Origin of the sequence: Phycobacter sedimenti (assembly GCF_038148855.1) — a bacterium.
In the GTDB taxonomy this organism is placed as follows: Bacteria; Pseudomonadota; Alphaproteobacteria; order Rhodobacterales; family Rhodobacteraceae; genus Phycobacter; species Phycobacter sedimenti.
This window is the reverse complement of record NZ_JBBVGR010000005.1, coordinates 281,406-338,395: the sequence shown is the minus strand read 5'-3', so window position 1 is coordinate 338,395 and position 56,990 is coordinate 281,406. Positions and strand designations below refer to the sequence as shown.

The following is a 56,990-nucleotide window of genomic DNA, read 5'->3' as shown; positions in this document are numbered from 1 at the left end:
CTCTGATTTCAGCGAAGCCACCCCGGCAGCCACCGGAACCGACGGAAACGCGGCCCTCGACAAGTGGCAGGATTTCTGACGGAACGGAACGTTTCTGTGTACCTTTGAATGTGACCCGCCCGGCCCATCTGCCGGGCGGGTCTTTTTTGGCAGTCATTTCTGCAGCGGTGGTTTGCGCCATTGAGTTAGCGTTGATCGCGGATATGGTCGGTCTGCGCGCTGGCGCGGGCGCAAAGCTCGGCAAAGGGAGGCGAACCTTCCCACTGGCCGCGAATCTGCGCTTTGATATGTTCGCGATCTGTTTGAGATGAACCTTTTGGGGGGCACTATGTGGGACGTGCTGAGGGATACCAGATACCGGCACCTTTTCCTGGCGCAGGTTGTCGCCATTGTGGGAACTGGACTTGCCACCGTCGCTCTCGGCCTTGTGGCGTACGATCTCGCCGGGGAGAGCGCGGCCCTGGTGCTGGGCACGGTATTTACCATCAAGATGGTGGCCTACGTTGGCATTGCGCCCCTTGCCGCTGCCATTGCAGAGCGGATCGACCGGCGGCGATTGCTCGTTGGCCTGGATCTGCTGCGGGCTGCTGCTGCCCTGTGTTTGCCCTTCGTGAGCGAGATCTGGCAGGTCTACGTCTTGATCTTCCTCATGCAGGCGGCCTCGGCCGGTTTTACACCGACATTTCAGGCCACCATACCGGACGTCTTGCCTGACGAGAAACGCTACACTCAGGCCCTGTCCCTGTCGCGTCTGGCCTACGATCTAGAGAGCATTGTCAGCCCGCTCCTGGCGGGGCTTCTGTTGGCCGTGGCAAGCCATAACACTTTGTTCCTGGGGACTGTCCTGGGCTTTCTGGGGTCGGCTGCATTGGTGGTTTCGGTGACCTTGCCAAACCCGGATCCCGAACGGTCTGCCCGTCGTGGTATCTATGATCGGACAACGCGCGGGATCCGTATCTATCTGGCAACTCCGCGGTTGCGGGGCCTGCTGGCGCTTTGCCTTTCGGTGTCCGCTGCAGGCGCAATGGTGCTGGTGAACTCTGTTGTGCTGGTTCGGGCCGAGCTTGGCCTGTCAGCCAGCGCTTTGGCCTGGGCGATGTGCGCCTTTGGGGCGGGGTCCATGATGGCCGCCTTGGTCCTGCCACGACTCCTCGATGGTTTGCGAGACCGCCCCGTCATGCTTTTGGGCGCGCTCCTGATGGGGGTGGTGCTGGCGATACTGGCTGTGGTGAACATGACAGCCGGTTTGTCCTGGGGGACGCTTTTGCTGGCTTGGGTGCTGGTCGGTGTCGGGTATTCCGCAGTCATGACGCCCTCGGGTCGCTTGCTGAAGCGCTCGACGCGGCCGGCGGATCGGCCCGCCATCTTTGCCGCGCAGTTTGCGCTTTCCCATGCCTGCTGGCTGGTGTCTTATCCGCTGTCCGGCTGGCTCATGACCCGGTTTGGAACCTCTGTCACCCTGTTCGTATTGGCCGTGGTGACGGGGCTTGGATGCCTTGCCGCCGCACGCCTGTGGCCGACAGAAGTGGACCCCGAGGTCGAGCACACCCACGACAATCTGCCGCTTGATCATCCGCATCTGAACGGGGTGCGCAAACATCGGCACGCGCTGGTGATCGATGATGAGCACCCCCACTGGGGCGATCATTTTCGCGGCTAGCCGATTGATCGGGGAGTGCAAGTATTCGTATGCAAATAGAAAACGCCCGAGGCGTGCCCCGGGCGTTTCAACCTGCAGTCTAGGTTCGGCTTAGCCGATGATCGCGTTCAGTGTCGCGCTGGGACGCATCACCTTGGCTTTCAACTCAACGCTCGGGTGGAAGTAGCCACCGATGTCCGCGGCGGGACCTTGCGCGGCTGCCAGTTCGGCGAGGATCGCATCTTCGCCATCGGCCAGCGCCTTGGCGATGGGGGCGAATTCGGCAGCCAGATCGGCATCGTCGGACTGAGCAGCCAGTGCTTCGGCCCAGTAGCGGGCGAACCAGTAGTGGCTGTCGCGGTTGTCCGGCTCTCCGACCTTGCGCGAGGGCGAGCGGTTGTTGTCGAGGATGCCTTGGGTGGCAACCTCTGCCGCTGCGCCCAGCACACCCGCCTTGGCGTTGCCCTTGACGTCCGCGAGGAAGTTCAGGCTTTCACCCAGCGCGCAGAACTCACCCATCGAGTCCCAGCGCAGGTGGTTCTGCTCGACCAGCTGCTGCACGTGTTTCGGGGCAGAGCCGCCGGCACCGGTTTCGAACAGACCGCCGCCCTGCATCAGCTTCACGATCGACAGCATCTTGGCCGAGGTGCCGAGTTCCAGGATCGGGAAGAGGTCGGTCAGGTAGTCCCGCAGCACGTTACCGGTGATGGCGATGCTGTCCTTGCCTGCGGTGATCGTTTCAAGGCTCTGACGGGTGGCTTCGCGCGGGGCCATGATCAGGAACTTGTCGGCCACACCAGCAGCCTCGAGCGCCGGTTTGACGTATTTGATCAGTTCGGCATCATGCGCGCGGTTTGCGTCCAGCCAGAAGATCGCCTCGGAACCGGTCAGACGCTGACGGTCCATGGCCAGCTGGATCCAGTTCTCGATCGGAGCCTTTTTCACGGTGCAGGAGCGCCAGATGTCGCCCGCCTCAACCGCGTGGGAGTGCAGCGTCTCGCCATTTGCCAGAACAATGCGGATCTCGCCATCGGCGGGCGCTTCGAAGGTGGTCGGGTGCGAGCCGTATTCCTCGGCCTTCTGCGCCATCAGACCGACGTTGGCGACGGAGCCAGCCTTGGTCACATCGAGGGCGCCATTGGCTTTGAAGAAGTTGATGGTCTCGTCATAGACGGTGGAGTAGCAGCGGTCGGGAATGACGCAGTTGGTGTCACCCTTGGCGCCGGTTTCGTCCCAGCCCTTGCCGCCTGCGCGGATCACGGCCGGCATGGAGGCGTCGATGATCACATCGGACGGCACATGCAGGTTGGTGATGCCCTTGTCGCTGTCCACCATGTACATGGTGGGACGATCCAGCGCAGCAATTTCGGATTTGATTGCATCCGCGTTGGGCAGCGTGTCGATGGCGGCCAGAACCGCGCCCAGACCCGAGTTCGGGGAGCCGCCGGCAGCCGCAATTGCTGCACCGTGCGTGTCCCAGACAGGACCGAGCCATGCTTTTACCGCGTGACCGAAGATGATCGGGTCGGAGACCTTCATCATGGTGGCCTTCATGTGCAGCGAGAACATGGTGCCGTCTGCCTTGGTGTCCTCGATGGCATCGGCCAGGAAAGACGCCAAGGCCTTTGCGGACATGAAAGTCGCGTCGGCAACGGTGCCTTCTGCCAGCGGCCAGCCGTCTTTCAGAACTGTGACAGAGCCGTCCTTGGCAACGAATTCGATCTTCGCATCGCCAGCCTGGGCGGCGGTGATGGTGGCGGATTTCTCGTTGGCGTAGAAGTCGTTGCCCGGCATCGACGAGACTTTGGTCTTGCTGTCTGCGGACCATGTGCCCATCGAATGCGGGTTGTTCTGAGCATAGTTCTTGACCGCCTTGGCCGCGCGGCGATCCGAGTTACCTTCGCGCAGAACCGGGTTCACGGCAGACCCTTTGATCGCATCATAACGGGCGCGGATCTCTTTTTCCGCGTCGCTCTGCGGATCCTCGGGGTAGTTCGGGATGTCATAGCCCTGCGACTGCAGTTCAGCGATGGCGGCGGTCAGCTGCGGCACCGAGGCCGAGATGTTCGGCAGCTTGATGACGTTTGCATCCGGGGTTTTGACCAGCTCGCCGAGGGCCGCCAGATCGTCGCTTTGGCGCTGCTCTTCAGTCAGGTTTTCCGGGAAGGTCGCGATGATGCGCCCGGCCAGCGAAATGTCCTTTGTTCCGACCGCAACACCGGCGGCCGAAGCGAACTTGCGAATGATCGGCAGGAAGGAGGCGGAGGCCAGCTCGGGCGCTTCGTCTACGATGGTATACAAAATGTCGGGGTTAGAATTTTCTGTCATGTTCCACAACCTTTCAGCGATATCGGAAGCTTTGTCGACTTTGGGCAGCGGCTGCGCGCCCCGTTTTCTGGTGGCAGCGGTCCTCTGGGGAGGCTGCACATGGGGGCTTAGCCGGATGTATCGCCCCCCGTTTAGAACACAGAAGGCAAAGGCGCAATTGCCTGGATGGGTTTTCGGATGAGCAGTTTGACGCGGAAGCCACGATTTGTGGCGATATCCATGCGAACAGCTCGAATGCGCGGTATTTTTGGTCAACCAAGGCGCAGGTCGGCCGCGCGTCTTCTGTATCTTTGGCTGCGATCAGGCATGCGGGATGGCAGAATCGCCGTGATGGTGACCAGCCGCGTTGACCCTCGTGCCTTGCTCTGCCACTCATGAACGCCTGCGATCCCCTTTTGGTCGGACCCCTCGGAGATACTGATGCCCGCGTTTCGTTTCCTGCACACCTCGGATCTGCATCTGGGCAAGCGGTTTGGACGGTTTGAGGAAGAAACCCGGATGGCCTTGCAGCAGGGGCGGCAGGACATTCTGCCCCGGCTCGCCGCTTTGGCGCGTGAGCACGGGGCAGAGCATGTGCTTTTGGCTGGTGACACCTTCGATACAGAGACGCCGTCGGATCGGATCCAACGGCAGGCCTTGGCCGCGATGGGGGCTGCGGAAGATCTGAATTGGTGGATCATCCCCGGAAACCATGACAGCGCTGCGGCAGAGCCGTTGTGGGCGGCTCTTGCGGCTCACGCGCCGGAAAATGTGCATCTTTTGATGGCGCCGGAACCGATCGAGATGGCGCCGGGTGTCGTTCTGTTGCCTGCCCCTTGCAGCCATCGTTTCACGGGGCGGGATCTAACGGCCTGGATGGATGCCTGCGACACCCCGCCGGGCGCGTTGCGGATTGGTCTGGCGCACGGCGGAGTGGTGGATTTCGGCTCCGAGGCGGGCAGCGATGGCGCCGGCGAGACGATCTCTCCAAAGCGCTCCGGGTTGGCGCGGCTCGACTACCTTGCGCTGGGGGACTGGCACGGCAGTTTGCGGGTGGATGAACGCACCCACTACAGCGGAACGCCCGAAGCAGACCGTTTCAAACACGCAGGGCGCGGCAAATGCCTGCTGGTCGAGATTTCTGCCGCGGGGCAACCGCCAAAGGTCGAAGCGCTTGAGATAGGTCAGTATCATTGGCAGGAGGTGACGCTGGACCTGACCCCGACCACTGACATTTCCGCCGCGATAAACGATTTGCTGCCTGCCGCGCGGGCTGAATGGCGGTTTCAGCTGCTGCGCATCCGGGCGACAGGCTGGGCATCGCCGCCTCAGCGGCTGGCGCTGGACCAGTCCATCGCGCGCCTTGCCCCGGAGTTTTGCCATCTTGAACTTGTTGCGGACGATCTTGGAACCGAACACGATATCGAAGACCTTGATATGATCGGACAGGGGGGGGCGCTGCGTGTGGCCGCCGAGGAGCTGATGCGTGCAGCCTCGGACACCGCCTTGGCAGAGGAAGACCGGACCGTGGCCTCTGCGGCACTCAACCGCCTTTATGCCTATGCGCAGGCAGAGTACGAGGCGGAGGAGCGGCCATGAAGATCCGCGCGATCCGCCTTCAAAACGTCCGCCGCTTTGTGGATCCGGTCGAAATCGCAGGGATCGGCCCCGGTCTAAACGTCCTGTCGGCTCCGAACGAGCAGGGGAAATCCACCATCTTTGATGCGCTGCATGCGCTGTTCTTCAAGGATGCGAAATCGTGGGACAAGGACATCCGCGCGCTGGTGCCGCATGCCGGGGGCGATCCCAGAATCGAAGTAGATCTGGAGCACGCGGGCGCGCACTACCGTATCGCCAAGCAGTTCTTCAGGACGGCCGGAAAGGGCGAGGTGCGTATCTGGGAGGAGGGCCGCCTGCTGCATCAGGCCGATGCCGCCGAACACTGGCTGAAGACGCTGATCAAACCGCCAAAGGATGGGGGCCCGTCCGGGCTCTTGTGGGTGCGTCAGGGGCTGACCTCTTTCGAAGATGCGAAGGAAACGCAGCAGGCCCGTCGGGACCTTCTGTCATCCGTGGCTGGCGAAGTGGACATGGTCACCGGCGGGCAGCGCATGGACGCGATATGCCGGAAGGTCCAGTCGTCTTTGGATCAACTGGTGACGAAACGCGGTGCAAAAAAAGGCGGAGCTTTGGATCTGGCCGAGCAAGAGGTGGCAGAGCTGCAAGGCCGCCGTGATGCGCTGAGCGTGCAGGTTCAGGACTTGCGCCAGCTTCTGGAGGCGCGGCGCTCTTTGCGTCAGGAACAGGCCGAGCTCGACGACCCCGAAGAGCGCGCCGCGCGCGCCAGGCGGCTGGAGACTGCACAAGCGGCGCTGGAGGCGGCCAGGCGCCATCAGGATCAACTGGGGCGGGCAGTGCACGCGGTGCAATTGGCGGAGACACTTCTGGAAAACCACAGACGCAAGATCGACGCGCTGTCTCGGAACCTGAATGAGGTGGAGGCCGCGCAGGTCGAGCACCAGGCCGCAGGTGAAAAGGCGCAGGCTGCATCTGCGGCGCTGGAAGCTCCGGCAGCCCGGCTGCAGACCTTGTCAGAACACTTGGCCGTCGCGCGCACCAAGGCAAAGCTGGCACGCCAGGCCCTGGATCGGGCCCTGCAGGCTGCCGCAGCCGCACAGGCAAAGGAATTGCGCCGGGAACTGGCAGGGCGCGCCGACAAGGCTCTGGTGCAGGCCGATGTGATCAAGACGCTGGCCAAACCTGCCTCAACAGGGCCCGATCAGGCCGTGATGCAGCAGATCGAGGCAGCACAGATGGCGCATGCTCTGGCCTTGCGTGCACATCAAGGGGCCGCAGCCGCGGTGACCGTTCACTATGAAACGGACGCTGGAACCGTCATCTCGCTCAACGGCCAAAAGGTCGAGGGTGCGGCGCGTTATCCGCTTCCGGAAGGTGGTCAGATCCGGGTGCCGGGGGTTGCGCTGATCGATATTCACCCGGCGCAGGTCGAGGGCGCAGAGACCGTGCAACAGGCCGAGGCCGCGTTGATGCGGGCGCTCGCGCAGGTTGGGTGTGAGACGATTGAGGCCGCGCGCGCCGCGTTTGACCGACGGCAGGCGGCAGCCGCGCAGCGCCAGGAAGCCGAAGCCCTGCTGGCGGTACTGGCACCCGACGGGGTGGCGGCGCTGCAACGTCAGTTGGAGGCATTGCCGCAAAGCCAATCAGCCGAAGACGGGGGCAATAGGCCTGATACCTTGGATCGCGGTGCAGCAGAATCGGCCTGCCGGGCTGCCGAAGAGGAGGTGGACCGCCTTTCTGCCGAACTGGAGGCCCTGCGCGGTGTTGCGGATGCGGCGCGTCTTGCGGCTGAGACGGCGCGGTCGCAGGCAGAGGCCGCTGCGCAGCGGTCGGCGCGGGCACTGGCCGCGCTGGGGGACGAGGCGGACAGCAAGGCGTCTTTGGACATGCTGGTGGCCAGATTGCCAGACTTTCAGCAAGAACTGTCGCAGGCGCAGGCTGTCGAAGCCGCCCTGCGCCGCGCAGCGCCTGATATGGCACAGGTCGAGGCAGCCTTGAAACGTGCCAGGTCGGCCCAGGAGACCGCGCGTCAGCGCGGCCAGGATCTTGTGCGCGATCTGGCTGTTCTGGATGCTCGCATTTCGGCTCATGCCAGTGCCGCGGTGGAAGAGGAACTTGCAGAAACCGAAGACCAGCTGGCGCGGGCCAATCAGCGCCTTGCCGCTGTCACGTTCGAAGTCGCCGTGCAACGGCGTTTGCTGGCCGCGCTTGAGGCGGCTCGTACAGCGGCGCAGGGGCAATATGTCGGTCCGGTGCTGGCCGAGCTGTCGCCGCTGCTGCGCATGCTGTGGCCCGAGGCCCGGCTCAGAGTGGATGCGGATCAGATCCTGCCCGAAGATCTGGAACGTGGCGGCGAGAGCGTGGGGTTCGACAGCCTGTCCGGCGGTACGCAGGAACAGATCGCGCTTTTGGTCCGTCTGGCCTTTGCCCGGCTTTTGGCAAAGGCCGGAACTCCGGCACCGGTCATCTTGGACGATGCCATCGTCTACACCGACGATGCGCGGATCGAGAAGATCTTCGATGCGCTGACGCTGCAGGCCGACGATGTTCAGATCCTCGTCTTTACCTGCCGCCAGAAGGCCTTTCGCAGCCTTGGGGGAACACCGCTTCGTATTCGCCCTGCAGACGTACCGGGCTGAGCCGCAGAGCAGGGCGTTACTCGCGGAGTTCGTCCGCTCCTACGCCCCAGATCTTGGTTTTGGGGGTCCAGCCGCTATAGCCGCCTGCAGAAATCTCGCACCAGTCGATCGTGCATTCGCCTAGCCGCGCCACCACGCCCAGTTCAAAGGCCGCTGTGACCGGCGATTGGGTGTCCGGGCGGGCATGTACGGTCAGCATGTCCTCTTCGACCAGAACCGTGCGCACCCCCGAGATCAGCGTGTAGTGCACCCATCCCCCCGCGTTGTCATGATCGCGCACCCGGCGCCAATGGCCGTATTCGGCTGTCACCTCCAGCGGCATTCCACGTCGCTTGAACACCCAGTCGATACGGTGGGTCAGTGACGGTCCCCGGCGCACATTGGCTTCCGAGGCTTTCATCGAAACAAACCGCGGAAGGGGCAGGTTGGTGACAGGGCCGCGCGAATCCGCAGCCGACGCCCCGGTGGTGCCAGCCAGTGCGGTGCAAAGAGCCACCAGAAAAAGACGCAGTTTCAAAGCCGTCATCGTTGCTGCCTGTTTGCCCATATTCAGTCGCATCGCCTGTCCGAAGGCGCGCCGCCCCTGTCGCGCTGCGCCGGATTTAGTCCCATGTCTGCCAAAGGAAAAGGTCCGAATGTCGCGTCACATGGCCGGGATGGAGAGGAAGGGTTCTTGTGCCTGCCTGCATCCTGCGCCACGATGCCATGGCGGTGCTGGAACTGAAAAGCCATGGGAGAGCGCAAGTGGTAAGAGAACGTCTGACTGTTGTCGTTACGCGACGGTTGCCGGAGCCGGTGGAAACCCGGTTGAGCGAGTTGTTCAACGTGCGGCTGCGCAGTGACGACACGCCGATGACCCGCAGCGAACTGGCCCAGGCGATGCAGGAGGCCGACGTTCTGGTGCCGACGGTCACAGATACCGTTGACGCAGGGCTTCTGGCCCAGGCTGGGCCACGGCTGAAACTGATCGCGAACTACGGCGCCGGGGTTGACCACATCGATGTGGCCACGGCGCGCCAGCGTGGCATCCTGGTGTCCAACACACCCGGCGTTCTGACCGACGATACGGCGGATATGGCCATGGCGCTGATCATGGCCGTGGTGCGTCGCATTCCCGAGGGTCTGGCCCTGATGCAAAAAGGCGAATGGGAAGGCTGGGCGCCCACCGCGATGCTGGGCGGACGACTTGCGGGGCGGCGCCTTGGCATTCTTGGCATGGGGCGGATCGGTCAGGCTGTCGCGCGACGGGCGAGGGCATTCGGCATGCAGATCCACTACCACAACCGCCGCCGCCTGCGCCCCGAGATCGAGGAAGAGCTGGAGGCGACCTATTGGGAGAGCCTCGATCAGATGGTGGCGCGGATGGATGTCATCTCGGTCAATTGCCCCTCGACGCCTTCGACGTTCCATCTGATGAACGCGCGGCGGCTGAAACTGATGAAGCCGGACGCGGTCATCATCAACACTTCGCGCGGGGAAGTGATCGACGAACACGCTTTGACGCGGATGCTGCGCGCAGGCGAGATCGCGGGGGCGGGCCTTGATGTTTACGAGCACGGCATCGATATCAACCCGCGCCTGCGCGAGCTGCCAAACGTGGTGCTTCTGCCGCATATGGGATCGGCCACCATCGAAGGGCGGATCGAGATGGGCGAAAAGGTGCTTTTGAACATCAAGACCTTCGAGGACGGTCACCGCCCACCGGATCAGGTGGTTCCGTCCATGTTGTAAGACCTGACGCGGGCCATTGGCCCGCGTTTGCTTTTTTGTTGGAGGAATTTCATGAAACAGATTGCCATTGTCGCTCTTGCGTTTGTCGCCGGTCCTGCTCTGGCACAGGAAGCTGCCGATGCGGTTGCGCCGGAATTGGCGACTGCGGGCAGCTTTGAGGCGCTGTCACCTGAGGTAGCTGCTGCGCTGAAGGCGAAGGAGACAGGTCAGCCAGTCGAGGCACAGAGCTGGATGATCGCAGCAGCAAACCCCCATGCGGTTTCGGCGGGGGCTGAGGTCTTGCGCGCAGGTGGCACGGCGGCGGATGCCATGGTGGCTGTTCAGGTGGTGCTTGGGCTGGTGGAGCCGCAATCTTCGGGACTTGGCGGTGGTGCCTTTCTGGTTTGGTATGATGCTGCAAGCGGTGAGATCACCACGCTGGACGGTCGTGAAACCGCGCCTTTGGCAGCCACGCCGCGCCTGTTCCAGGACGAGAATGGTGCCCCTCTGAAGTTCTACGATGCGGTGGTCGGCGGGCGTTCGGTCGGCACCCCCGGCACTCCTGCTCTGCTGGAGGCTGCCCATCGCCGCTGGGGGCGGGCCAACTGGCCGTCGCTGTTCGAGGCGGGCATTGATCTGGCAGAAAACGGGTTTTCGGTCTCTCCGCGTCTGGCAGGTTTGATCGAACGGGATGCGGATCGCCTGTCGCGTTTCGGGGCAACCGCAGAGTATTTCCTGCCGGGGGGGAACCCATTGCAGGCAGGTGACTGGCTGATGAACCCGGCCTATGCCGAGGTGCTGCGCACCCTTGCAGCCGAAGGCGCAGCGGGATTTTACACGGGGCCGATTGCTGCGGATATCGTTCGCACGGTGACAAATGCGGAAGGCAATCCGGGCGTGCTGTCTGCGATGGATCTGGCGCTCTATCAGGTCAAGGAACGCCCGGCGGTCTGTGCGGAATACCGCGCTTTTGATGTTTGCGGCATGGGGCCGCCCTCGTCCGGTGCGCTGACCGTGGGGCAGATCCTGGGCCTGCTGGGGCAGTATGATCTGGCAGCCTTGGGCGCGGAAAACCCCGAGACCTGGCGCCTGATCGGCGATGCCTCGCGCCTCGCCTTTGCCGACCGGGGCCGCTACATGGCTGACAGCGACTACGTGCCGATGCCCACCAAAGGTCTGATCGATCCCGCCTATCTGTCAGAGCGTGCGAAACTGCTGGCGGGCGACGATGCCTTGCCCGAGGTGGCGCCCGGCGCGCCTGAGTTCGATCATGCGGGAGCAGCGCCAAACTGGGCGGATGATGTCTCGATCGAGTTTCCTTCGACCTCGCATATCTCCATCGTCGATGGCTATGGCAATGTCCTTTCGATGACCACCACCATCGAGAACGGCTTTGGCTCGCGGCTGATGACGAACGGCTTCATTCTGAACAACGAGTTGACGGATTTCTCTTTCCGCACCCATCGTGACGGGGTGCCCATCGCCAACCGGTTGGAGCCGGGCAAGCGGCCGCGTTCGTCGATGGCGCCCACAATCGTGATGCAGGACGGCAAACCGGTGCTGGCCATTGGATCGCCGGGTGGCAGCCGGATCATCGGGTATGTGGCCAAGACCATCATCGCTTGGGCCGATTGGGGCATGGATGTCCAGCAAGCGATCACCTTGTCGCATGCGGTCAATCACTTTGGCACCTATGACCTTGAGGAGGGCACAGGGGCTATCGCACTGACAGAGCCTTTGGAGGCGATGGGTTATAAGGTCAATCTGCGCGATCTCACTTCGGGACTGCATGCGATTGAGATCGGTGGCGTACTCAAAGGCGGTGCCGATCCACGCCGGGAGGGCATCGCCCTCGGAGACTGAACTGGGCGCACGGAGCAGACCTCGCGCCCGCTTGCATATGGGCGCGGGAGACGTATAGTGCGCCAGCGTGTTGACATGACAACACGAGCCTAGAGGAGGAAGATCCAGCCATGGTGCAAGCCACATCACTGCCGCGCAACGAGCCGGGTATCAAAGCCGCCATCGGCGTGTTGAAACAGCAGTTCGCGGATCGTTTGCAGACCGGTCAGGCCATTCGCGAGCAGCACGGCCATACCACCACCTGGATCGACAATCAGGCGCCCGATGCGGTGGTCTTTCCGACCTCCACCGAAGAGGTTTCGGACATCGTGAAGATCTGCGCGCAATATGGCGTGCCAGTCATTCCCTTTGGCACCGGGACCTCGCTTGAAGGGCATGTGAACGCGCCTGCAGGCGGCATATCTGTGGATATGAGCCGAATGGACAAGATACTCGCGGTTCATGCCGAGGATCTCGATGTGGTGGTGCAACCTGGCGTCACGCGCGAGCAGCTCAATACCTTCCTGCGCGATCAGGGCCTGTTTTTCCCGATTGATCCCGGTGCGAATGCCTCGCTGGGCGGGATGACGGCGACGCGGGCCTCCGGTACCAATGCGGTGCGCTATGGCACCATGAAGGACAATGTGATCGCGCTGGAAGTCGTCATGGCCGATGGCGAGGTGATCCGCACCGCGCAGCGGGCCAAGAAATCCTCGGCCGGCTATGACCTGACGCGGCTGATGGTCGGTTCCGAAGGCACGCTGGGCCTGATCACCGAGATCACCCTGCGCCTGCAGGGCATCCCCGAGGCGATCCGCTCGGCCCGCTGCGCCTTTCGCAGCGTGGATGATGCTTGCCGTGCGGTGATGATGACCATCCAGTACGGCATCCCGGTGGCGCGGATCGAGCTTTTGGATGCGATGAGCGTTCAGGCCGCCAATGCCTATTCCAAGCTGGACCTGCCCGAGGTGCCGCTCTTGCTGCTGGAGTTCCACGGCTCCGAGGCGGGCGTGGTCGAGCAGGCCGATATGTTCAGCTCCATCGCCGAGGAGTTCGGCGGCTTCGATTTCGAGGCGACCTCGACGGCCGAAGAGCGCAACAAGCTGTGGCAGGCGCGCCACGACATGTATTGGGCGGGTCTGGGTCTGCGCCCGGGCGCCAAGGGGCTGTCCACCGATGTTTGCGTGCCGATTTCGCGCCTTGCGGAATGTGTGGGCAAGGCCCGTGACAAGGCCGAGGAAATGGGCCTGCTGGCGCCGATGGTCGGCCACGTTGGGGATGGCAATTTTCACGCATTGTTGCTGATCGACATGGACAACGCGGAGGAACGCCGGAAAGCGGATGAGTACATTGGCTGGCTGAACGATATGGCGATTTCCATGGATGGCACCTGCACGGGTGAGCACGGGATCGGCCAGGGCAAACGCCCGTATCTGACCAAGGAGTTGGGGGTGGCGACCCGCTACATGGCAGCGGTAAAGGCGGCGCTGGATCCGGACAACATCATGAACCCCGGCAAGATCATCAGCGATTGATTCTGGCTGAGCCGAAAGGCGGTCTGAAAGATGGGCGGCGCGGGGCAAACCTGCGTCGTCCTTTGCCTTTTTGGCCCCGTCGTCCGGCTGTCAGAATCGATATTCCGGCTGCCATGATGCGAAAGGTCGGTTTTGTCGGTTTTTGCGTCGGATGGATTTGACGGACGGCGCGTGATTTCCGGCATATGGTTTGCAAAAGCCTAGTCATTTCTTCCGGAGAAGCGGGACATGAAAACCCAAGTCAAAGCATTGGTCGTCGGCGGCGGCGCCGTCGGAACCTCGATCGCCTATCACCTGGCCAAGGCGGGCTGGGACGATGTGATGCTGATCGAGCGGGACGAGCTGACCTCCGGCTCCACGTGGCATGCCGCCGGTCTGCTGCCGCTGTTCAACATGTCCTACGCGACCACCCATATCCACAAGTACTCGGTCGATTTCTACAAGACGCTGGAAGAGGAAACTGGCCTCAACGCAGGCTTTGCCGTGGTGGGCAACCTGCGCATGGCGCAGACGCAGGAGCGTATGGATGAATACATGCTCTATGCCTCCACCGCCGAAACCTGCGATGTGAAATACGAATGGCTCACTCCGGATCAGATCAAGGAGCGTTGGCCGCTGATCGAGACCTCCGATCTGAAGGGCGCAATCTACCACACCGAGGATGGCTACATTAACCCCGCCGACGTGACACAGGCGATGGCGAAGGGCGCGCGCCAGCGCGGGGTTGAGATTGTGCGTAAGATGCAGGCGGATGCCTTCCACTGGAATGGCACTCATTGGGAAGTGACCTGCACCAAGATGGTGGAGCAGGGCGGCAACCTAGTGCCTTCGGACGAGCAGGTGGTGATCACCGCCGAGCACGTCGTGACCGCCTCCGGCAACCACGCGCAGCGCACGGCCAAGATGCTGGGCATCAAGATGCCCGCGATCCCGGTCGAACACACCTTCATCGTGATGGACAAGGACCCCGAGTTGGTCAAATGGCGCGAGGCGGGCAATCCCGAGCACCCGGTTATCCGCGACGCCGACAATGAATCCTATGCCCGCGAGGAACGCGGCGGCTGGATCCTTGGTATCTACGAACACGGTGCGCCCGCGCGGTTCGAACATGGCGTGCCGGACAGCTTTCGCGCCGATCTGTTCCCGCTGGATCTGGACCGGATCGCGGATCAGTACATGGCTATGGCAGAACGCGTGCCCTCCTGCGCCGAGAGCGGCCTGAAGGACGATTTCAACGGTCCGATCTGCTACACCCCCGATGGCAACCCGCTGGTCGGCCCGGCGCCGGGCCTGCGCAATATGTGGCTGGCTGAAGGTTTCTCCTTCGGGATCACCGCCGCGGGCGGCACCGGCTATTACCTCGCGCAGATGATGGTCGATGGCGAGGCCGAGATCGACATGGCGAGCTTGGACCCCAAACGCTACTCCTCGAACTGGATGACCATCGAATTCGCGGCCCGCAAGAACGAGGAATGCTACGAGCACGTCTACATCCTGCACCACCCGGATGAAGAACGCGAAGCCTGCCGCCCGCTGCGCACCGCGCCCGCCTATGATCGGCAAAAGGCGCGCGGCGCGCAGTTCGGCTGGGTCAACGGCTGGGAACGTCCGAACTACTATGGGCCACTGGATGCACCGGACAATTTCGACAAGGAGGCGCGCTCCTTCCGCCGTGGCGGATGGTGGCAATATGCCGTCGAAGAGGCTAGGGCGATCCGCAATGGCGTTGGCCTGATCGATGCCACCGCCTTTACGAAACATGTGGTAAAGGGGCCCGGCGCAACGCAGTTCCTCGACTGGTTCACCTGCAACAAGCTGCCCAAAGTGGGCCGCATCAACCTGACCTACGCGCTGACCTCGGCCGGGACCACCCGCACCGAATACACCATCGTGCGCAATGGCGAGAACAACTACTACCTCGTCTCGGCCGGCGCGTGGACCGAGTACGATGCTGACTTCCTGCGCAAGGCGGCCGAAGACAAGATGGAGGAGTTCGGCTATATCGAGATCCAGGATGTCACCACCCAATGGGGCGTTTTCGCCATCGCCGGGCCGAAATCCCGCGATGTGCTGAAAGAGGTGATCGTGGATGCCGATCCCGAAACGGCGCTCAGCAACAAACGCTTCCCTTGGCTGTCGGCACGCCAGATCGAGCTGGGCATGTGCCCGGTCAATGCGATCCGGGTGGCCTACACAGGGGAACTGGGCTGGGAGCTGCATCACCCGATCGAGATGCAGAACTACCTGTGGGATCTCTTGAACACGGCCGGAGAGAAGCACGGGATGAAACTGGTCGGTGCCCGCGCCCAAAACTGGCTGCGCCAGGAAAAAAGCTACCGTGCCTTTGGCACCGAACTGGGCCGCGATGCCACCCCGCTGGAAGCAGACCTGCCGCGCTTCATCGACCTTGAAAAGGACTTCCATGGCAAGGCAGCGATGGTCGAGAAGGGCATCCGTGCCAAATGCTGCACGCTTCTGATTGATGGACCTTCGGACGCCGACCCCTGGGGCCGCGAGGCGCTTTATGCCGAAGATGGAACCCGCGTCGGTCGTCTGACTTCGGGCGGCTATTCGGTGGCCTTCGAAAAATCGATCGGCATGGGCTATATCACCCCCGATCTGGCGGTCGAAGGCACCAAGCTGAAGGTCAAGATGCAGGACAGGCTGTGGGATGCGGTCGTGACCTGCGACAGCCCCTATGACCCCAAGAACGAAACCATCCGCAAGGACGGTTGAGTTCCTATTGGATAAAACGCCCAAAGCCCCGGTCTCTGCGCCGGGGCTTTTTGTTTGTAAACCGCCGCTTGTCTGGGGGAATGCGGGGTGCAACAGTTGAGCCATCCAAAGGGGAGGGATGGGATGCTTGGCTACCTTACATTGATCCTGGTCTGCCAACTGGCCGGAGAGTTCCTTACCGGCACGCTGGCGCTTCCCGTGCCGGGGCCTGTCCTGGGCATGGTCTTTCTGTTCACCTTCCTGATGCTGCGCGGCCATGTGCCGGAACCGCTGGACCAGACGGCGAATGGTCTGCTGCGCTCCATGTCGCTTTTGTTCGTGCCTGCGGGCACCGGCGTGATCCTGCACTTCCAACTGCTGGGCGAGGCGCTATTGCCCCTGGGGGTGGCGCTGGTGGTTTCAACCCTCGTGACCATCGCGGTGACCGGCCTGTTGATGCAGTGGCTGGGCAAGGGGGAAAGCCCGGAGAACGGCGATGGATAGCCTTCAGGACACCTGGGTCTACCTCAGCGCATCCCCCCTGTTTCACCTGACCCTGACATTGGTGGCTTTTCAGGCGGCGAGCCTCCTGTTCGAGCGGATGGGCCGCAATCCGCTGCTCAATCCAGTGCTGGGCGCGGTGCTGATCGTGGTGGCCATTCTTGTGCTGACGGGCACCGATTATGGCACCTATTTTGAAGGTGCGCAGTTCGTGCATTTCCTGCTTGGCCCGGCCACGGTCGCCCTTGCGGTGCCGCTGTACCGGCAATGGCACCGGGTACGGCGGTCTGCGCTGGCGATTGCCGTGAGCCTTGTTGCGGGGTCGCTGACGGCGATCCTGTCGGCCGTTTGCGTGGCCTGGATTCTGGGCGGGTCAGAGGCGGTGCTGGCCTCGCTTGCGCCAAAATCCGTGACGGCCCCTGTCGCAATGGGCATTGCCGAGAAACTGGGCGGGCTGCCCTCGCTGACGGCGGTTCTGGTGATCGTGACGGGGATTCTTGGTGCAATGCTGGGGCCAAAACTGCTGGACATGACCGGTATTGTCGACTGGCGCGCGCGGGGGCTGGCGATCGGTACCGCCAGCCACGGGATCGGCACGGCCCGCGCGTTGCAAGTCAACGAAACCGCGGGTGCCTTTTCCGGCCTCGCCATGGGGCTCAACGCATTGGCAACCGCACTGCTGCTGCCCCTGATCTGGGGCGGGGTCGTCTGGTTTTTGGGCAGCTGACCCGCGTCAGTCTTCGCGGGTCTCGTTCAGCTCCATGTGCCCTTCACCGCGCGCCAATACCCGGCGTAGGATCGGCTCGAAAAACTCCAGCGGTTTTGTCGGGTAGTCCGGGTCAAAAGCGCACTGATCGTAGTCGTGGCAGAACTTGCGGCAGTCTTCCCAATAGGGGCTGTCGCGGTAGTTGTCGCGCGCGTGGCGGTCCCCGCCAAGGTGGTGATTGTAATAATACCCCTGAAAGACGCAGTGGTGTTTCAGGATCCACCAGGTGCGCTCGCTCACATAGGGCTTCATCATCGCGGCGGCCAGCTCGCCGTGATTGTAGGGCGACAGGATATCGCCCACGTCATGCACGAGGGCGGCCACAATGATCTCGTCATCGGCGCCATCGGCATGGGCGCGGGTCGCCGCCTGAAGGCAGTGCTGGTAGCGGTTCACCGGATAGGGCGTCCAGTCCTCGTCCAGCGAGCGGATCGCGTCCAGGATGCGGTCGGGCAGGGCGGCGTTGTAGGCCTCCTCATATTCCATGACCGCGTCCCAGTCGGCCTTTCCCGCCTCTTCAAAGCTGGTCCAGGTGGGTTTGTGACGTTCGTCTTTCATGGCTGGCTCCCGGGGTTGGCGGCATTGGGAGCCTAGCCACTCTGTTTCGACCTGTCAGCGGTTATCCTGCTGTCAGCTCGTCGAAACAGGTCATCGCCTTGGCGGCATACATCATCGAGGGGCCTCCGCCCATCTGGATGGACATGGCCAGAACATCGGCCACCTCTTCGCGGCTGGCCCCTGCCTTGATCAGGGCCTCGACGTGCAGGCCGATGCAATCTTCGCAGCGCAGGGCAACGGCGATACCGAGAGCGACGAATTCCTTTTGCTTGAACTCAAGAACGCCGCCTTGTTTCACGGCCTTGCCGAGCGCGCCAAAGGCCTGCGCAGCATCGGGAATCGCCCGGTTCAGATTGCGCAGCCCCGCTCGGGTCTTGTCGAGTTTGTCGTGCCAGTCCATCGGTTTTCCTTCGCGTTTCACATTCGATTTTCCGAAGGAGTATGGCGGGCAAGAACAGGCGGCCTTGATCTGGGTCAGAAATCCGGCTTTTGCGCCACCAGCGCCAAATTGTTGGCGGGCATTTCGATTACGTCGCTCATGTCGAGGCCCGAATTCTGTATCCAGTCGATGGTGTCGAAATCGTCCTTGTATCCGATCTCCGGGTCGTGGGCGATCAGGGACGCATGGAAGGTGCGGTCGCCCTCGCTCGTCAGTTCTTCTGCGCGCATGAAGGGGCCGTAGATGCAGAGCTTTCCCAATGGTTTCAGGGCGCGCGCGGCCTCTCGGATCAGGGTCCTTGCGTCTGCCTCGGTGATGAGATGCAAGAGGTTGGACAGTACGATGAAATCGACTGCCTCAACACTGTGCGCCCAGCCGGGGGCGGTGGCATCCAGCTCCCGCGCGGGACGGATGTTGACCAGCGCGGCCTCGGCAGCGTGGGCGTCAATGCTGGCGCGGCGCATCTCGTCCACCTCGGTGGGTTGCCAGACGAGGCCCGGCAGGCGGCGGGCATAGGCCACCACATGCTGGCCAGTGCCGCTGGCAATCTCCAGTGCCTGGCCCGTCTTTGGCGCGATATCTTCCAACAGATCGCAGAGCGGTTCCAGATTGCGGGCGGCGGAGGGGGCGAACAGCTTGCCACCCTGGCTTTCGGTGACAGAGGCAGAGCCGGGAGTGGAGCGAATGGGCATCAACGCAGCCTTTCTGGTGACAGAGCCGCGACAACATCGCGGTCCAGTTCCGTGGGACGAGAGCCGACAAGATCGGCGATCAGGCGCGATGCGGCAGGTGCGGTCTGAAAGCCGTAACCGCCCTGCGCTGCGCACCAGATGAAATCGGGCCACACAGGATCAGGGCCCAGCACCAAAGCGCCATCTGCAACGAAACTGCGCAGCCCGGCCCAATTGCTCTCGACGCGGGTGACGGGTTCAGTGACCTTCTCTTCATATCGCGCCAGCCCCTCGGCCAGCACCATGTCGTCGGCAAAGGCATCATGGGGTTCAACCGGGTCGGCATCCGCAGGAGACACAAGCAGCTTGCCTGCATCCGGCTTGGCATACCAGCCCTCTCCGACCCCCATCATCATGGGCCATTTGGTGACGTCATGCCCGCCCGGCGCAGGCAGGCGCGCCATGGAGCGACGCTTGGGCGTGATCCCGATGGGGGCGATCCCGGCCAATGCGGCGATGCGATCCACCCAAGCACCCGCAGCATTGACCAGCTGCTTGGCCTCATAGGTCTGCCCACCAGCGATCACCTGCCAGCCCGCGCCGCCGTAGTGGATTGCGGTGACCGCGGCCTTGGTGATGATCTGCCCGCCAGCACCGCGCACGACGCGGGCGAAATCCTGGATCATGCGGTCGGTATCGAGATCCTGCGCGTCCTCATGCAGTGCTGCGAGGGTGACGCTCCTGGGATTCAGGATGGGGACGCGGGCATGGGCGTCTTCGATGTGGATAGGGTGCAGGTCCAACTCGTTCACATCGGCAGCGAATCGTCCTTCCTCGCCGGGACCGGCCACCAGCATGAAGCCGCGTGGGGTGAGGTAGCCGCCGTTGGCTGTGCGGTGATATTCCGCGCTCGCCTTGTTGAGGGCGACGGTTGCCGGGTTGCCGTAGTTTTCTTCAAACATCGCCGCCGAACGGCCCGATGCGTGATAGCCAAGCGCCTCTTCCGCCTCCAGAACCGTGACGGTGCCCAGATCCGACAGGCGCGCCGCGGCGCTGACACCGGCAATGCCGCCGCCGATAACGAGGAAATCGCTCATGCCGCGCTGCCCTCCTCCTGTTCCTCCAGCCGGTCGGTGGCGGGCGCAGGGCGCGGGCTGAGCGCCGAGATCCGGGCATGAAGCTCTGGCGTCATCTCGAAGGTCATGGCGGCAAGCGAGGGCGCCAGTTGTTCTGCCGAGCGGCCCGAAATGATCGGCATCGGCCCGCTCGGATGGGCTGCGGCCCAGGCAACGGCGAGCGTCGCCGGATCGGTGCCAACCTCTGCCGCGAGGGTCGCCAGTTCGGCGGCCGCCTGATGCATCCAGTCCTGCCCATAGCGGCTGTTGTAGCGCGGATCGTCCTTGAGGCGCCCCTCACCCCCGCCAGCAGCGTATTTTCCGGTCAGAAGACCGCCGCCAAGCGGGGAGTAGGGCGCAATGGCGATACCCTGATCGGCGCACATGGGAAGGATCTCTACCTCGACCTGACGTTTTACCAGCGAATACATCGGCTGCAGGATATCCACGGACAGATCGAATTCGGTGCCGATCATCTGCGCCTTGACCACCTGCCAGGCGGCAAAATTGGACAGGCCCACATAGCGGATCAGCCCCTGCTGTTTCAGGGTGGCAAAACACTCAAGCGTTTCACGCAGATCGGTATCCGGGTCAAACCGGTGCAGGTAGAGAACATCGACCATATCAAGGTCCAGCCGCGCCCGGCTTGTATCGAACTGAGCGCGCATGTTGGCCGTGCCCGCACCGCCCGTGTAGCCCACCTTGGTGGCGATCAGCAGCTTTTCACGCTCTCCCTTGATCAGGCGGCCCAGGATCGTCTCGCTCGCGCCCTCGGTATAGACCCAGGCGGTGTCGAAATGCGTGATCCCGGAGGCGCGGCAGGCGGCATACATCTCGGCCGACTGCGCCTCGTCCGCGCGGCCTCCGAACTGCATGGTGCCAAAGGCAAAGCGGCTGACGGGGGTGTGATCGGGGGTGGTCAGTATACGTGTCATGCGCCAGAACCTGCCATGTCCATGTAACAGGGAAAAGGGCCAAGATGACGCTTGCCCAGAAATGTCCGCCCGCGTGATTGTGACTGGAGCGCGCGGCAATTGCAGGGCACAACAGGACACATGTTCGATGCCCGTATCCGTCCCCTGATCGATCCCGTCCTCAATGCGCAGGGCCGCGTGATTGCGCGCTGGGGCATCACCGCCAATCAGGTGACGCTGGTCGGGCTGGCGCTTGGCCTTCTGTCCGCCGCGCTGATTGCGCTGGGCGCCTATGGATGGGCGTTGCTTCCGCTCCTGTTGTCGCGGCTGGCCGATGGGCTGGACGGAGCGGTGGCGCGATCCAGCGCGCCGACTGGCTTTGGCGGCTATCTCGATATCACCTGCGATTTCCTGTTCTACGGCGCGGTGCCGCTGGCGTTCGTTCTAGCTGATCCAACGGTCAATGGCGCGGCGGGGGCCTTTCTGCTCATGTCCTTTTACGTCAACGGGGCGAGCTTCCTTGGCTATTCCGTGCTGGCCGAGCGGCACAAGATGACCAGCACCGCGCGCGGCGTCAAAACGCTGTATTTCACCGGGGGGTTGCTGGAGGGCGCTGAAACGATCGGTTTCTTCGTGGCGCTTTGCCTGTTTCCGGGAGCTTTCGGGCCAATGGCCTGGGTGTTTGGGGCCTTGTGTTTCGTGACAGCTGGGTCGCGGGTTTTGTTGGCCTATCGGGTGTTTTAAGTAGTAATCAAGAATAGTACCTAGCGAATAACGGTAGCTAGACATCAAAATGCCTTGCGGGACGATGGCAAGGATATGAGCGACGATTGGTCAACCTGAAACTGCTTTTGACTTAGCTCGTGTGAAAAGCGCAGTGTTATGATCTAGTCTAGGCGGGTTCAGTGTGAAAATGAGTGAACAAATTTCATCTACAGACCGCATGTCTTTGGCAGTCCGAGATTGGATGCATGAATTGCAGTCATACCCCGGTTGGCGAGAATGGAAACGTGGACATATCGCCTATGTCTTGAGCTTTGACGATGAGGTTGCAGAGAGATTGACGCCGTCGAAGGAGTTTATGTTTTCTCAAAAAATCGAAAATGAGCATGCAGTCGTACTCATGTTTTTGGAGCTATTGAGTACGGCGCATGCCCTGCGCGATGTTGAGTGGTACTTTCGGCGCTACCCATTTTCTCAGGCGCCAGTCTCTCGTGAAAGTCATTTAAGATACTGTTGTGAAATGTATTTTGGACGTTTCTACCAATTCCGAGAACGGCTTAAGAAGTTGTCAAAGGCAGTTAATCGTGCTTGTCCAGATAATGGCTTGGATTTTGGGCGCTTCATCAAGACTTTCGACAAAGAGTTTGATCAGGAAATTCGCGCTAGGCATGGCGTCCATCATCACGAAGCATTTGATGACGCCGCCATTTCTCGAATTGCGCTTCTTGAGCTAACCGACCAGAGCAATAGTAGAGCGACTAGCAAGCAGCACTATCAGAGTTTGTACCGAAAGACGGCAAAGGATTGGGCCGCAAGAACAAGACGCCGTGCTGACATGTTGGATCTTTTCATTGAAGCCGTAGCAGAAACCCTGCTGAAAGTTTGTTCCTTTTTGCCTGAGAGAATAGACGATTGAGCCTGATTTTTCGTTGGCCAAGCTTGCATGATTTGGCCTTGCGAACCGCAACTAGGTCTGTTCCGACGGAGTAACAAAAAAGGCCCACCAAACCGGCGGGCCTTTCCGTATCTACTCTGGGCAAGCCGCTTACTGGGGGATGTCGCCTTCGATGCCTTCGACAAAGAAGTTCATGCCCGCCAGGGTGCCGTCATCGGCGGTTTCGCCGTCTGCAAGCCAGGCCGAGCCGTCCTGTTTGTTGATCGGGCCGGTGAACGGGTGGTAGGAGCCGCTCGCGATGGCGTCCTTCAGCGCCAGCGCCTCTGCCTTGACCTCGGCCGGAACCGCGTCGGAGATTTCACCGATGCCTACCATGCCCGGGCCGATGCCGTCCCAGGTGTCCACGGAGGTCCAGGTGCCGTCCATCACGGCCTTGGTACGGGCGATGTAGTAGGGCGCCCAGTTGTCGATGATCGAGGAGACGCGCGGCAGCGGGCCGTATTCGGCCATGTCGGACGCCTGACCAAAGGTGATCACGTTGCCGGCGGCCTGCGCGGCGGCCTGGGGCGCGGTGGAGTCGGTGTGCTGCAGGATCACGTCGGCGCCCTGTTCGATCAGAACCTTGGCGGCGTCGGCCTCTTTGGCCGGGTCGAACCAGGTGAAGGCCCAAACGATCTTGAAGGTGACGTCGGGGTTCACTTTCTTGGCGTGGATATAGGCAGAGTTGATGCCGCGGATCACTTCGGGGATCGGATAGGAGCCGATGTAGCCCACGATGTTGCTTTTGGTCATGTGGCCCGCGATGGTGCCCTGAACGGCGCGGCCTTCGTAGAAGCGGGCGGAATAGGTCGAAACGTTGTCCGCGCGCTTGTAGCCGGTGGCGTGCTCGAACTTCACGTTGGGGAACTTCTTGGCGACGTTGATGGTCGGATCCATGTAGCCAAAGGAGGTGGTGAAGATCAGGTCGGCGCCCTGCAGCGCCATCTGGGTGATCACGCGCTCGGCGTCGGGGCCTTCGGCGACGTTTTCAACATAGACGGTTTCGACCTTGTCGCCGAATTCCGCAACCACGGCCTTGCGGCCCTGATCGTGCTCATAGGTCCAGCCGCCGTCGCCGACGGGACCAACGTAGACAAAGCCAACCTTGGTCTTGTCTTCGGCCATGGCGCTGGTCGCCAGACCCAGGGCCATGGCGGCACCGGTCAGAAGTTTCGTCAGTTTCATCAAAGGGATCCCCCGTTTTGATTTATAATATGCCCAGGTGTACGGGCAGGGTGTTTGGCCTCCCGTCAGATCCTAACGGGACGCATGGAAATTGCGGCCAAGGGCAGCAGGTGCGCTGCTTTTATCAGCCGAGAGAATGACGAGCACGACAATTGTGATCAGGTAGGGCGACATTGCCAGATACTCGACCGGGATGGCAACGCCGGCTGCCTGCAGATTAAGCTGAACCACAGTGACACCGCCAAAAAGATAGGCGCCCAGCAGCACGCGCCAGGGCTTCCAGCTGGCAAAAACCACAAGCGCCAGGGCGATCCAGCCGATGCCTGCGGTCATGCCTTCGGTCCATTGGGGCACGCGGATCAGGCTGATATAGGCCCCGCCCATGCCCGCACAGGCACCGCCAAACAGGATTGCCATGATACGGATCCTGAGCACCTTGTAGCCCAGCGCATGGGCCGCATCGTGATTCTCGCCAACCGCGCGCAGGATCAGCCCGACGCGGGAGTATTTCAGCACCGCCCAGACGGCAGCCGTCAGCGCGATCCCGAAGTAAAGGATGATGTCATGTCCGAACAGGATCGGACCGACAACCGGAAGATCGCTGAGCAGCGGGATATGGATATCCTCCATGCGGGGCGGTTTGATCCCCACATAGGACTGCCCCATCAGCGCCGACAGGCCGAGACCGAACAGCGTCAGAGAAAGGCCAGAGGCGACCTGATTGGCCTGGGCAAACTGCGTCAGGATTGCGAACAGCGTCGACAGCGCCGCACCCGCGACGGCTGCCATGACAAAGCCAAGGAGCGGAGAGCCGCTTTCGACCGCCGTGGCAAAGCCTGCGATGGCACCCACGATCATCATGCCCTCGACACCAAGGTTCAAAACGCCTGCCTTTTCCACCACCAGCTCGCCCACGGCGGCCAGCAAGAGGGGCGTCGCCGCCACCATCAGGGAGGCGATCAGAAGGACCGGATTGATTGCAGAAAGATCCATTTACGTGTCCTGCCCCTTGAAAACTCGCGTTTCGATTTCTCGCCGAATCTTGTTGCCCATCGTTCCCGGCCAAATTGGGTTGTGGGACTGCAACAACCGCCAGAATAACCCCATGCTAGCCGGTGGCTCCGGCGAAGAAGTCTCACCTTCGGCGAGCGAAGTTTCGCAAAGATCCAGGTACTCTTTTAAGGCAGACATCACGGCAGGGTCAGCGCGTACGTCTCGCTCCAAAGAATCCATTTCATCGTGGCTGACTTCGAGAACGACTTCCTTCTGGGCTTCCGCATCCCACATCTTGATAGATCTAATCGCCGCTTCCATCACGCCACCTCCGGCTTGCCGATTGCGATACGGAAATTGGTCAGAAGGTCAAAGGCCAAGAGGAAGAACAGCAGCATCCCCTGGAAGACCTGGATCGCCGCCGAGGGCAGCCCCATGTTCGACTGGGCGATATCGCCGCCAATATACGTGAGCGCCATCAGCCCGCCTGCCAGCAGGATGCCCACGGGGTGCAAGCGGCCGAGGAAGGCCACGATGATGGCGGTGAACCCGTAGCCCACGTTGAAGTCGATCGAGACCTGGCCGGATGGCCCCGAGACCTCGAACATGCCCGCAAGCCCCGCCAGCATGCCGGATGCACCAAGGCAGAACAGGATCAGGCGGGCAGGCTTTACCCCGGCAAAGCGCGCGGCGCGCGGGGCTTCGCCGGTCAGGCGAATCTGGTAGCCGAGCATATGCCGATTGAGCAGAACATAGGCAAAGATCACCGCGATCAGCGCGGCAACCACGCCCCAGTGCATGCCGGACCCGGCAATCAGGTCGGCGTTGTGGGCGCTTTCGTATTGTTGCAGGTTGCGGCTGCCGGGAAAACCAAATCCTTCGGGATTTTTCAGCAATCCCAAAGACATGGAGGCCAGGAACTGCTCGGCCACATAGACCAGCATCAGGGACACGAGGATTTCATTGGTGCCGAAACGCACCTTCAAAAAGGCCGGGATCATCGCCCAGATCCAACCGCCAAAGGCGCCCGCGATGACCATCAACGGGAAGATGTACCAGGCTTCATGGGGGTAGAAGGCCAGCCCCATGCCAGCGCCAAACAGGGCGCCCATGATGTATTGCCCCTCGGCGCCGATGTTCCAGATCCCGGCGCGAAAGCCCAAGGAAAGGCCGATGGCGATCAGCACCAGCGGCGCGCCTTTGATCAGGAGTTGCGGGCGATAATAAAAGGCGAACTCGCCGAACAGCGGCTCCCAGAAAATGGTGCGGATCGCCTCCACCGGATCCTTGCCGAGGATGGCAAACAAAAGCCCGCCTGCGATCATTGTGGCCAGCACCGCCACCAGCGGCGTGGCCAAGGACCAGGCGCGGGACGGTTGCGGGCGTTTCTCAAGCCGGATCATGTGTCGGCCCCTTCATGAATAGTCAGATACCAAAGGCGGTCAGACATGGGCCACCTCCATTCCGTGGGCACCGCCCATCATCAGGCCGATCTCATCCACCGTGAGGCCCGCAGCGGCGCGTGGGCTGCTCAAGCGGCCTTCGTTGAGGGCGGCAAAGCTGTCGGAGATTTCCATCAACTCGTCCAGATCCTGGCTGATGCAGATGATGGCCGCGCCGCCTGCCGCCAGATCCAGCAATGACTGGCGGATAGCGGCGGCGGCAGAGGCATCGACGCCCCAGGTTGGCTGGTTCACCACCAGAACCTCGGGGCGTTGCAGCACTTCGCGGCCGATGACGAATTTCTGCAGGTTGCCCCCGGAAAGGGAGCGCGCCGCATTCTCAGGCCCCGGCGTGCGCACGTCGAAGTCTGCGATCACCCGTTTGGCGAATTCTTTGGCGGCGGGCCAGTTCAGAAAGCCCCGGTTCACAAGGTTTTCGCGCACGGCGGCGGTCAGCATGGCGTTTTCCGTCAGGCTCATGTCAGGCGCCGCGGCATGACCAAGGCGCTCTTCGGGGGCGGACAGCAGGCCAAGGCGCCGCCGGGCCACGGGACCAAGCCTGCCGATGGGCCGCCCGTGCAGTTTCACGGCATCGGCCGCCGACAGGGTTTCCCCCGACAGCACTGCAAGGAGTTCATCCTGACCGTTGCCCGCGACACCGCCAATGCCAAGGATCTCACCCTTGCGGACGGTGAGGTGCACGTTCTTCAAGGACGTGCCAAAAGCCGAAGGCGCAGGCACGGAGAGGCCCGTGATATCGAGAGCGACATTGCCCACGATCCGATCCGAGCGCTCCGGTGTCTTGAGGGCAGTGCCAACCATCATCTCGGCCATGTCACGGGCTGAGGTTTCTGACGGGGTGCATTCGCCGACGTTCTTGCCGAGGCGCAGGATGGTGGCGTGATCACAAAGCTTTCGGATCTCTTCCAGCTTATGACTGATGTAAAGGATCGAGGTGCCTTCGCCGCGCAGTTTCTGCAGGGTCTGGAACAGGATCTCCACCTCCTGCGGGGTCAGGACCGAGGTCGGCTCGTCCATGATCAGCAGTTTCGGATCCTGCAGCAGGCAGCGGATGATCTCGACCCGCTGGCGCTCCCCGGCAGAGAGATCGCCAACAGTGCGAAAGGGATCAAGCGGCAGACCGTAGGTCTCGGATACCTCCCGGATGCGGCTGGCCAGATCCCGCATCGCGGGCGGGTTTTCCATGCCAAGGGCGATGTTTTCCGCCACATTCAATGCATCGAACAGCGAAAAATGCTGAAACACCATGGCGATGCCATCTGCGCGGGCGGCGCGCGGCTCGGCCGGGGCAAAGGGCTGACCCCTCAGCAGCATCTGCCCGCTGTCGGGCTTCACCAACCCGTAGATCATCTTCACAAGGGTCGATTTTCCGGCGCCGTTCTCCCCCAAAAGGGCATGCACTTCGCCTTCGCCGATATCGAAGGAGACCTGGTCATTGGCGACGACGCCCGGATAGGCCTTGGTCAGGCCCTGGAGGCTGAGTAGGGGGACTGTCACGCGTGCCTATCCTTCCACTGTTCCAATTCTGCGCCGTTTGATGCGGCGGTTTTTGTCTTTTGCCGGGCGTCCGGAGCCAGCAGTTGCGCTGCCACGCCGACCGCGATCATCTGCGGATGTTTGCCCAAGGCGGGATTTCCGATCGGGCAGGTGATCCGCGCGATCCGATCCGGGGTGTGCCCCAGCGCCGGAAGGCGCGATTTGAACCGCGCCCATTTCGTGGCAGACCCGATCAGACCGGCAAAGGCAAAATCGTGTTTCAGCAGGGCGTGGCATAGCGCCAGATCCAGCTCATGGGAATAGGTGAGGATCAGATGCTGCGCACCTGACGGCGCGTGAGGCACCAAAAGTGCAGGATTTTCGGTCCAAACTGGGGTGACGCCGCCCGGAATGGTTTGGGGAAACCGATCTTCGGCGGTGTCGACCCAGGTGATCGCATGATCGGGCAGCGGAGACAGGACATCGACCAGCGCGCGGCCCACATGACCGGCGCCCCAGATCCAGAGCGGGCGTTCGGGGCGATGCACGGGTTCGATCATCCAGCCGTCGATCAATTCAGATGCAGGGCGGGTGCCCTGGCTACGCAGCTGCGACAGCCTGCGATGGACCGAGAGCGGCATCTCGCGGCCTGCTCCTGCCGGACGCACGATCACTGCTGCGTCCAATGCCTCCAGATCGGAGACCTCGTAGGTCTCGCTCAGCAGCGTCACCGATCCGCCACAGCATTGGCCCAGATCTGGCCCCAGCGCATGGGTGCTGAGAATGGAGGGTTTGTCCTGTATCGCTGCCTGTTGCGCCGCCTTGAATTCCAGCGCGCCGCCGCCGATGGTGCCAGATTGGGCGCACCCGTCCTCGGTGCGCCAGACCAACATGGCAGCGCCCACTTCGCGCGGGGAGGAGCCGCGGATCGCGGCGATCACCACGCGGGTGACACGCCCATGGGCGCCGACAGCGGCCTTCAATCCTTCAAGGTCAAACCCCATCAGAGACCCTCCGCACCGCGTGCCAGATCTCTTCGGCCGTGGCCGGGGCGTTTAAGGCTGGATAGGTCGCGCCAAAGGCCGAGACCGCATCCGACAGGGCCAGCCAGGCGGAAATACCCAGCATGAACGGCGGCTCGCCAACCGCCTTGGAGCGGTAGATGGTCTCCTCCCGGTTTTCCCCGTCAAAAAGGGCCACGTTGAACACATCCGGGCGATCCGAACAGGCGGGAATCTTGTAGGTCGAGGGCGCATGGGTGCGCAGGCTCCCCTTGCCATCCCAGACCAGTTCCTCGGTCGTCAGCCAGCCAGCCCCCTGCACATAGCCGCCTTCGACCTGGCCGATGTCCAGCGCCGGATTGAGGGACGCGCCCGCATCATGCAGGATGTCGGTGCGCAGGATGCGGTTTTCGCCGGTCAGCCGGTCCACGACCACCTCGGTCAGGGCTGCACCATAGGCGAAATAGAAGAAGGGGCGTCCCTGGCCCTTGATGCGGTCCCATTCCAGTTTCGGGGTCTTGTAGAAGCCCGTGGAGGACAGGCTGATGCGTCCCTCGTAACAGAGCTTTGCGGCTTCGTCGAAGCTGAGGACCACAGACTCTCCGATGCTGACTTCACCCCCCTCAAACACCACGTCCCCAGGCGCGGCCTGATGCAGGTTCGCCAGATGCTCGGCCATCCGGGTGCGGATGGTGTCGCAGGCGGCCTTGACTGCCATCCCGTTGAGGTCCGACCCGGAGGAGGCTGCCGTGGCCGAGGTGTTGGGCACCTTGGCGGTGTCGGTGGCGGTGATCTTCACCTTCTCGAGGGGGATGCCGAACCGGCTTGCCGCCACCTGGGCGACCTTCTGGAACAATCCCTGTCCCATCTCGGTGCCGCCGTGGTTCAGATGGACCGAGCCGTCCTGATAGACATGCACCAAGGCGCCCGCCTGATTGAGATGGGTCAGCGTGAAGGAAATACCGAACTTCACCGGCGAAAAGGCAAGGCCGCGCTTCATGTGCGTCTGGCCCGCGTTCCAGGCGGCGATCTCTGCCTTGCGGGCGGTGTAATCGGCACTTTCCAGTAGCTGGGCAGTCATTTCGTGCAGCTCGAAGTCGGTGACCTCCATTCCGTAGGGGGTGGTGTTGTCGCTCGTGTTGAGCCCCGGAGCGGCATAGTAGTTGCGCCGCCGCAGTTCTACCGGGTCGAGATTTAGATCATGGGCGATATGGTCCATCACCCGTTCAATCCCGACCATGCCCTGCGGGCCGCCAAAGCCGCGATAGGCGGTGGCGCTTTGCAGGTTGGTCTTGAGCCGGTGGCTTTCGATGCGGATCGCGGGAATGGCATAGGCATTGTCGGCATGCAGCATGGCGCGATCCGCCACTGGCAGCGACAGATCCTGGGCCCAGCCGCAGTCGACCAAATGGGTGAATTCGACGCCTTGCAGCCGCCCGTCCGCGTCAAAGCCTGCGCGGTAGGAGATGCGAAAGGCATGGCGCTTGCCGGTGATGATCATATCGTCATCGCGGTCATAGCGCATCTTGCAGGGACGCCCCGTGTGGCGCGCGGCCACGGCGCAGGCGACGGCCAGCGCGTTGCCCTGGCTTTCCTTGCCGCCAAAGCCGCCGCCCATGCGCCGGATTTCGACCCGCACCGCATGCATCGGCAGGCCGATCGCCTCGGCCACCTTGTGCTGGATCTCGGTCGGGTGCTGGGTGGAGGAATTGACCAGCATTCCGCCATCTTCCTGCGGCAGGGCAAGTGCGGCCTGACCTTCGAGATAGAAATGCTCCTGCCCGCCGAGTTCAAAAGTGCCTTCCACAATGCGCGGGGCGGCTGCGATGGCGGCAGCGGCATCGCCTTTCTCGTAGACCCTTGGACCTTCTTCGAACCGGCTGTCCGCGGCGAGCGCTTCGTCCAGCGTCAGGAGCGGCGTTTCTTCGGCATAGTCGATTTCCGCCTTCCGCGCAGCAACGCGCGCCGCACGGTGGCTGGTAGCGATCACCAGAAAGACGGGCTGACCCACGTAGTGAACCGTGCCATCGGACAGGAGCGGTTCGTCATGGATCGATGGCGAGACGTCGTTGTCAAAGGGCAGATCCTGTGCCGTCAGAACCGCAACCACACCGGGGGTGCTGTGGACCTGTTCCAGATCCATCGACATGATCCGCCCTTTGGCGATGGTGGACAGGCCAAAGGCCAGATGAAGCGTGTCACGCGGGGTGGGGGTGTCATCCACATAACGGGCGGCGCCGGTCACATGCAGGCGGGCGGCGTCATGGGGGAGGGGCTTTGCGACGCTCATTGGCTCACCTCCAGAACGCTGACCGTTTCACCTGCCAGATCCGCGAAATAGCGCAGCAGCATGTTGCGCGCGCAGTCGAGCCGGTATGCGTCCGAGGCGCGCATGTCGCTGAGGGGGGTGAAGTCCTTTTCGAATTCCCCTTGGGCCAGAGTGATCGTCGCCGGGGTCCAGGGCTGGCCAAGAATCGCAGCCTCCACATGGCTCGCCCGCTTTGGCACGCCTGCCATGCCGCCAAAGGCGATGCGGGCGGAATGGACCACGCCATTTTCGACACTCACGTTGAACGCGCCCAACACTGCCGAGATATCCTGGTCAAAGCGTTTGGAGAGCTTGTAGACGCGCAAACGATCCGGCTGCCGGGGGAAAGACACCGCCTCGACGAATTCACCGGACTGGCGGTCCTGCTTGCCGTAATCGATGAAGAACTCTTCCAGTGGCAACTCGCGGCGCATGTCTTCCTTGCGCAGGTGCAGCGTCGCCCCCAGCGCAATGAGGGCAGGCGGGTTGTCCCCGATGGGAGAACCATTGGCGATATTGCCGCCAACCGTCGCCGCCGCGCGCACCTGCTGGCTGGCATAGCGACGGATCATCTCGGCGTATGATTCGTGCAGGGGCGCGATGGCGGCACGCATCCGGTTCATGTCGACCATGGCGCCGATCCGTACGGTCTCTTCGCTGATGTCGATCTGCTTCAGATCCTCGCAGGCATCGAGAAAAATCATCCGCCCAAGATCGCGCAGCCCCTTGGTGACCCAAAGGCCCACATCCGTTGCCCCGGCCACAAGGGTCGCGTCGGGGTTGGCGGCATAGAGCGCGGCAAGCGCGTCCGAGGAGGACGGCATGTTGTCCAGCGGCGCTGCCTTGGCGGGTGCCTCGGACGCGATCCAGTCTGGCACGGGCTGATCGGCGGCCGCTTCGGCGGCGCGGATGATCGGGGCATAGCCAGTGCAGCGGCAGAGGTTCCCGGCGAGGCGATCATCGAAATCCCGCGCGCCCTCCCTGTGGGCCGTGACCATGGACATAACGAAACCGGGGGTGCAGAAGCCGCACTGGCTGCCGTGGTGGTCGATCATGGCGCGCTGCACGGGGTGCAGGCTGCCGTCCGGCCCGGCGGCGCCCTCGACCGTGCGCACCGATTTGCCATTGAGTTGGGGCAGGAACAGGATGCAGGCATTGAGCGGCTTGGCCCCGCGCCCATCCGTCACCATCACCGTGCAGGCGCCGCAGTCGCCCTCGTTGCAACCTTCCTTGGTGCCGCATAGGCCCCGCTCTTCGCGCAGCCAATCAAGCAGCGTTGCCGAAGGATCCGCATCCTTCAACGCTACCTCCTCACCGTTCAGATGAAAGGTGATTGTCATCTTGTGAAACCCGTCGCCTTACCCTGTTTCCCCAAATGGCGGACCCTTCGATGCGACGTAGAAGAGCCAGCGGGGTTTATCCGTGTTATCCGAAGCAGAGTAGAAAGGCAGAACGCTGTCTGGCAAGGAAAAGCGACGCTTGCATGCAGATTTCTGGAATGAGCGAAAACCGTCGGCGCAAAGCGATATCCTTGAGAGTTGTGAAGGGCTTAATGCTTTTTCGACCGGATCGGGTTTGTCGCAGCCCCATAAGCACTTTTCGGGAATTACTGAAAATCACGCTTATTATTCAGGCAAACCGGTGCCGGGTTCGGGCGGACTCAGCCGGATATCTTGCTCGGTGAACTCTGTTACGAATGCGCTTTTAACCCGCGCATCTGATCGGATAGCTTGGCGCCATGACTGATGCTCCCCGATTCATTCACCTGCGCACCCACACTGAATACTCGCTTCTGGAGGGCGCGCTGCGGCTCAAGAAACTGCCGGACCTGTGCAAGGCAAACGGCATGCCTGCCATCGCGGTGACGGACACCAACGCGATGTTCTCGGCGCTGGAATTCTCGGTCACCCTGTCGGGGGCGGGGATCCAGCCGATCATCGGCTGCCAGGTGGATGTGACCTTTGAGAAAAGCGAGCCGGGAGAACGGCCCAAGGCGCCAGCCCCCATCGTCCTGCTGGCGCAGAGCGAGGCAGGCTACGAGCATCTGATGAAGCTCTCTTCCTGTCTTTACGTGGACAAGGGCGGACAGCTGCCACAGGTCACGCTTGAGGAACTGGAGGCGAATTCCAAAGGGCTGATTTGCCTCTCGGGCGGCCCGGAAGGCCCAGTTGGGCAGTTATTGCAGCAGGGGCAGCGTCCGGCGGCCGAGGCGCTGATGCAGCGGCTGAAAGAGATCTATCCCGACAGGCTTTATGTGGAATTGCAGCGCCACCCTGGCGAGGATGGCCAGCCCGAGGCGGAGCGCCTGACCGAGCGCGGCCATGTGGAGATGGCCTATGCGATGGATCTGCCGCTGGTCGCCACCAATGACGTCTACTTCCCCAATACCGAGATGTACGAGGCCCATGATGCGATGATCTGCATCGCAGAAGGCGCCTATGTGGATCAGTCCGAGCCACGCCGCCGCCTGACGGCACAGCACTATTTCAAAAGCCAGCAGGAAATGGTGACGCTGTTCGCCGATCTGCCGGAAGCGATTGAAAACACGGTGGAGATCGCCAAGCGCTGTGCCTTCATGGCCTACCGGCGTGATCCGATCCTGCCAAAATTTGCGGATGACGAGGTCCAGGAGCTGCGGCGTCAGGCCAACGAGGGCCTGCAGAACCGCCTTGCGGTGATTCCCCACGCTGTGAGCGTGGAGGAATACCAGAAACGGCTCGATTTCGAACTGGACATCATCGAGGGCATGGGCTTCCCAGGTTACTTCCTGATCGTTGCCGACTTCATCAAATGGGGCAAGGATCACGGTATTCCGGTGGGGCCTGGCCGGGGCTCGGGTGCGGGTTCGCTCGTGGCCTACGCGCTGACCATCACCGACCTTGACCCGCTGCGTTACAGCCTTCTGTTCGAACGCTTCCTGAACCCCGAACGGGTCTCGATGCCCGACTTCGATATCGACTTCTGCATGGACCGGCGCGAAGAGGTGATCCGCTACGTGCAGCAGAAGTATGGCCGGGACCGGGTGGGGCAGATCATCACCTTTGGTGCGCTGCTGTCCAAGGCGGCGGTTCGCGATATCGGCCGTGTCTTGCAGATGCCCTACGGCCAGGTGGATCGTCTTTCGAAGATGATCCCGGTCGAAGGGGTGAAGCCCGTCTCCATTGAAAAGGCGCTGCAGGACGAACCCCGCCTGCGCGAAGAGGCCAGGAATGAACCCGTTGTGGATCGCCTCCTGACCTATGGTCAGCAGGTCGAGGGGCTGCTACGCAATGCCTCCACCCACGCGGCGGGCGTGGTGATCGGGGACCGGCCTCTGGATGCGCTGGTGCCGCTTTATCAGGATCCGCGCTCGGACATGCCGGCAACCCAGTTCAACATGAAATGGGTGGAGCAGGCCGGTCTGGTGAAGTTCGACTTCCTTGGTCTCAAGACCCTGACCGTGATCCAGAACGCGGTGGACCTGATCCGACAGTCGGGCCGCGATCTGCATGTGGCGGCAGACGGGACCCAGCTTTATGATCCGCCCGAAGGCGCGGTGAACGAGATCAACGCCATCCCGCTGGATGACGAGGCCTCTTATAAACTCTATTCCGCCGCCAAAACCGTGGCCGTGTTCCAGGTGGAATCCACCGGCATGATGGATGCGCTCAAGCGCATGAAACCCACCTGTATCGAGGATATCGTGGCGCTGGTGGCGCTCTATCGTCCGGGTCCGATGGAGAATATCCCGACCTACTGCGAGGTGAAGAACGGCCTGAAGGAGATCACCTCGGTCCACCCGCTGATCGATCACATCCTGGAGGAAACCCAAGGCATCATCGTCTATCAGGAACAGGTGATGCAGATCGCCCAGGTGATGGCGGGCTACTCCCTTGGCGGCGCGGACCTGCTGCGCCGCGCGATGGGTAAGAAGATCAAGGAGGCGATGGACGCCGAACGCCCGAAATTCGAAAAGGGCGCGGCGGAAAATGGCGTCGACAAGAAGAAGGCGTCAGAGGTTTTCGACCTTCTTGAGAAATTCGCCAACTACGGCTTCAACAAATCGCACGCCGCGGCCTATGCGGTGGTGTCCTACCAGACCGCCTGGCTGAAGGCGAACCACCCGGTCGAGTTCATGGCCGGTGTCATGAACTGCGATATCCACCTCACGGACAAGCTGGCGATCTACTTCGAAGAGGTCCGCAAGGGGCTGAGCCTGCCTTACGTGCCGCCCTGCGTGAACCGCTCGGAAGCGACCTTCAACGTGGTCAATGGTGAGCTGGTCTATGCGCTGGGCGCGCTCAAAAACGTCGGTGTCGATGTGATGCGGCTGGTGACGGCGGCGCGGCGCGAGGATGGGACCGAACGCCCCTTTGTCAGCATCTTCGACTTTGCCCGCCGGGTGAATCTGAAAAAGGTCGGCAAGCGTCCCCTCGAAATGCTGGTCCGGGCAGGGGCCTTTGACCAGCTCGACAGCAACCGCCGCCGCCTGTTCGAAAGCCTAGAGGGGCTGGTGAACTATTCGGCAGCAATCCACGAGCAGAAGAACTCCAATCAGGTCTCGCTGTTCGGAGAGGCGGGCGACGACCTGCCCGAGCCGCGCCTTGCGGGCACGCCGGACTGGCTGCCTGCCGAACGGCTGAGCGAAGAGTTCAAGGCGATCGGTTTCTACCTGTCGGGCCATCCCCTGGACGACTACATGCCTGCTTTGAAACGCAAGGATGTGATGACCCTCGATGAGGTCACCGCCAAGGCGGAGCGCGGTCCCTTCATGGCCAAGATGGCGGGGGTGGTCGCCGGGCGACAGGAACGGAAATCGGCGCGGGGTAACCGCTTTGCCTTTGCCCAAATCAGCGATCCGAGCGGCGCGTTCGAGGTGACGCTGTTCTCGGAAGTTCTGGAAAAATCAAGAGAGTTCCTCGAGACTGGCGCCAAGGTCGTGATCACCGCAGAGGCCACGATGGAAAGCGATCAGCTGAAACTTCTGGTGCGCTCGGTCGGGCCGGTGGATGCGGCGATCGCGGATGCGGGCAAAAGCTCCCTGCGGGTCTATGTCAGTGACCCCGGCGCGATTGCTACCGTGGCCCGCGTGCTGGAAGATGCCAAATCGGCAGCCCGAAACGCCAGTCGGGGAGAGGTGCTGATGTACCTGCAGGATCCGGGCCTGCCTGGGGATGTGGAGATGGATCTGGGACAGGTCTTTCCGATCAACCCGCAGATCAAAGGGGCTTTGAAGTCCCTTGAGGGCGTCTTGGATGTTGAGGAGATCTGAGCACAGGACCTGATCCGTTTGGCGATTGGGGGGTATCTAAAGCTTTAGGAAAAGAGCCCTTTACGGTTGAACAGGTTATTAGGAAAGCTGCCCTATCACGGAAAGGAAGTATCCCTCCTGGTGGAGCCGCTGCGTGTCGACTGTCCTTGATAGGCTGAAAGAAAACTGGATGTACCTGCTGATTGCAGCGGGCACTACGCTGACTTTTGCAATCAGCGTGCGGTTTGAGCTGTTCGAGGAGTTTCATGAATATAGCCGTGCCCATGAGGATTGGGAGCTGGATGAACTCGCGGTTCTTATCCTGAACCTGGCTTTTGGCCTGATGGTGGCCTTGATCGTCAGGTCGAGGCAACTGTCCAAAGTCGCAGCCGAACGGGACAAGGCCGAACGTCAGGCGCAGGAGGTGGCCTTCAATGATGCCCTGACAGGTCTTCCTAACCGCCGGGCCTTCATGGATTATCTGCAGGGCTTGGATCGCGCCGGGACTGTGGAAGGCGAGATCGTGATGATGCTGGACCTTGACCGTTTCAAGGCGGTCAACGACGTGCACGGACACGCCTATGGTGATCTGGTGCTTGTGCGAACGGCGGAGAGGTTGAAAGCCGAGCTTGAAAAGGGCGATCTTGTTGCTCGTCTGGGGGGGGATGAATTTGCGATTGCGCTGGGTCCGGCTTCTTCGGTCGAGCGGGCAGAGAGCATCGCCCGGCGTATTCTGGCTTCCATCTCGCTCCCGATTGTCGAAGACGGTCTGCGTCTGTCTGTCGGCACCAGCATGGGGCTTGCCCTTCTTTCGGCGGAGCATACGGCACCCGCAGCCCTGCAGTTTGCCGATCAGGCGCTGTACTCGGCCAAGAAGCGAGGGCGGGGGCAGTTTGCCTGGTTTGACAAGGAATTGGAACAGTTCGCGCTTGAGCGCCGCGCCCTGGAGCTGGATCTCAAGCAGGCTGTGGCCAATGACGAGATCGCTCCCTTCTTCCAGCCGGTTTTTGATATTTCCACCAACAGGCTGCACGGGTTCGAGATACTGGCGCGCTGGACGCACGAAACGCGTGGCATGGTTCCTCCGGATGTGTTCATCGAGATCGCCGAGGATGTCGGGTTGATTTCGGCCCTCGGGTGGAGTGTCCTGCGTCAGGCGCTGCTGAAGGCGCGAAACTGGGATCCGTCCCTGCGGCTTGCCGTGAACATCTCGCCCACACAGTTTCGCGACGGGTATCTGGTCGAAAAGATCCGCGAAAGCCTGGAAGAGGCGGAATTTGATGCCCGGCGCCTGATTGTCGAGCTGACGGAAACTGCGATCATGTCTGACTTTGCGATGGCGCAGACGGCATTTTCAGAACTGCGCGAGCTTGGTGTTTCGGTTGTTCTTGATGATTTCGGCGCCGGCTTTTCTGCGTTTTCCAACCTGCGTCAGCTGCCGTTTGACAGCATCAAGATCGATGGCAGCTTCATCTCCAGTATCAATGTCAACCTGGAGAACCAGCGGATCGTGAGGGCGTTCCTCGCGCTGGCCCACGGTTTGGATCTGTCGGTGATCGCCGAAGGTGTGGAAACGGCTGAAGACCCGGATTTCCTTCAATCTGTGAACTGCGAAATGGGGCAGGGGTATCATTTCGCGCGCCCGATGTCGGGGCAGGATGTGGAATGGATGCTGGAGACAAAGTGGTCGTCGCTGATGCGGGAGCCAGATACCGAGAAATCGAAGGACGATCGTTTTCCCAAGGCGGGATGACCGCGTTACCCGCCCGCGCACGGCCCGGCCCGCGCACGGTCCGCTTGGAGTCCTGCCGCCGACCGTGGCGGTTCAATAGTGCGGCGGACGCTCGTCTGCAAAGATGACCCCACCTGTGCCCTCCTGGGATCGACTGGCTTCCCGCTCCATAAGCATCTGAACGCGGTATGTCAGCCTGTCCAGCTCGGTTTGCTGGCGGGCCATCACCTCGCTCAACTCGTCCACAGTGCGGGTCAGATGTGCAATCTGCTCTTCCAGATGCTGCATGATAACTCTCCTTGGCTGCGCAACGTCATACGCCGGGCCAGCTTGCCGGTCCATGGGAGAAACGTCAGGCTGCGGCGTGGGAGGAATGCACATGACGACAGTGACCAGCGAAACAGCGGATGGGGTCACCACGATTCTTATCCGACGCCCCGAGGTGCGCAACGCGGTAGATCCGAATACGGCACAGTCCCTGTTCGAAGCCTTTCTTGCCTTCGATCGGGACCATGATGCGCGGGTTGCCGTGCTGGCCGGGGCGGGGGGCTTCTTTTGCGCGGGATTCGATCTGAAGTCCGCAGGATCTGGTGCTGCAGATGACTGGATCGCGGGCCTCGATATTCCAGAGGCCTGGTGTGATCCGATGGGCGATCCTTTGCCCGGACCGATGGGCCCCTCCCGGCTGATGCTCAGGAAACCTGTGATTGCCGCCATCGAAGGGCCGGCCGTGGCGGGCGGGCTTGAGCTTGCCGCCTGGTGTGACCTGCGCGTGATGGCGCAGGGCGCCGTTGCCGGGGTCTATTGCAGGCGCTGGGGCGTGCCGCTGATTGATGGCGGAACAGTGCGATTGCCGCAGATATTGGGGCAGGGGCGGGCCAATGATCTGATCCTGACCGGGCGCGGCATCGAGGCGGATGAGGCGCATGTCATGGGACTGGTGGATCGTCTCTGTGCCAGGGGGGAGGCTCTGCAGACTGCACGGGAACTGGCCGCAGATCTTGCGCGTTTTCCGCAGGGCTGCATGCTGGCCGATCACCTGTCCGCGCGCATGGCGCCTGCGCACTTGGCGGCTGCACTGCGGCGCGAGTGGCTCTCACGGTCGGCATTCGCCGCCGAGGGGCGCCATGGCGCCGCGCGCTTTGCCGGTGGAAAGGGGCGCGCGGGGGATTTCTCGGATATCTGAGGCGGGCTGGCACGCTGCACATCTGCCGCAGCCGGGTCGCGTCGGCGCATGACACCGCCGCGCTACCTTGCCGTTGTTACATCCATCGGCTAGACCCCGCGGCACAGATCAGACCCAAAGACACCCGTGAGGAGGCCACGATGGCCAAAGTCAAGAAACAACCCCGTCCCAAGGCCATGACGCCAAAGGGCTTCCGCGACTATTTCGGTGCCGAGGTCACTCAGCGCACCGAAATGCTGCAGGCGATTGCCGGGGTCTATCATCGATACGGGTTTGATGCGCTGGAATCCTCCGCCGTGGAAACGGTCGAGGCGCTGGGCAAGTTCCTGCCGGATGTGGACCGCCCGAACGAGGGTGTCTTTGCCTGGCAGGAGGCCGATGAGGATGGCAAGGGCGACTGGATGGCCCTGCGCTATGACCTGACCGCGCCCCTCGCGCGGGTCTATGCCCAGCACCGCAACGATTTGCCAACCCCCTATCGCCGCTATGCGATGGGGCCGGTCTGGCGCAATGAAAAGCCGGGTCCGGGCCGCTACCGTCAGTTCTATCAGTGCGATGCCGATACCGTGGGCACCTCGTCCATGGCGGCGGATGCCGAGATCTGCGCCATGCTGTCGGACACGCTGGAGACCGTCGGCATTCCGCGCGGCGACTACCTGGTGCGGGTCAACAACCGCAAGGTGCTGAACGGTGTGCTGGAGACCATGGGGCTGGCCGACGAGGGGCAGCGGGATGCCGTGCTGCGCACCATCGACAAGTTCGACAAGGTCGGTGAAGAGGGTGTGCGCCAGCTTTTGGGCAAGGGGCGCCTTGATGCCTCGGGCGCCTATATCGATGGCGTTGGCCTGAGCGATGAACAAGCCGCACCTGTGCTGGCCTTTTTGACGTCGAAGGCCACCGATACCTCCGGAACGCTGGACAACCTGCGTGCCGCCGTTGGCGACAGCAAGATCGGTGCCGAGGGTATCGCAGAACTTGAACAGATCGGCGCATTGCTGGCCGCTGGCGGCTATGGCTCCGACCGGATCGAGATTGATCCTTCGGTGGTGCGTGGCCTTGGCTATTACACCGGTCCCGTGTTCGAGGCAGAACTGACCTTTGAAATACTTGATGAGAAGGGCCGCAAGCGGCAGTTCGGCTCGGTTGCCGGTGGCGGTCGCTATGACGGGCTGGTCAAACGTTTCACTGGCCAGGAAGTTCCCGCCGTGGGCGTCTCTATCGGTGTGGATCGCCTGCTGGCGGCCCTGCGCGAAAAGGGACGTCTTGCCACCCAGCCCACCGGCCCCGTTGTGGTGACCGTGATGGACCGTGATCGCATGGCCGATTATCAGGCCATGGTCGCGGAACTGCGGGCTGCGGGCATCCGCGCCGAGGTTTACCTGGGTAATCCCAAGAACTTCGGCAATCAGCTGAAATACGCTGACAAACGTCATTCTCCGGTCGCCGTGATCGAGGGCGGCGACGAAAAGGAGCGCGGTGTGGTGCAGATCAAGGACCTGATCCTTGGCGCCAAGATCGCCGAAAGCGCCACGCTTAAGGAATGGAAGGAACGCCCCAGCCAGTTCGAAGTGTCGCGTGCAGATCTCGTCGCCAAGGTGCGCGAGATTCTCGACAGTCAGGAATAGGCCGATGCCCACACGCTCAGACACATTGGCCCGCGCTGCCCGGCTGCGGATGAATTTCGAGGCGGCCGGGGCGCAGGTGGTTGACCCGCCGCTGCTCCAGCCCGCTGAAACCCTCTTGGATCTTTATGGCGAGGACATCCGCGCCCGCGCCTATATCACCTCGGATGCGCTGCGCGGTGAGCAGATGCTGCGCCCCGATTTCACCGTGCCCGTGGTGCAGATGCATATGCGCCAGGGGGCTGAGCCGGCGCGCTATACCTACGCAGGTGAAGTGTTTCGGCGTCAGGAGCATGACCCGGACCGCGCCAATGAGTATCTCCAGGTCGGCTACGAGGTCTTTGACCGCGATGATCCCGCAGGGGCGGATGCTGAGGTCTTTGCCCTGATCGCGCTGCAACTGCGCGGTCTGTCCGTGCGCGCTGCGACCGGCGATATCGGCATCCTGATGGCTGCCGTTGAGGGGTTGAATACGACGGAAAAACGCAAATCGGCCCTCATGCGGCATATCTGGCGTCCGCGTCGTTTCCGCAGTCTGCTGGAGCGCTATGCCGGTCGCGTCGCCCTGCCGGAAAGCCGCAGGAAACTGCTGTCAACCGAAGGCCCCTTGTCCGGCTCGGCCCCTGCGATTGGCAAGCGTCGCGCCGCCGAGGTGGACGCTCGGGTTGAGCTGTTGCGTGCCGATGCCGCGATGCCGCCGATTTCCGAGCACGAACTGTTGGCGTTGGAAGCTCTGATGACGGTGCGCGAGACGCTGCCTTATGCGATCGAGCAGATGCGCGATATCGCTGTCGATCTGCCTTCGATCCTGCCCGCTCTGGACCGGCTCGAGGCGCGCACCGCAGCGATGAAGGCGCGGGGTATCGATGTCGAAAGCCTCGATTTCGAGGCCTCCTACGGGCGCACCTCGATGGAATATTACGATGGGTTTGTCTTCGGATTCTATGCGGAAGCCAAACCGGGCCTGCCGCCTGTGGCCAGCGGCGGGCGCTATGACGCGCTGACCCGGCAACTGGGGCAGGGGGACGAGATCCCTGCGGTCGGCGGCGTCTTGCGCCCGGACCTGATGCTGATGCTCGAGGAGGGCAAGTCATGAGCCTGAAACTGGGCGTGCCCTCCAAGGGGCGATTGATGGAGAAGACCTTTGACTGGTTCGCCAAGAGGGGCATCACCCTGTCCCGCACGGGAGCCGAGCGCGAATATGCCGGGGTTGTCGAAGGGGTCGAGGGGGTTGAACTGGTCCTGCTGTCCGCCGGTGAGATCCCGCGTGAACTGGCCGCTGGCCGTATTCATCTAGGAGTGACGGGCACCGACCTCGTCCAGGAAAAGCTGCCGCGCTGGGAGCAGCAGATCGAAGAACTGGAGCCGATGGGCTTTGGTTTTGCCGACCTGGTGCTTGCCGTGCCGCAGTTCTGGATCGATGTGGATACGCTGGACGATCTGGATGCGGTGGCAGCGGCGTTCCGCCAGACTCATGGCCACCGCATGCGGATTGCGACCAAATATCATCGCCTCGTGCGCGAATTCCTGAACGAAGCCGGGGTTGCGGACTACCAACTCGTCGACAGCCAGGGCGCGACCGAGGGCACCGTGAAGAATGAGACCGCCGAAATGGTGGCCGATATCACTTCGACCGGGGAGACCCTGCGGGCAAATCACCTCAAGCTGCTGAGCGATGGGTTGGTTCTGAAATCCCAGGCCACCCTCTGGCGCAGCCGTGAGGCAGACTACGGCCCGCAGGAAAAGAAGGCCCTGAAAGACCTCCTTGCCTTGATCGAAAAGGCGATCTGACCCGGGCGCAGCCGCCCCCGCGCCAGCGGGGGGCGGGCCCAAGGTGAAAAGGGCATTTCAATGCCCGCATGCGCCGCGGGAGCGCTTGCCATCGGTCCGTTCAGATTGCTCTAGAGCACGCCGATATCCGCAAGCGCCTGCGACAGCTCGAGCGGCAATGGCTCTTCCTGTTCACGCCCCTCTGGCAGGTCTGCCGGGGTATCTTCCGGCTTCAGGTAGCGCCAGCCCTGGAAAGGGCGTTTGGGCGCTGTGTTGGTGCGATGGATCTCTGGCGCTAGGATGATGGCGCAGCGGCGGATGCCATCGCTGCCAGTAACCTCATCCAGACGCAGAATGCGTTGGCGACATTGAATCAGACCCTTGATCACCCAATAGATGGAGCCGCCGTTCAGCAGCTCTGTTTCTCTTTTGGGCCACATGCGCGTGACATGGCGGGGCAGGCCCTCGGGCAGGGTCTTGCGATACTGGGTCTGCCAGGCGGCAAGCGAATCGACGCTTTCGGTTCCGACCGAGAGTTTCACCAGGTTCACATGTTTTTCCAAGACGACCCCCACAAGTCCAAGCCGGTACGCGTTTGCGTCCGGAGGCCACACATTAGGCTTTTTGCTGGGGACGGCAAGCTGTCGCAAATCGCTTTTTGTGCAGGAGCAAGAGGTCCGTTTTCGCCAGCGCGCGCTGGACAGGTCAATCGGTTTTGCTGCGTGGGTTGTCCACAGGTTGTCCACAGATTCACCCACCGAGCTTACATGATCTGGTGTGGGTTTGATGTGGTTAGCGCAATATATTGTGCAATCAAGAGTAAAAAACCACTTCCGAAATGTGAATTGATCGTTGAGAAAGGGATAAACGGTGTAGTATCGAGAGCGCCACCTCACAACAAAAAGCCACAAGGGATTCGCTGTATGAGCCGCTTTGCCGCCCCCATTGCCGAGCAGATCTGGGACATGAAATACCGCTTCAAACAGGCGGACGGAACCCCGATCGATGTGACCGTCGAGGACACATGGCGCCGCATTGCGCGGGATCTGGCGCGGGCCGAAGACCAGCCCGAGATCTGGGAGGCAAAGTTCTTTGATGCACTCGAGGACTTCAAGTACCTCCCCGCCGGGCGCATCACCGCAGGGGCGGGAACCGCGCGGCAGGTGACGCTGTTCAACTGCTTCGTCATGGGCACCGTGCCGGACAGCATGGGCGGCATCTTTGACATGCTGAAAGAGGCGGCCCTGACCATGCAGCAGGGCGGCGGCATCGGCTATGACTTCTCGACCATCCGGCCACGTGGCGCGGACGTAAAAGGCGTGGCGGCGGATGCCTCGGGGCCCTTGTCGTTCATGGATGTCTGGGATGCCATGTGCCGCACCATCATGTCGGCAGGCTCGCGCCGCGGGGCGATGATGGCCACCATGCGCTGCAATCACCCCGATATCGAGCAGTTCATCACAGCGAAATCCGACCCGGCCCGCCTGCGCATGTTCAACATGTCGGTGCTGGTCACGGATGATTTCATGGATGCGGTCAAAGCGGACAAATCCTGGGATCTCGTCTTTGGAAACAAGGTCTATCACACGGTCCAGGCGCGCGATCTGTGGAACAAGATCATGCAGGCCACCTACGATTATGCCGAACCGGGCGTGATCTTCATCGACCGGATCAACAAGGCCAACAACCTCTCCTATGTCGAGGAAATCTGCGCCACCAACCCCTGCGGCGAGCAGCCCCTGCCGCCCTATGGCGCCTGTCTTTTGGGGTCGATCAACATGGCGCGGCTGGTCACGAACCCGTTTGAGGCAAACGCCGAGCTGAACCTTGATGCCATGCAGGATCTGGTCGCAACGGCGGTGCGGATGATGGACAACGTCGTCGATGTCTCCAAGTTTCCGCTGGAAGCCCAGGCCGAAGAGGCGCGCAACAAACGCCGGATCGGCCTCGGCGTCACGGGGCTGGCCGATGCCCTCTTGATGCTGGGGCTGCGCTATGGTTCGGACGAGGCGGCGCGTCAGACGGATCAATGGCTGCACCAGATCGCCCGCGCCGCCTATCTGGCCTCGGTGGACCTTGCCAAGGAAAAAGGCGCCTTTCCGCTGTTCGATGCGGACAAGTATCTGGCGTCAGGCAACATGATGAACATGGACGAGGACGTGCGGGACGCAATCCGCGAGCACGGCATCCGCAACGCCCTGTTGACCTCGATCGCGCCCACCGGAACCATCAGCCTTTATGCAGGTAACGTGTCCTCGGGGATCGAACCGGTCTTTGCCTATGCCTATACCCGCAAGGTTCTGCAAAAGGACGGCTCGCGCACCGAAGAGGAAGTGGTGGACTATGCGGTCAAGATGTACCGCGACAAGTTCGGCGCCGATGCAGAACTGCCGGAGTACTTCGTCAACGCCCAGACCCTGGCACCTGCCGATCACGTCAAGATGCAGGCTGCGGCGCAGAAATGGATCGACAGTTCCATCTCCAAAACCATCAACTGCCCCGAGGACATTTCCTTCGACGATTTCAAGGATGTCTACATGCAGGCCTGGGATCAGGGTTGCAAAGGCTGCACCACCTATCGCCCCAACGATGTTACCGGATCGGTCCTGTCGGTCAGCGAAAGCGCCGATACCGCGCCGGGTGAAACCGCGGATGCGCCCCACGAAAGCGATACCGAGAATGGCGCCGAAGTGGTATACATGTCAGAACCGCTGGACCGCCCGCAGTCGCTGGAGGGGCATACCTACAAGCTGAAGTGGCCGGACAGCGAGCACGCGATCTACCTCACGATCAACGACATCATTATCGGTGGCCATCGCCGACCGTTCGAGGTCTTCATTAACTCCAAGAACATGGAGCATTACGCCTGGACGCTGGCGCTGACGCGGATGATCTCGGCCGTGTTCCGGCGCGGTGGGGATGTGTCCTTCGTGGTGGAAGAGCTGAAAGCCGTGTTCGATCCGCGCGGCGGAGCCTGGGTGCAGGGCAAGTACATCCCCTCGATTCTGGCGGCCATTGGTGGCGTGATCGAAACCCATATGGTGGTGACGGGCTTCCTTGAGGGCGAGGGTATGGGCCTGAAGTCCGATCCCAAGGCCGAAGTGGTGAGCCTCAAGACACCGCGCGGCAAGGCGTGCCCCAGCTGTGGCCAGTTCGAAATGCAGATGGTCGAGGGCTGCATGACCTGCAGGAGCTGTGGCCACTCCAAGTGCGGCTGATACTCCGCACGGACGCTCGGTATTGATGCCGTCACCGTAAAGGTGTTCCCACCTGCATTTCCCGGGATGACGCGGAAATGCAGGTGGCCTTTGTGGAGAAGAGCAATGATCCGCGAGCTTGGTTCGATCCCTGCTCACCGCTTCGCGGCTGAGACCTCTCTATAGGAAATTGATTGGAATGATATTTCCAGGCCCTGTAGAACGATGTTGATAAATGACGGTCGTTGCGACCGAGCAATCACCCTGACACCCTTATTCAGCGTGCAACTGGCCTTCAGACAACTGGCCGGGTTTTTTGCGATAGCTTTCAATTTTTGACGCAAGCCTTTTGGGGGCTTCAAACTACACTTCCTTGAGAATGCCTGATTTTTTGCCTCTGCTGTCTTTCGGACAGGCCGGAGTGGATTCCAAAAGACCGGAGTTGTCCGCATTTGAACAGTGACAGAAATCATCTTTGAAGATGAATAAAAGGGGGGGGAGAAATGCCTGCATCGCATTCCCTGTCGCATTTTTTTAATACCAGTGATCCCGCTGATTTGGATTCCTGTGATCGAGAGAAAATACACCTTATAGGGACTATACAGCCCTTTGGTGCTCTGCTTTTGATTGATGCGGATAGCGGGACCGTAGCAGGCGTATCCGAGAATATTGCAGAGTTGTGGGATATCGATCCGGATGTCTTGCTTGGCATGCTCTTGCGTAAGCTCGATGCAGATTTGGCACGGCAGGTTGAAGGGGCCAAACAGGATCGGGGCATGCTGCACTCCGTTCTCGAGTACGATCTCGAGCGCAATGGCACGCTTTATGATTTCGTGGTGCACAGTCATGCCGGGCGCCAGATCGTAGAGATCATACCGAACCATGGCGGGGCGGCAAAACAGGTCCGGGCAAAAATGCGGATCTGCAGTTCGGCATGTGCCCGTATCATTCATGCCGAGGACTTCGACGCTTCATTGAAAATCGCGGTGGATGCGGTGCGCGAAATCACCGGCTATTCCCGCGCAAAGATCTACCGGTTTCATGAAGACTGGTCAGGCGAGGTGATTGCGGAGAGTTCTGATGGCGTGCTGCCATCCTATCTGGGGCTTTGTTTTCCTGCGACGGACATCCCCAAGCCCGTGCGCGAGCTGTATTCAATTGTCCCCTACCGGGCAATCGGTACGGTTTCAGGCGAACCGGTGCGCGTCAGGTGCCTGGCCAGCGAGAGTGCGGAACTGGACCTGACGGGATCGATCCTGAGGGCGGTCTCGAACATGCACATCACCTATCTGCAGAACATCGGGGTGTCCTCCAGTTTTTCCACTGCATTGAAGCATCAGGGCAAACTGTGGGGGTTGATCGCCATTCACAATGATACACCCGAGATGATCCCCTTCGACAGCTGGACGCTGATTCAGGAAATCGGCACGGCACTGATGCTGCGGCATGCGCAGCAGCAGCGAACGGATACGGCAGACATGATCTCTCGGTTGCGACAGATCGAAAGCCTGTTCTCGGCTTCTCTGCGTCGAAATGGCAATATCGAGGAAGTCATCAGCAATCTGATACCGGTCCTGCGTGAATTTCTGGGCGCGGATGGGTTTGCCTTCCAGTTCGGCGTAAACCTGCATACTTCGGGTCGCACGCCGCCGCCCGATTTCATCCGTAAACTGATCAAATGGGCCACCACCCGGCCGGGCGGATCAGACCAGTATCAAACGATTTCTTTGCAAAAAGAATGGCCCCTGGCCGCAGAACATGCTGACACGGCGTGCGGAGTGTTGATCCAGCCCATAGTCGTGCATCGGGTTTGCCAGCTGATCTGGTTCCGGGGACCGGTGACGCGAACGGTTCATTGGGCAGGCGAGCCCAAAAAGGTGCGTGACTCAGAAGGGCGGCTCACACCCCGGACGTCCTTTGAAACCTGGACGCAAGAACACGACGATCAGAGCATTCCCTGGAATGCCGCCGAACTGCAAAGCGCACGTGAGATTTTTACCGAATTCCTTGATATAATGGCGTCTCAGCTGCTGCTGAAGGAAGAGAATGAGAACCTGCGCTCCTTTGCCTATTCTGCGGCGCATGATCTCAAGGCGCCTTTGCGGGGGATCAATATGGCTCTGGAGTGGATGAGCGAAGACGGGTTCGATCCCGAAGCCGTGCGCGAAACCCATGCTTTGGCCCAGAAATCGAGCGAGAAGCTATCCGAACTGGCAGAGGGGCTGCTTGAACTGGTTGTTCTGGACAATCAGGTTCTCGTCCGTAAGCCTGTCGATCTGTCCAAGGTTGTCGCGGATGTGCAGGACCTGCTTGCGGGCCTTCTCCGAAGTGAACGGGCTGAGATTACAGTGTGCGACCTTCCCGTGATCGAAAGCAACGAACAGATGATGCAGCGCATGTTCCTCAATCTGATTGCCAACGCTTTGAAATACCGCCATCCAGACCGGCCACCGGTAATCGGGATTTCATCGATACTTCATGACGACGGGGTTTTGGAAGTTTCCGTTGAAGACAACGGATTGGGCGTTGACAAAAAGTTTGCCCACAAGATCTTTGAGCCGATGGAACGCGTGACCGTTCAAACCTACATAGAAGGGGCAGGGCTGGGTTTGGCGGTCTGCCAGAAGGTGGCTCACAAACACGGCGGTACGATTGCCCTGGATCTGGCAAGGCAGGAAGACGGGTCGCGTTTCGTGATCAGAATTCCGCAAGACGTTCAGTATCTGCATGGATGACCGTCAAAGCATCAGCGTGCGCCGAAAGCTGGCGAACTCAACAGCCCAGCCGCATGAAAGCTTGCACAGCCATCCCTGGATTGCGTCATTGACCGATCCTGACCTCACTTGCGAGCGATACAGTCTGGTCCTGTCGGCCTATCTGCGGTTCTTTCAGGCGGTTGAGGGAGTGCGCGTGCGTATGGGAGCTTTTACGGAATGCGCTTTGAACTCCAACATAGAGGCATTGAGCCGGGATACCGAGGGTTGCTATCCCTTGTATTCTGACGCCGTGCATGCCGATTTGACCCATGCCGAAGGATCTTGCGATGCTCTGATCGGGGCGCTCTATGTGGTGCACGGGGCGGGATTTGGCGCGAAGACGCTCGGTGCAGCCGTCATGACCAACTTGCCCGGGGCCAAATGTGAGTATCTGTCCGCCGGCACGTCACCAAAACTGTGGCGGTTTCTTCTGGCCGAGTTGGAACGCCTTGGAGGCAGTCCTGCGCGGCAGGAGGTCGTATTTGACGCTGCGGCGCAGACCTTTGCGAGTTTTGGCCGGTTCGTGACGTCGTTTTGTGAAGGCGCCTCGACCGGTTCGCTCGTCGCCGCTCCCTTCGAGGGCCGTGCACGAGGTTCCCTGGTTTACTGAGGGATGCCCTGCTCGCGCGCTTTCAGGGTCACGTGGATTTTTGTGCCGCTGCCCTCGGCGTCCCCGCACCAGATGTCGCCGCCATGACGTCTGGCAACCTTTCGACAGGTCGCCAGGCCGAGGCCGCTCCCGGGGAGGCTTGAGGTCTGTTGCAGCCTTTTGAACGGGGCAAAGATGGTTTCCCGAAACTCATCAGGTATACCAACTCCGTTGTCGGAAATCGTAAGCTGCACACCGCCGTCGATTTCTTGCGCTTCGATATGAATTCTGGGCGTGTCATCACCGCAGTACTTAATGGAATTGGCAACCAGGTTCTGGATGAGTTGCGCGATCTCCGGCGCGATGCAGTAGGCCGACAGTCTGTGCGTGTTCCATGTCAATTCCGCGCCGTTGTCCGCAATCTCCCGTGCCAGGGCCATGCTGACCCGCTCGCACAGGTTCTCCAGCGAGACGTGTTCCCATTTGGAGGTTCCATCAAGGCTGACATGGCACGCCAGGCTCTCGATCAGTTCCGACATGCGGGTGACCGAAAGCTTCATCATGTCGAATTCTTTGTAGACTTCCTCCATCTGTCCGTTGTCGAAGTCGGCCTGGATCTGCTCGCTCAGAAATTGAATTGCGCGCACCGGCGCTCTTAGATCGTGGACCAGCGTGTCTGAAAAGAGACTGAGTTCGCGCCGCTGTTCTTCCAGCTTCCAGCGCATGCGGGACACTTTCATGCCGTTTTCCATCATGCGGTTGAGAGCGCTCGATGTCATGATCGACTTGGGAATATAGTCCGATGCACCTTGAAGAATGGCAGACTTGGCCACTTCCTCGTCACCTTGTCCGGTCATGAGGATAATAGCGGCTTTGGGCCAGGTCTTCGCGAAACGTTCCAGAAGATCCAATCCGGTGAGGCCAGGCAGAAGATAATCCAGGAAGATGACATCGATCTCCTGTCCCGCGTATTCCAGAGCGGTCTTGCCGTTGCTTGCCTCACGGAAGGAACGATCCTCCTGAGGTGATCTCAACAGTCTGCGCAGCAGTTTGCGATCTGCATCATCATCATCGACTATCATGATGTCGAGCATGGAAAACCCCTTTAGATATCAGGTAGTTCGACAACGCGCCAATATGCGTTCAAGGTGTCCATCAAGTCCAGAAACATGTGGCCAGCCCGTGATTTGACGATATATCCTGCGACATTGTTGCGATATGCGGTTTCTATGTCGCTTTCGTCGTCCGACGTGGTGAGCATGAAAATGAGTGTCTTGCACAGATGGGGATCATTGCGAATTTCGCGCAGGAGTTCGAGACCATTCATGCGCGGCATGTTGATATCGCACAGCACCACGAATTTCTTGGGAGGAGTAATCTCCATCTGGCCGCGAAGAAATTCTAGGGCTTCCACGCCGTCGCGGACTCGAAGGAGCGGGTTGGCGATCTTTGCCTTTTGAAAGGCACGCTGAAGTGCCTTCGCGTCACCGTCATCATCTTCGACGAGGACTATGTTCAATGCCCGTTGAGAGAGAGAGACTTGTTCGGTCATTTCTAGCTGCCAGTTCGCTGTGGTTGAGGTTTGGGCCAGTGCAGCGTGAATTTGGATCCTGATCTTCCGTCCGACTCCACGCTGATCTTGGCGTTTGCCAGCGTCGCATGTTTCTTGACCAGCGCAAGGCCCATGCCGCTGCTTTCCACTTCGTCTCTGGGTTTCAAGGTCTGAAAGATCTCAAAAATCTTGTTGTGATACTCTTCCGGAATTCCGGGGCCGTTGTCTTTGACGCTAAAGACAATCTCAGTCGGGTTGTCTTCTGCATCGACCCATACTTCTCCGAAGGCCTTGTCGTGATGACGAATGGCATTGCTGATGAGATTGAGCAGGATGATCTGCAAGGGCATTCTGCGGACCTCAAGGGTGTCGAAAGTATCGGAGAAGTGGACTGTCATGCCATTGGGAACATCCAAAAGCCCTGTCAGCTCCTCCCGCAGCTCCTGGCCGGAAATGATGACCGCAGGCCCGTCATCCCGTCCAACCCGAGAGTGTCGCAGCAAATCGTCCAGCAGACGCTCCATCCGGGTCGCCCGGTTGCGCAGCAAATCGAGGCTTTCCTGGGTGTCCTCCGTCAGATGGGGCTCCAGGTCCTCGGCCAGCCAGTTCGCGGCATTGTTGATGACCCGCAAGGGCGCCTTCAGATCGTGGGACGCGACATAGGCGAATTGATCCAATTCCTCGTTGGACCGCTGAAGCGCTGCGATCAGTGCATTCACTTCGGCTTCCGCAGCTTTCTGTTCCGAGTTATCCCGTATCAATCCAATGAAATGCGTGTCGTTGCCATATATGATCCGGCTGACAGCGATCCCCAGTGAGATCCGGCTGCCGTCCTTGCAAAGCCCGAAAATCTCTCGATTTTTGGCCATCTCTACAGGTGTTGCGGACAGTAGCGAGCGGGAAAGGTAAACATGATGGTGTGCGGCATCTTCTGCTGGCATCAGCTTGTTGATCGGCTGCCCAATCAATTCATCCGCAGTATAGCCAAACAGCCGTTCCGCGGCCGGGTTCACCTCCGATATCGTCCCATCACTCCTGATTGCAATGATGCCGTCTGCTGCACCTTGGACAATGGAATTCAGGCGCGCTGCTTCCGATATCCGGTTGTTGACCATCTGAGAAAAGCTGCTTGCAAGGTCCGAAATCTCATCGTTGTGCCGACTTTCAAAGGTGACGGGCTCAACGCTTTGGACCTTTCTCTGGATTTCTTCGTTCAGATGGGTGAGCGGAGCCAGAAAACGGGAGGCAAGAATGTAGGCGCCAAGGGCCGACAGGGTCGCCAGGCAGACAGAGACTGTCGCAATGCCTTGCAGCCTGGAAAGCCCCGGAGCGGAAATGGCGGGCCCGTCCGCTACTGCCAGAACGGTGAAGTTGAGAGGACTGTCGTCGCTGTTGGCAAGAGCGGCTGACCAGTAGACCAGATTGTCGGTTTCCGGATCAAGAAGGGCTTGGGCTTCCGTTGTGCCCAGTTGGTCTGCGAAAGGCGGGGCAACCCAGTCGGGGTCTTCATGAAAAACAAGGCGCGCTGGGGCATCGCTATTGCCAAGCGATATATAGTCCAGGCTGTTGCTGACGGCGAAAACCTGAAACCCGGGTGCTACCGTCAGGTTGGCGCCGGTCAGCAGGTCTTCTGCATCCGCGTTGATGACGACGGCTCCGATGATGTCTCCTGCCTTGTTCCGCAAAGGTTGGATTGCGCGGATGGCGGGTCCTCCGGAGGGGCGGTTGAATTCCCGGTTTTGCGTCAGTTCGGACAGATACACGTCCCCTGCGTACCCGTCTTGCATTGGACGCACATAGGGCTCGCCGCCCTTCTGCTGCAACTCTTCGGAAGGAACGGTGATGAGGGTGTCGCCCTCGCGATTGATCCGAACGCGCTCTTGCCAGTTTCCTGACCTGGAGAGCAATCGCAGCTGCGTGTAAGGCTCATGGGTGCTTAGAAACTCGCGGAATACATGGGCGATCCTGTCCATGTTTTCCTGAAACTCTTGCTGCTGGTCAGCGGCTGACACGTCACTCAACAGGATAAGGTTCGTCGGGTCCAGGGATTGTACGGCAACGCCCATGATATGAGCATCGTCTTCCAGTCCTGTCAGGGTCTTTTCGATGCGCTTGGCGTAGGAGGAACCCGCAAACCTCATGCCGTCCAGCAAGGAGAGCCTGTGCGCCTGAAGGAGTTGTGAATAAAGAAAGGCCGAAGCACAAAGCAGAGCCAAACCTGTTGACGCAAAAACCACGAGCGCGATCCGAGTTCTCAGTGTAAAGCGCCGGGCGGTCGGCATGAGCTTATCTATCTCCGTGTCGGCGGTTGTGATTTGCGACTTGAGAGGAGTGCCAGTTTCCCCAGAGCCATCGTCCGCAGGGGGTAGCTTTGGGTTGACTGTAACTCAACTCTTGCATCTGAAAAGCGATTATCGAGACCTAGGGCCGCTTGGGGATCGTTTTCTGACTGCGATCCGAAACTCCACGCGCAGTGGCAACAACACTGCTGAGATCATCGACCAGGACTGTCAGATCCTTGCAGCCGCGTTCAAGCAGGGTGAAGTTGGAAAGGATGACCGGATCAAGCGTGTTTTCGCTTCGGTTGATTGCCTTTAACCCGCGCAGGGTTTTCAATGTCTGCCCGAGGATTTCGCGGATTTCCGGACCGCACGTTCGCATAAAACGCTCAATGACCTCTGTGACGGATCGCTGGAAGGCCTGAGCACCGCTCAATTGTGAAAACAGGATGCGTCGCTCGATGGCAGAGGTGATCGATTTTACGAGGGAAGAAACAGTCAGTTCTTCTTTGACAATGTAATCGGCACAGCCCTCACGCATGGCCTCGACCGCGATCGTATGCGAGGTCATGCTGGTCAGCATGATAGGTATCGCGTTGACCTGATCCTCGTGGGAAAGCAGAATTTTGAGCGCGTCCAGCCCCGTTTCCATCCCGAGGTTGTGATCAAGGAAGACGAAATCGAATTGGTGCTGGTCCAACTCTTCACGCATCTCGTTCAGAGTTGCGACCTCGATGAAATCAATCTTCAACCCGGCGTTTTTGCAGATTTTTGTCAGGCGTAACCTGTCGATCGGATCGTCATCGACGGCCAGTGCGAGCAAGGGGCGCGCGGCACCGTTTGTGATTGCACCGGTATCTGCTGAGCCAAATGCCCCATCATCTTCGTATTTCAACATAATCTAACAACCCCGTAACACACGCCAGCCAAATATGGGATCTGCGAAGAACCCTGCACCGGTGAAAAGCGCATGCAGGAGGAGCAGGCAGATCCTGCACCGGCTTCTACCAGTCTCGATCAGTGCGGTTAATATACTGTAACTTTTCAGCCGGATTGCGAAGAATTTACGGGCGGTTATGGTGCGCTGGTCCGGATGGTAAGTCCTTGCGTTCATTGAGCGAAACCAGCAAGGCGTCAAAAAGCGCCTATGGAAAACGCGTGTGCAATGGGACGTAAGCATGATCTGCCTCATCGGGGTGGCGTAGGCGGCTGCGGTTCCACGGACGCCTTTTGGCGTATCATGAAGCCCAGGACGGCAAAGGTCGCCAGCCCGCAAAGGGCGAATTGCGCGGCAGTACAGGATACCAATCCTGGGGAAAGCCGTCTGTTGGGCGGCAAGCGCCAATTGGCTGGGCCCTTCCCGAAAGCGGAAAAAAAAGATGGCAGGCTTTCAGTTTGCGCCGACCCGTACCTCTGGGCGCTCGTCCATTATTGATGCGGGTGGATGACGCGTTCGTCATTGCAGCAGGTGGATCACAAAACCGGCCGGACCGTTAACTCTGGGGGCTTGGGGTCAGGGCCAGGCAGAGAAAGACGTCGGCTGGCTGCCTCTTGAGGCCATCTTCCTGCGGAACCGTCCCGGTGAAAGGCCCTGCGTCCGCGTGAAAAAACGGTTGAAATAGGCCGGGTCCGAGAACCCGAGGCGAAAGCCGATCTGGGCTACCGAGAGGCCCGAATTTGCCAGAAGCTCTGACGCTTCGCGGGCCAGGGCCTCGTGCAGATAGGTCTGCGGTGAGCGCCCCGTTGCGCGGCGCACGGCGCTGCCAAGCCTGTCGCGGCTGACACCCAGCGCAAGGGCGTAATCTGCCACTTTCCAGTGATCCCGCAAATGCAGACCAACCAGTTGCACGAAATTTTGAACCAGCCCTCCGGTCGCTGCGGCCGAGCGGGGACGCTGTTCCCTCGCAAGCCTCCAGATCTGCACCAGCAGGAGGGACAGGAGATGTTCGGCAGCAAGCTCAGAGGCAGGCTCGGCGCCAGAGAGCTCTTCACGCAGGTCCCGCATCCACCCCGCCATGCGTTCTGATTGACGTGTCAGCGGCTCGGACAGATCCCGGCGCAGGATACGCGCCAGCTCGTCCCCCAGGGCTGTGGCGGGCAGGGCGCGGGCAATCGCGCTGTCGTTCAGGTGCAGGATCTCCCCGCGGCTCCCCGAGGCAAGACGCAGTCTCCCCTGCCTGGGCGTCGAGAGCCAGACCGCGCGGGGGGCGTCGAATTGCAGCTCCTGAGGGGTGCCGTCTACCCGTCCGCGTCCGGCTTCCAGCAGCAGAAGAATGCCCTGAGCGACCGGCAGATTGTAGGTCGTCTCGGCAAGGGGGCTGCGAATCTGGCGGGCGATGATCTGCGTTCTTTGGTCGGAAAACATTTCGCATGGTGCCTGTTGGGTGGAAACAGCCTCAGTAGTGCAATTCTTACCTTCAAAAGCACATTTTATAAACAACTGTTTTCAATAGGCTGACGCGGTGGAGGAAGTCCCGCCTCCTTTTGGCGGGCGAACCGGGTGGCTTTCAAATGCCGTCTCGGGACAACATGACTGGGAGGAGTCACATGTCTAAATTTTCACGGCGCGCCTTGCTGCGCGCGGTTCCTGTAGCGCTCGGCGCGATGCTGGCGCTGGGCGCTCCGGCGATAGCCGAGGCGCCTGTCAAGATAGGCTATGCTGTATCGAAAAGCGGCCCCAATGCGACCGGGGCAGGGATCACCACCATCCCAAACTACGAGCTTTGGGTGGCCGAGGTGAACGCAAAGGGTGGTCTGACGATGCCCGACGGCAGCCAGCGCAAGATCGAGGTTGTGGAATACGACGATCGCTCCAGCGCCGAGGATCTGGTGCGTGCGATTGAACGCCTTGCGACACAGGACAAGGTCGACCTGATCCTGCCGCCCTGGGGCACCGGCAGCAATCTGGCGATTGCGCCGCTGATGGACCGCTTCGGCTATCCGCAGCTGGCGGTGACGGCGGTAACCGACAAGGCACCGGAATTTGCCGCGCGCTGGGACCGGTCCTTCTGGATGCTGGGCGGCGGGCATGACTACGCGACCGCACTGGTCGAGGCGCTGGCGGCGGCCCGCGATGCCGGGGCGATCAACAACAAGGTTGCTATGATCTCGGTCGCGGATGGTTTCGGGATCGATCTCGTGAAGGCAGCGCGACCCGCGCTGAAAGAGGCGGGGTTCGAGACGGTCTATGATGCATCCTATCCGCTGGGCACGTCCGATTTTGCCGCGATGCTGAACGAGGTGCAGGGCTCGGGTGCGGACAGTTTCATTTCCTTTTCCTACCCGCCGGGCAGCTTTGGCGTGACCAAGCAGGCAATGACCACGGGCTATAACCCCAAGGTGTTCTACATCGGTGTGGGCGGGGCCTTCCCCGTCTATGCCAAGATCACCGGCGGCAAGCAGGAAGGCGTGATGTCCATTGGTGGCGTTGACGCATCAAACCCCGCGATCCAGGCCTATTTCCAGCAACACATCAAAGCGACCGGAAACGCCCCTGACAGCTGGGCCAGCGCCATCACCTATGCCTCGCTGCAGATCCTGGAGCAGGCGGTGTCCCGCGTCGGTCTCGATCATGAGGCCCTGGCCAAGGAGATCTCTTCCGGCAGCTTTGACACCATCCTTGGTGAGACCGCGATGGAGAGCAACCAGCTGCGCAAATTGTGGTTCGTGGGTCAGTGGCAGGGCGACAGCTTTGTGGCCGTCAGCCCCTCGGATCGCTCCGGCGCGGCGGCGCCTGCGATCCCTAAAGCCAAGTGGTAGACGCCCGCGCGTAACCCTGCGCCTGCGGCCCGATGAGGCGGGCCGCAGCACACAAGACTTCAAGGACACAATATGTTGATCTCAACCCTTCTCCTCGGCCTGGTGCTGGGCGGGACCTATGCGCTCCTGGCGCTTGGCCTGTCGCTGCAATACGGCATATCGAGGATCATGAACCTGGCGTATGGCGAATTCATGCTGCTGGCCTGTTTTGCGGTGACGCTGATGTTCACCGGCTGGGGTGTTGGCCCGCTTTGGGGGCTTCTGGTGGTGGCGCCTCTCGGATACGGGTTTTCCTGGCTGATCTAC

General features: G+C 61.0%; 45 protein-coding genes (1 of these 45 only partly in view). 23 read left to right on the top strand and 22 right to left on the bottom strand.

The window, feature by feature from the left end; all coding sequences use genetic code 11:
- Both AADA15_RS11350 and AADA15_RS11345 read left to right on the top strand, forming a co-directional pair.
- Window positions 1-311, top strand: a 311-nt coding sequence (locus tag AADA15_RS11350) for a hypothetical protein (RefSeq protein WP_341641672.1), incomplete at its 5' end; no start/stop codon positions are given.
- A 17-nt stretch (window positions 312-328) separates the two neighbouring features.
- Window positions 329-1,660, top strand: coding sequence for an MFS transporter (locus tag AADA15_RS11345; protein ID WP_341641671.1), 1,332 nt, complete (start codon window positions 329-331; stop codon window positions 1,658-1,660).
- A 90-nt stretch (window positions 1,661-1,750) separates the two neighbouring features.
- Here the strand turns inward: AADA15_RS11345 and AADA15_RS11340 are convergent, their stop codons facing one another.
- Window positions 1,751-3,967 (bottom strand): NADP-dependent isocitrate dehydrogenase, encoded by a 2,217-nt coding sequence (locus AADA15_RS11340; RefSeq protein WP_341641670.1) that lies wholly within the window; start codon window positions 3,965-3,967, stop codon window positions 1,751-1,753.
- 420 nt (window positions 3,968-4,387) lie between these two features.
- Here AADA15_RS11340 and AADA15_RS11335 point away from each other — a divergent pair, with 420 nt between their 5' ends.
- Both AADA15_RS11335 and AADA15_RS11330 read left to right on the top strand, forming a co-directional pair.
- A complete protein-coding gene (locus AADA15_RS11335) occupies window positions 4,388-5,545 on the top strand; it encodes a metallophosphoesterase family protein (RefSeq protein WP_341641669.1) in 1,158 nt (385 codons plus the stop codon).
- Window positions 5,542-8,163, top strand: coding sequence for an AAA family ATPase (locus AADA15_RS11330; protein WP_341641668.1), 2,622 nt, complete (start codon window positions 5,542-5,544; stop codon window positions 8,161-8,163). The genes AADA15_RS11335 and AADA15_RS11330 overlap by 4 nt, the downstream gene beginning before the upstream one ends.
- Window positions 8,164-8,179: 16 nt before the next feature.
- Here AADA15_RS11330 and AADA15_RS11325 read toward each other — a convergent pair whose 3' ends face one another.
- Window positions 8,180-8,722, bottom strand: coding sequence for an SH3 domain-containing protein (locus tag AADA15_RS11325; protein ID WP_341641667.1), 543 nt, complete (start codon window positions 8,720-8,722; stop codon window positions 8,180-8,182).
- 185 nt (window positions 8,723-8,907) lie between these two features.
- On the opposite strand from AADA15_RS11325, the gene AADA15_RS11320 reads away from it, so the two are divergent.
- The 6 genes from AADA15_RS11320 to AADA15_RS11295 all read left to right on the top strand — a co-directional run bounded on the left by AADA15_RS11320 (window position 8,908) and on the right by AADA15_RS11295 (window position 17,193).
- Window positions 8,908-9,894 carry a 2-hydroxyacid dehydrogenase gene (locus AADA15_RS11320; protein WP_341641680.1) on the top strand — a complete coding sequence of 329 codons (987 nt, stop codon included), beginning with the start codon at window positions 8,908-8,910 and terminating at the stop codon, window positions 9,892-9,894.
- Between the two features lie 51 nt (window positions 9,895-9,945).
- Window positions 9,946-11,736, top strand: a complete 1,791-nt coding sequence (ggt, locus tag AADA15_RS11315) for a gamma-glutamyltransferase (RefSeq protein WP_341641666.1) — start codon at window positions 9,946-9,948, stop codon at window positions 11,734-11,736.
- A gap of 110 nt (window positions 11,737-11,846) precedes the next feature.
- Window positions 11,847-13,250 (top strand): FAD-binding oxidoreductase, encoded by a 1,404-nt coding sequence (locus AADA15_RS11310; RefSeq protein WP_341641665.1) that lies wholly within the window; start codon window positions 11,847-11,849, stop codon window positions 13,248-13,250.
- Between the two features lie 228 nt (window positions 13,251-13,478).
- A complete protein-coding gene (locus tag AADA15_RS11305) occupies window positions 13,479-15,986 on the top strand; it encodes a GcvT family protein (RefSeq protein ID WP_341641664.1) in 2,508 nt (835 codons plus the stop codon).
- A gap of 123 nt (window positions 15,987-16,109) precedes the next feature.
- Complete coding sequence (locus AADA15_RS11300) at window positions 16,110-16,469, top strand: CidA/LrgA family protein (protein ID WP_341641663.1); 360 nt, start codon at window positions 16,110-16,112, stop codon at window positions 16,467-16,469.
- Window positions 16,462-17,193, top strand: a complete 732-nt coding sequence (locus AADA15_RS11295) for an LrgB family protein (RefSeq protein WP_341641662.1) — start codon at window positions 16,462-16,464, stop codon at window positions 17,191-17,193. Before AADA15_RS11300 ends, AADA15_RS11295 begins: the two co-directional genes overlap by 8 nt.
- Before the next feature lie 6 nt (window positions 17,194-17,199).
- On the opposite strand, the gene AADA15_RS11290 is transcribed toward AADA15_RS11295, so the two are convergent.
- From AADA15_RS11290 to AADA15_RS11270, 5 genes are all read right to left on the bottom strand, one after another.
- Complete coding sequence (locus tag AADA15_RS11290; protein WP_341641661.1) at window positions 17,200-17,790, bottom strand: HD domain-containing protein; 591 nt, start codon at window positions 17,788-17,790, stop codon at window positions 17,200-17,202.
- 61 nt (window positions 17,791-17,851) lie between these two features.
- The gene (locus AADA15_RS11285) at window positions 17,852-18,190 is read right to left on the bottom strand and encodes a carboxymuconolactone decarboxylase family protein (RefSeq protein ID WP_341641660.1); all 339 of its coding nucleotides are present in this window, start codon (window positions 18,188-18,190) and stop codon (window positions 17,852-17,854) included.
- 74 nt (window positions 18,191-18,264) lie between these two features.
- Window positions 18,265-18,921, bottom strand: coding sequence for a DUF938 domain-containing protein (locus tag AADA15_RS11280; RefSeq protein WP_341641659.1), 657 nt, complete (start codon window positions 18,919-18,921; stop codon window positions 18,265-18,267).
- Window positions 18,921-19,997, bottom strand: a complete 1,077-nt coding sequence (locus AADA15_RS11275; RefSeq protein WP_341641658.1) for an NAD(P)/FAD-dependent oxidoreductase — start codon at window positions 19,995-19,997, stop codon at window positions 18,921-18,923. Before AADA15_RS11275 ends, AADA15_RS11280 begins: the two co-directional genes overlap by 1 nt.
- Window positions 19,994-20,950 (bottom strand): aldo/keto reductase, encoded by a 957-nt coding sequence (locus AADA15_RS11270; RefSeq protein ID WP_341641657.1) that lies wholly within the window; start codon window positions 20,948-20,950, stop codon window positions 19,994-19,996. Before AADA15_RS11270 ends, AADA15_RS11275 begins: the two co-directional genes overlap by 4 nt.
- Before the next feature lie 120 nt (window positions 20,951-21,070).
- On the opposite strand from AADA15_RS11270, the gene AADA15_RS11265 reads away from it, so the two are divergent.
- A complete protein-coding gene (locus tag AADA15_RS11265; RefSeq protein ID WP_341641656.1) occupies window positions 21,071-21,673 on the top strand; it encodes a CDP-alcohol phosphatidyltransferase family protein in 603 nt (200 codons plus the stop codon).
- Between the two features lie 169 nt (window positions 21,674-21,842).
- A complete protein-coding gene (locus tag AADA15_RS11260) occupies window positions 21,843-22,568 on the top strand; it encodes a hypothetical protein (RefSeq protein WP_341641655.1) in 726 nt (241 codons plus the stop codon).
- A gap of 129 nt (window positions 22,569-22,697) precedes the next feature.
- On the opposite strand, the gene AADA15_RS11255 is transcribed toward AADA15_RS11260, so the two are convergent.
- The 8 genes from AADA15_RS11255 to AADA15_RS11220 all read right to left on the bottom strand — a co-directional run bounded on the left by AADA15_RS11255 (window position 22,698) and on the right by AADA15_RS11220 (window position 32,352).
- Window positions 22,698-23,771, bottom strand: a complete 1,074-nt coding sequence (locus AADA15_RS11255; protein WP_341641654.1) for a BMP family ABC transporter substrate-binding protein — start codon at window positions 23,769-23,771, stop codon at window positions 22,698-22,700.
- Between the two features lie 72 nt (window positions 23,772-23,843).
- Window positions 23,844-24,764, bottom strand: coding sequence for an ABC transporter permease (locus tag AADA15_RS11250; RefSeq protein ID WP_341641653.1), 921 nt, complete (start codon window positions 24,762-24,764; stop codon window positions 23,844-23,846).
- Complete coding sequence (locus tag AADA15_RS11245) at window positions 24,765-25,085, bottom strand: hypothetical protein (protein ID WP_341641652.1); 321 nt, start codon at window positions 25,083-25,085, stop codon at window positions 24,765-24,767. It abuts the gene before it with no gap.
- A complete protein-coding gene (locus AADA15_RS11240; RefSeq protein ID WP_341641651.1) occupies window positions 25,085-26,167 on the bottom strand; it encodes an ABC transporter permease in 1,083 nt (360 codons plus the stop codon). The genes AADA15_RS11245 and AADA15_RS11240 overlap by 1 nt, the downstream gene beginning before the upstream one ends.
- Window positions 26,168-26,206: 39 nt before the next feature.
- On the bottom strand, window positions 26,207-27,724 hold the full coding sequence (locus AADA15_RS11235; protein WP_341641650.1) for an ABC transporter ATP-binding protein: 1,518 nt from the start codon (window positions 27,722-27,724) through the stop codon (window positions 26,207-26,209).
- Window positions 27,721-28,707 (bottom strand): xanthine dehydrogenase accessory protein XdhC, encoded by a 987-nt coding sequence (xdhC, locus tag AADA15_RS11230; protein ID WP_341641649.1) that lies wholly within the window; start codon window positions 28,705-28,707, stop codon window positions 27,721-27,723. Before xdhC ends, AADA15_RS11235 begins: the two co-directional genes overlap by 4 nt.
- A complete protein-coding gene (xdhB, locus tag AADA15_RS11225) occupies window positions 28,697-30,994 on the bottom strand; it encodes a xanthine dehydrogenase molybdopterin binding subunit (RefSeq protein ID WP_341641648.1) in 2,298 nt (765 codons plus the stop codon). Before xdhB ends, xdhC begins: the two co-directional genes overlap by 11 nt.
- On the bottom strand, window positions 30,991-32,352 hold the full coding sequence (locus tag AADA15_RS11220) for a xanthine dehydrogenase small subunit (protein WP_341641647.1): 1,362 nt from the start codon (window positions 32,350-32,352) through the stop codon (window positions 30,991-30,993). The genes xdhB and AADA15_RS11220 overlap by 4 nt, the downstream gene beginning before the upstream one ends.
- Before the next feature lie 398 nt (window positions 32,353-32,750).
- On the opposite strand from AADA15_RS11220, the gene dnaE reads away from it, so the two are divergent.
- The gene (dnaE, locus tag AADA15_RS11215; protein WP_341641646.1) at window positions 32,751-36,263 is read left to right on the top strand and encodes a DNA polymerase III subunit alpha; all 3,513 of its coding nucleotides are present in this window, start codon (window positions 32,751-32,753) and stop codon (window positions 36,261-36,263) included.
- Between the two features lie 133 nt (window positions 36,264-36,396).
- The gene (locus tag AADA15_RS11210; RefSeq protein WP_341641645.1) at window positions 36,397-37,995 is read left to right on the top strand and encodes a putative bifunctional diguanylate cyclase/phosphodiesterase; all 1,599 of its coding nucleotides are present in this window, start codon (window positions 36,397-36,399) and stop codon (window positions 37,993-37,995) included.
- A 72-nt stretch (window positions 37,996-38,067) separates the two neighbouring features.
- Here the strand turns inward: AADA15_RS11210 and AADA15_RS11205 are convergent, their stop codons facing one another.
- The gene (locus tag AADA15_RS11205) at window positions 38,068-38,262 is read right to left on the bottom strand and encodes a SlyX family protein (protein WP_341641644.1); all 195 of its coding nucleotides are present in this window, start codon (window positions 38,260-38,262) and stop codon (window positions 38,068-38,070) included.
- 91 nt (window positions 38,263-38,353) lie between these two features.
- Here AADA15_RS11205 and AADA15_RS11200 point away from each other — a divergent pair, with 91 nt between their 5' ends.
- The 4 genes from AADA15_RS11200 to hisG all read left to right on the top strand — a co-directional run bounded on the left by AADA15_RS11200 (window position 38,354) and on the right by hisG (window position 42,573).
- Entirely contained in the window at window positions 38,354-39,160 is an 807-nt protein-coding gene (locus AADA15_RS11200) for a crotonase/enoyl-CoA hydratase family protein (RefSeq protein ID WP_341641643.1), read from the top strand.
- Between the two features lie 140 nt (window positions 39,161-39,300).
- Window positions 39,301-40,785 carry a histidine--tRNA ligase gene (hisS, locus tag AADA15_RS11195; protein ID WP_341641642.1) on the top strand — a complete coding sequence of 495 codons (1,485 nt, stop codon included), beginning with the start codon at window positions 39,301-39,303 and terminating at the stop codon, window positions 40,783-40,785.
- Between the two features lie 4 nt (window positions 40,786-40,789).
- Window positions 40,790-41,878 (top strand): ATP phosphoribosyltransferase regulatory subunit, encoded by a 1,089-nt coding sequence (locus tag AADA15_RS11190; RefSeq protein ID WP_341641641.1) that lies wholly within the window; start codon window positions 40,790-40,792, stop codon window positions 41,876-41,878.
- The gene (gene hisG / locus AADA15_RS11185; RefSeq protein WP_341641640.1) at window positions 41,875-42,573 is read left to right on the top strand and encodes an ATP phosphoribosyltransferase; all 699 of its coding nucleotides are present in this window, start codon (window positions 41,875-41,877) and stop codon (window positions 42,571-42,573) included. The genes AADA15_RS11190 and hisG overlap by 4 nt, the downstream gene beginning before the upstream one ends.
- 110 nt (window positions 42,574-42,683) lie before the next feature.
- On the opposite strand, the gene AADA15_RS11180 is transcribed toward hisG, so the two are convergent.
- Complete coding sequence (locus tag AADA15_RS11180) at window positions 42,684-43,115, bottom strand: DUF1489 family protein (protein WP_341641639.1); 432 nt, start codon at window positions 43,113-43,115, stop codon at window positions 42,684-42,686.
- A 360-nt stretch (window positions 43,116-43,475) separates the two neighbouring features.
- Here AADA15_RS11180 and AADA15_RS11175 point away from each other — a divergent pair, with 360 nt between their 5' ends.
- The 3 genes from AADA15_RS11175 to AADA15_RS11165 all read left to right on the top strand — a co-directional run bounded on the left by AADA15_RS11175 (window position 43,476) and on the right by AADA15_RS11165 (window position 49,115).
- Window positions 43,476-45,770, top strand: coding sequence for an adenosylcobalamin-dependent ribonucleoside-diphosphate reductase (locus tag AADA15_RS11175; protein ID WP_341641638.1), 2,295 nt, complete (start codon window positions 43,476-43,478; stop codon window positions 45,768-45,770).
- Window positions 45,771-46,252: 482 nt separating this feature from the next.
- Entirely contained in the window at window positions 46,253-48,484 is a 2,232-nt protein-coding gene (locus tag AADA15_RS11170; RefSeq protein WP_341641637.1) for an ATP-binding protein, read from the top strand.
- 88 nt (window positions 48,485-48,572) lie between these two features.
- Window positions 48,573-49,115 (top strand): heme oxygenase-like domain-containing protein, encoded by a 543-nt coding sequence (locus AADA15_RS11165; RefSeq protein ID WP_341641636.1) that lies wholly within the window; start codon window positions 48,573-48,575, stop codon window positions 49,113-49,115.
- On the opposite strand, the gene AADA15_RS11160 is transcribed toward AADA15_RS11165, so the two are convergent.
- From AADA15_RS11160 to AADA15_RS11140, 5 genes are all read right to left on the bottom strand, one after another.
- On the bottom strand, window positions 49,109-50,188 hold the full coding sequence (locus AADA15_RS11160; RefSeq protein ID WP_341641635.1) for an ATP-binding protein: 1,080 nt from the start codon (window positions 50,186-50,188) through the stop codon (window positions 49,109-49,111). The genes AADA15_RS11165 and AADA15_RS11160 overlap by 7 nt on opposite strands.
- A gap of 11 nt (window positions 50,189-50,199) precedes the next feature.
- On the bottom strand, window positions 50,200-50,646 hold the full coding sequence (locus AADA15_RS11155) for a response regulator (protein ID WP_341641634.1): 447 nt from the start codon (window positions 50,644-50,646) through the stop codon (window positions 50,200-50,202).
- Between the two features lie 2 nt (window positions 50,647-50,648).
- Window positions 50,649-52,928 carry a sensor histidine kinase gene (locus AADA15_RS11150; protein WP_341641633.1) on the bottom strand — a complete coding sequence of 760 codons (2,280 nt, stop codon included), beginning with the start codon at window positions 52,926-52,928 and terminating at the stop codon, window positions 50,649-50,651.
- 139 nt (window positions 52,929-53,067) lie between these two features.
- Window positions 53,068-53,823, bottom strand: coding sequence for a response regulator (locus AADA15_RS11145; protein ID WP_341641632.1), 756 nt, complete (start codon window positions 53,821-53,823; stop codon window positions 53,068-53,070).
- A gap of 615 nt (window positions 53,824-54,438) precedes the next feature.
- Window positions 54,439-55,290, bottom strand: coding sequence for a helix-turn-helix domain-containing protein (locus tag AADA15_RS11140; RefSeq protein ID WP_341641631.1), 852 nt, complete (start codon window positions 55,288-55,290; stop codon window positions 54,439-54,441).
- Between the two features lie 182 nt (window positions 55,291-55,472).
- On the opposite strand from AADA15_RS11140, the gene AADA15_RS11135 reads away from it, so the two are divergent.
- Together AADA15_RS11135 and AADA15_RS11130 are read left to right on the top strand one after the other, a co-directional pair.
- The gene (locus AADA15_RS11135) at window positions 55,473-56,684 is read left to right on the top strand and encodes an amino acid ABC transporter substrate-binding protein (protein ID WP_341641630.1); all 1,212 of its coding nucleotides are present in this window, start codon (window positions 55,473-55,475) and stop codon (window positions 56,682-56,684) included.
- A gap of 72 nt (window positions 56,685-56,756) precedes the next feature.
- Window positions 56,757-56,990 carry the 5' end (the start) of a branched-chain amino acid ABC transporter permease gene (locus AADA15_RS11130; protein WP_341641629.1) on the top strand. The gene runs 639 nt beyond the window's last position, so 234 of the gene's 873 nt are visible here — the first part of the coding sequence; the start codon lies at window positions 56,757-56,759; its stop codon lies off the right edge, out of view.

What these genes read in the sequence shown, in the direction of transcription:
- AADA15_RS11345 (WP_341641671.1), top strand. Translation starts at nt 329, where the DNA reads ATGTGGGACGTGCTGAGGGATACCAGATACCGGCACCTTTTCCTGGCG.
- AADA15_RS11340 (WP_341641670.1), bottom strand. Translation starts at nt 3,967, where the DNA reads ATGACAGAAAATTCTAACCCCGACATTTTGTATACCATCGTAGACGAA.
- AADA15_RS11335 (WP_341641669.1), top strand. Translation starts at nt 4,388, where the DNA reads ATGCCCGCGTTTCGTTTCCTGCACACCTCGGATCTGCATCTGGGCAAG.
- AADA15_RS11330 (WP_341641668.1), top strand. Translation starts at nt 5,542, where the DNA reads ATGAAGATCCGCGCGATCCGCCTTCAAAACGTCCGCCGCTTTGTGGAT.
- AADA15_RS11325 (WP_341641667.1), bottom strand. Translation starts at nt 8,722, where the DNA reads ATGCGACTGAATATGGGCAAACAGGCAGCAACGATGACGGCTTTGAAA.
- ggt (WP_341641666.1), top strand. Translation starts at nt 9,946, where the DNA reads ATGAAACAGATTGCCATTGTCGCTCTTGCGTTTGTCGCCGGTCCTGCT.
- AADA15_RS11310 (WP_341641665.1), top strand. Translation starts at nt 11,847, where the DNA reads ATGGTGCAAGCCACATCACTGCCGCGCAACGAGCCGGGTATCAAAGCC.
- AADA15_RS11305 (WP_341641664.1), top strand. Translation starts at nt 13,479, where the DNA reads ATGAAAACCCAAGTCAAAGCATTGGTCGTCGGCGGCGGCGCCGTCGGA.
- AADA15_RS11300 (WP_341641663.1), top strand. Translation starts at nt 16,110, where the DNA reads ATGCTTGGCTACCTTACATTGATCCTGGTCTGCCAACTGGCCGGAGAG.
- AADA15_RS11295 (WP_341641662.1), top strand. Translation starts at nt 16,462, where the DNA reads ATGGATAGCCTTCAGGACACCTGGGTCTACCTCAGCGCATCCCCCCTG.
- AADA15_RS11290 (WP_341641661.1), bottom strand. Translation starts at nt 17,790, where the DNA reads ATGAAAGACGAACGTCACAAACCCACCTGGACCAGCTTTGAAGAGGCG.
- AADA15_RS11285 (WP_341641660.1), bottom strand. Translation starts at nt 18,190, where the DNA reads ATGGACTGGCACGACAAACTCGACAAGACCCGAGCGGGGCTGCGCAAT.
- AADA15_RS11280 (WP_341641659.1), bottom strand. Translation starts at nt 18,921, where the DNA reads ATGCCCATTCGCTCCACTCCCGGCTCTGCCTCTGTCACCGAAAGCCAG.
- AADA15_RS11275 (WP_341641658.1), bottom strand. Translation starts at nt 19,997, where the DNA reads ATGAGCGATTTCCTCGTTATCGGCGGCGGCATTGCCGGTGTCAGCGCC.
- AADA15_RS11270 (WP_341641657.1), bottom strand. Translation starts at nt 20,950, where the DNA reads ATGACACGTATACTGACCACCCCCGATCACACCCCCGTCAGCCGCTTT.
- AADA15_RS11265 (WP_341641656.1), top strand. Translation starts at nt 21,071, where the DNA reads ATGTTCGATGCCCGTATCCGTCCCCTGATCGATCCCGTCCTCAATGCG.
- AADA15_RS11260 (WP_341641655.1), top strand. Translation starts at nt 21,843, where the DNA reads ATGAGTGAACAAATTTCATCTACAGACCGCATGTCTTTGGCAGTCCGA.
- AADA15_RS11255 (WP_341641654.1), bottom strand. Translation starts at nt 23,771, where the DNA reads ATGAAACTGACGAAACTTCTGACCGGTGCCGCCATGGCCCTGGGTCTG.
- AADA15_RS11250 (WP_341641653.1), bottom strand. Translation starts at nt 24,764, where the DNA reads ATGGATCTTTCTGCAATCAATCCGGTCCTTCTGATCGCCTCCCTGATG.
- AADA15_RS11245 (WP_341641652.1), bottom strand. Translation starts at nt 25,085, where the DNA reads ATGGAAGCGGCGATTAGATCTATCAAGATGTGGGATGCGGAAGCCCAG.
- AADA15_RS11240 (WP_341641651.1), bottom strand. Translation starts at nt 26,167, where the DNA reads ATGATCCGGCTTGAGAAACGCCCGCAACCGTCCCGCGCCTGGTCCTTG.
- xdhC (WP_341641649.1), bottom strand. Translation starts at nt 28,707, where the DNA reads ATGGGGTTTGACCTTGAAGGATTGAAGGCCGCTGTCGGCGCCCATGGG.
- xdhB (WP_341641648.1), bottom strand. Translation starts at nt 30,994, where the DNA reads ATGAGCGTCGCAAAGCCCCTCCCCCATGACGCCGCCCGCCTGCATGTG.
- AADA15_RS11220 (WP_341641647.1), bottom strand. Translation starts at nt 32,352, where the DNA reads ATGACAATCACCTTTCATCTGAACGGTGAGGAGGTAGCGTTGAAGGAT.
- dnaE (WP_341641646.1), top strand. Translation starts at nt 32,751, where the DNA reads ATGACTGATGCTCCCCGATTCATTCACCTGCGCACCCACACTGAATAC.
- AADA15_RS11205 (WP_341641644.1), bottom strand. Translation starts at nt 38,262, where the DNA reads ATGCAGCATCTGGAAGAGCAGATTGCACATCTGACCCGCACTGTGGAC.
- AADA15_RS11200 (WP_341641643.1), top strand. Translation starts at nt 38,354, where the DNA reads ATGACGACAGTGACCAGCGAAACAGCGGATGGGGTCACCACGATTCTT.
- hisS (WP_341641642.1), top strand. Translation starts at nt 39,301, where the DNA reads ATGGCCAAAGTCAAGAAACAACCCCGTCCCAAGGCCATGACGCCAAAG.
- AADA15_RS11190 (WP_341641641.1), top strand. Translation starts at nt 40,790, where the DNA reads ATGCCCACACGCTCAGACACATTGGCCCGCGCTGCCCGGCTGCGGATG.
- hisG (WP_341641640.1), top strand. Translation starts at nt 41,875, where the DNA reads ATGAGCCTGAAACTGGGCGTGCCCTCCAAGGGGCGATTGATGGAGAAG.
- AADA15_RS11175 (WP_341641638.1), top strand. Translation starts at nt 43,476, where the DNA reads ATGAGCCGCTTTGCCGCCCCCATTGCCGAGCAGATCTGGGACATGAAA.
- AADA15_RS11170 (WP_341641637.1), top strand. Translation starts at nt 46,253, where the DNA reads ATGCCTGCATCGCATTCCCTGTCGCATTTTTTTAATACCAGTGATCCC.
- AADA15_RS11160 (WP_341641635.1), bottom strand. Translation starts at nt 50,188, where the DNA reads ATGCTCGACATCATGATAGTCGATGATGATGATGCAGATCGCAAACTG.
- AADA15_RS11155 (WP_341641634.1), bottom strand. Translation starts at nt 50,646, where the DNA reads ATGACCGAACAAGTCTCTCTCTCTCAACGGGCATTGAACATAGTCCTC.
- AADA15_RS11150 (WP_341641633.1), bottom strand. Translation starts at nt 52,928, where the DNA reads ATGCCGACCGCCCGGCGCTTTACACTGAGAACTCGGATCGCGCTCGTG.
- AADA15_RS11145 (WP_341641632.1), bottom strand. Translation starts at nt 53,823, where the DNA reads ATGTTGAAATACGAAGATGATGGGGCATTTGGCTCAGCAGATACCGGT.
- AADA15_RS11140 (WP_341641631.1), bottom strand. Translation starts at nt 55,290, where the DNA reads ATGTTTTCCGACCAAAGAACGCAGATCATCGCCCGCCAGATTCGCAGC.
- AADA15_RS11135 (WP_341641630.1), top strand. Translation starts at nt 55,473, where the DNA reads ATGTCTAAATTTTCACGGCGCGCCTTGCTGCGCGCGGTTCCTGTAGCG.